Below are 54,224 nucleotides of genomic sequence, written 5' to 3' on the forward strand. Positions count from 1 at the left end.
GCTGATCATCGACGACCTGGGCCGCCAGCGCCTGGGCGCGCAAGAACTGCTGACGCGGCTGATGCAGCCGCTGGCGCGCGGCAGCGACCAGCTGGGCCTGCCCGGCGGCGTGCAGGTCAGCGTGCCCTTCGACAATGCCCTCGTGCTGGCCACGAATGTGCCGCCGGGCGAGCTGTTTGACGCCGCCTTGCTGCGCCGCATCGGCTACAAGGTGCAGGTGGGGCCGCTGACCGAGAGCGCCTATCGCGCCTTGTTCCGTCAGCAATGCCGCCTGGCCGGCATGGCCATCGACGAGCCGGCCCTGAACCATCTGCTGCAGCTGCATGGCGCGCAGGGGCGGCCCTTGCTGGCCAGCTATCCGCAGGAATTGCTGGCGCGCATAGGCGACTTTGCCGGCTTTGCCGGCAGCGAAGCGCGCCTGACGGTGGGCGCCCTGGAGCAAGCCTGGAGCAGCCTGTTTGCCAGCTGCGACATGCCGGCCGCCAGCCTGTGCGAGCGCATCGCATGAAGAACCGGCGCGCCATTCTGATGATGGGCCTGGCAGTCGTGCTGGGCTTGCTGGCCGTGCTGCTGGCATCGCACTGGCTGCTGCGCCAGACGCCGGCCGGCAAGGGCAAGATCGTCGTCGCCGCCAGCGATGTCAACCTGGGCCAGCGCCTGACGCCGGACATGCTGCGCCTGGCCGAGTGGCCGGCGGAAAGCTTGCCGCAGGGCGCGCTGCAAGACCCGGCGAAACTGGCGGGACGGGTGCTGAAAACGAGCGTGCTGCGCGGCGAGCCGCTGAGCGAAGCCAAGCTGGCGCCCGTGGGCACCCTGGGCGGCCTGTCGGCCCTGATCACGGAAGGGCGGCGCGCCATCACCGTGCGCGTCAACGATGTGATCGGCGTGGCCGGCTTCGCCTTGCCGGGCAACTATGTCGACATCATCGTCAGCACCCAGCAGGATGCCGGCGACCGCGCGTTTCCGCAAAGCCGCAACATTTCCAAGATCGTCCTCGAACGCATCCTCGTGCTGGCCGTGGCGCAGGAAGTGGGGCGCGACGAGACCAAGCCGCGCGTGGTCAATGCCGTGACCCTGGAAGTGACGCCGGAGCAGGCGGAAAACCTGGATCTGGCGCGCAGCGTGGGCAGCTTGTCGCTGGTGCTGCGCAACCAGGTCGACCCGCAGCCGGGCGTGACGGAAGGCGCCACCAAGCTGACCTTGCTGGGAGGGCCGCACGAAGCCGAGCCCGCTCCGGCCGCCGCGCCCGTGCCGGCCGCCGCGCCGCGCCCGGTGCGCGTGGCGAAGGCGCCGCAGGAACCAAAGCGCCAGTGCAGCGGCGTTATCGACGGGACGCGCCAGTCGCGCGAATGTTTTTAGCCAACCATGGACACGCTCATGAACCGCGCCCTGCTGACACTGTGCTGCCTGCTGTTGCCGCTTGCCGGCGCGGCGGCCGATCCTGGCCCGCGCTGCGGCGGTGACGCGGCGACACCCGGCAACTTGCAGCTGCAGGTGGGCAAGTCGAGCATGCTGCGCCTGCCCGAGGCCGTGCTGGCCCGCAGCGTCGGCAATCCGGCCGTGCTGCAAGCCATGCTGGTGGCGCCCGACACCTTATATGTGGTCGGCGTCGACGTGGGCAGCACGAATATGATCATTCAGGGCAGAAGCGGCGTGTGCAGCGTGGTGAACGTCAGCGTCAGCATGGATCCGGCCGGCCTGCAATCGACCCTGGCGGCCCTGATGCCGGAAGAAAAAGCCATCCGCGTGACGGCCGTGGCCGATACCCTGGTGCTGTCGGGCACGGTGCAGGATGCGGGCGCCGTGCTGCGCGCCGTCGAGCTGGCGCACGCGTATGTGCGCCGCGCTACGCACGCGCTGGCGCTGCCCAAGCCGGCCGATGGCACGGCCTTGCCGCTGGCGGCCGCCGCGCCCGGCGGCGCGGGCAGCGCGAACAGCCGCGTCATCAATATGCTCGACGTCAGCGCGCCGCAGCAGGTGATGCTGGCCGTGCAGATCGCCGAAGTGTCGAAGTCCTTGCTGGAGCGGCTGGAAGTGGGCGCCACCCTGCGCTTCGCCTCCGGCAGCTGGGCCACCACCCTGCTGTCGAATTTCCTCAGCGGCACGGCGAATGGCTTGCTCGACGTGCGCAAGTCGAATGGCCAGCAGCTGACCATCGAGGCGCAGAAACAGGATGGCCTGGTGCGCATCCTGGCCGAGCCGACGGTGATGGCGATCAGCGGCCAGGAGGGCAGTTTTCTGGCCGGCGGCAAGATCTTCATTCCCGTCGGCCAGGACAACAACAAGATCACCCTGGAAGAGCGCGAATACGGCGTCGGCCTGCGTTTTACCCCGACCGTGCTGTCGGGCGGGCGCATCAACCTGAAGGTGGCGCCGGAAGTGTCGGAACTGTCGCGCGAGGGCGTGGGCATTTCCGCCGCCGGCGTCAGCGGACGCTCGATTTTGCCCGTCATCACCACGCGGCGCGCCTCGACCACGGTGCAGCTGTACGACGGCCAGAGCTATGCCATCGGCGGCTTGATCAAGAACAACCAGGTGAGCAATATCACGGGCGTGCCCTGGCTCAGCGAGCTGCCGATCCTCGGCGCGCTGTTTCGCAGCACGGATTTCCAGCATGACCGCACGGAATTGCTGTTCGTCATTACCGCGCACCTGGTGAAACCCTTGCCGGCCGATGCCGTGCTGCCGACGGCGCAGCTGGCGCCGCCCTCGCGCACGGATCTGATGTTGCACGGCAAGATGGAAGGGACGCTGGCGCCGCCGTCCGTGCCGCCGCCGCGCGCGGCCAACGGTTTCGAGTTGAAATGAGACGGGGAGACACGCCATGCCGAATTCGCTCCTGATGACGTTGCGGCGCCTGGCGGCGCTGCTGGCGGCGCTGCTGGCGGCGCTGCTGCTGGCCGCCTGCACGCACGGCAGCACGCCGCGGCTGGACGGGCGCTTCGGCGACGCCGTGCGCCTGGCCATGGCGCAGCAGGTGCGCGAGCCGGCCGGCGCCGTCAATCGCACGCCGGCCGATGGCCTCGACGGCGCCAGCGCGCACGCCGTCATGCAGCGCTACCGCGCCTCGTTTGCGGAACCGAACGGCCAGGCGCCCCAGCCCGTGCAATTCATGCTGGGAGGCGGCAATGGCAAGTAGACGCCAGGGCCAGCGCGGGGCGATGCTGATCGCCTTTGCCATCCTGCTCATCCTGGTGCTGGGCTTTGTCGGCCTGGCGCTGGACGTGGGGCAAGTCATCGGCCGCAAGACGGAATTGCAGAACCTGGCCGACAACGCGGCGATGGCGGCGGCGGCGGAACTGGTGGGCACGCCCGAAGGCTTGCTCGCTGCCGTGGACAAAGCCAAGCACAGTGCGGCCGACCGCAGCGCCTGGCGCCGCCGCATGGAGGGCGCCGTCCTGTCGGATGCCAGCATCCGCTTCGCCAGCGCGCCCGACGCGCCCGCCAGCGCATGGCATGCGGCGGGCAGCGTGCCCGATCCCGCCACGGCGCTGTTCGTGCGCGTCGATACGCAGGCCAATGACCCATCGCTGGGGCGGGTGGCGACGGCCTTCCTCGGTGCCTGGTCGCCCGCGCTGCGCACCCTGGACACGGGCGCGCGTGCCGTGGCGGGCCATACCAGCCTGCGCCTGATGCCGCTGGCCATCTGTGCCTTGTCGTCCAGTGCGGCCAGTCCGCGCACGAATGCGGCATTGCTGCCGGCCGTCGAGCTGCTGGAATATGGTTTTCGCCGCGGCGTGGCGTATAACCTGTTGAAGCTCAATCCGCATGGCCCGGGGGCCGAACATTTCGTGCTCAATCCGCTGGGCCAGCCGGGCGTGGTGGGGTCGTCGCTGCAGGTCAGCGACGCGAGCGTGTTGCCGTTTGTCTGCAGCGGCATGGTGCTGTATCCGCGCATCGGCAGCGCCCAGGTGCACGTGCACCGGCCGTTTCCCGCCACCATGTGGCCGGCCTTCAACGCGCGCTTCAACCAGCATGCGGGCAGCGGCTGCGATCCTGTCGTGGCGCCGCCCGACACGAATATCCGCGCCTACCCGAATACGGCCGCGAACTGGTGGATGACGAACACGCCCGATGCGCCCAGCGCCCTGAGCACGGGCAACCCGCTGTTGTCCGTGGCCGATCCGGAATCGAACGCCACGCCACCCAGCGTCGGCAGTTATGGCCCGCTATGGTCGTTTGCCAGGGCGGTGAAATACAGCAGCCCGAAGCCGGCCGGCGGTTATCTGCCGTTTGCCACCAGCGACTGGCCCAAGCTGTATCCCGCTACGCCGGCGGCGCCGGCCGCCAAGTCCAATTATCCGACCGATAAATCGCCATACCTGACGCCAGCCTACCAGACGGCGCCGACCAGTAACACGGGCGTGGCGCAGCGCCGCCTGCTGCACATTCCCCTGCTGGCCTGCCCCGTGCCGGCCGGCAGCGACGTGCTGGCCCAGGTGCGGGGCATCGGCCGCTTCTTCATGACGGCGCCGGCCAGCAATGGCGTGCTGAGCGCCGAATTTGACGGCCTGGCGGCCGAGGGCACGCTGGCCGGTCCCGCGGAGCTGCTGCAATGAGGCCGCCCTGCCGCGCGGCGCGCCGCCAGGGTGGAGTCGCCGCCATCGAGCTGGCGCTGATCCTGCTGTTTTTCATGGCGCTGCTGCCCTTCGTGCTGCTGTTCGGTCGCGCGTTCTTCGCCTATACGGCCTTGCAGAAGGGCGCGCATGACGCGGCGCGCTACCTGGCGACCTTGCCGCTGTCGCAGATGGCCAACGGCGATGCTATCGTGCAGCACAGCGATTTTGCCCGTCAGCTGGTGCTCGATGCGATGGTCGAAACGGCGCCGCACATGAAAGCGCTCAGCGTCAGCCTCGATTGCATCTATGCCGACGATTTCTATAACTGCGGCAGTTATCCGAAGGCGCCGCTGCAGGTGCGCGTCAAGGTCACCATGGAAATACCCACCGGCTTTCTGCCTGACCTGACGCGCGCGTGGCTGCCGCAGCTGGCGTCCATCCCCTTGCGTGCGAATGCGACCTTGCGCTATGTCAATTAACCCGCCTCCACGCCGGCAGCGCCAGGGCGGCGTTTTCGCCGTCGAGTTCGCCATGCTGGCGCTGCTGTTCTTCCTCTTCCTGTTCGCCATGCTGGAAATGGCGCGTGCCGTGTACGTGTGGAACATGGTGCATGAAATCACCCGGCGCGCGGCGCGCGCTGCCGCCGTCACCGATTTCAGCAATGCCGCAGCCTTGCAGGCCGTGCGCACGCAAGCCGTGCTGCGCGCCACACCGGGTGCGCTGCCGCTGGGCGGCGGCCTCGGCGACGCGCATGTGCGCATCGATTATTTGTCGGAGGACAGCGGTGGCGCCGCGCTGGCGGCGGTGCCGGTGACGGTGATGCCGGGCTGCCCGCAACGCAACCGCATCAATTGCCTGAACGATCCGCATGGCGCCAGCTGCATCCGCTTCGTGCGCGCGCGCCTGTGCCAGCCGGGTGTCGGCACGCGCTGCGAGAGCGTGCCGTACCGGCCCATTTTGCCGTTGCTGGGCGTGATGTTCCCCTCCGGCGCAGGCGCCATACGTTTGCCCAGCGGGATCACCATGGCGGTGGCCGAGTCGCTGGGTTATCCGGACAATCCCGGTTTTTGTCCATGAGCGCCGCTCTGCTGGCGCAGCCGAATGTATTGCCTTGAATGAAGGAGGGGCGATGAAAGCCTTGATGATTACCCGCGACGCCAGCTTGCACGACGAAATCGCGGCGCAAGGCGCGGCCCGCATGCCCGTGCTGCGGCTGCTGGAGCGGCGCAGCGGCCTGCGCGACGCCGTCGAGCGCATGCAACCCGAAGCGCCCGAGCTGGTGATCGTCGACGCCAGCGGCATCGATGCCGACGAGGCCGACCTGCTCGAGCGCCTGGCGCGCCAGTATCCGCTGGCCGTGCTGATGCTGCTCACGCGGGGCCAGCAGCAGGATGTGCTGATCCGCGCCATGCGCGCCGGCATGCGCGAAGTGCTGCAGCTGCCGCTGGTGCACAAGGCCTTCCACGAGGCGATGGACCGGGTCGATATCCAGGCCGGCGTGACGCAGATGCGCGACGGCAAGGTGCTCGCCTTTATCTCTTGCAAGGGCGGCAGTGGCGCCACTTTTTTATCGACGAATTTTTCCTACGCGCTGGCCAGCCTGGCCGGCTGCAAGGTGCTGCTGATCGACCTGCACGGCCAGTTCGGCGACGCCACTTTGTATGTCTCGGACCAGAAGCCGGCCATGACCCTGTCCGACATCTGCGCCCAGATCGCGCGCATGGACGGCGCCTTTCTCGCCTCGTGCCTGGTGCACGTGACGCCGAACTTTGGCGTGCTGGCGGCGGCCGACGACCCCGCGCACAAGGTCGACATGCAGCCCGAGCACATGGACCGCATCCTGGCCGTGGCGCGCCAGCACTACGACTACATCGTGCTCGACGTGGGACGCCAGATCGATGCGCTGTCGCTGCGCGCGCTCGACAACGCCGACACCATCTATCCGGTGCTGCAGCTGGCCTTGCCCGACATCCGCGACGGCCGGCGCCTGCTCGACATCTTCCGCTCGCTCGGCTACCCGGGCGAGCGTTTGCGCCTGATCGTCAACCGCTATGAAAAGGGCGGGCGGCTGCGCCTGGCGGACCTGGAGCAGGCGCTGGGTGCGGAAGTGGTGCACACGGTGCCCAACGATTACATCGCCGCCACCGATTCCGTCAACCAGGGCATCCCGCTGCTGCAGCTGTCGCGCACCAGCGCCGTGGCGCGCAGCCTGGCCGAGCTGGTGGAGCTGGTGACGGCACGCCGCGTGACGGAAAGCCGCGGCCTGTTCGACCGCCTGTTCAGCCGCAGCGAGGCTTGACGGGGCGGCAGCTGAATTGTGTCAAGGCTCCCGCCGGGAGCCATCATGGGAGCCGAGATGACCTTACGCGAACGCCTGGCGGCAAATGAAACGGTGCGCCCCGCCACGAATGGACAAGGCGCGCTGGCGCTGCACGCCTACCAGGAACTGAAAAAGACCATGCACCAGACGATACTCGACCGTATCGACCTGGAACGCCTGAAACGCCTGACGGCCGAGCAGTTCAAGCACGAGCTGGCGCTGCTGGTGCAGCGCGTGATCGAGGAAGAGCGCATCGTGCTGAACCAGCACGAGCGGCATAGCCTGGTGCTCGACATCCAGCACGAGATGCTGGGTTTTGGTCCGCTGGAACCGTTGCTGGCCGACGCCAGCGTGTCCGATATCCTCGTCAATACCTGCGACAAGGTGTACGTGGAGCGCGGCGGGCGGCTGCAGCTGACGGACGTGACCTTCCACGACAATGCGCACCTGATGAAGATCATCGAAAAGATCGTCTCGCGCGTGGGACGGCGCGTCGACGAATCGAGCCCGATGGTCGACGCGCGCCTGCCGGATGGCTCCAGGGTCAACGCCATCATCCCGCCGCTGGCCGTCGACGGGCCGATCCTGTCGATCCGGCGCTTTGCCGTGCAGCCTTTGACGATCGCCAACCTGCTCGACTATAAAAGCCTGACGCCGCCCATGGTGCAGGTGCTGCAGGCGCTGGGGCAGGCCAAGGTCAACATCCTGATCTCGGGCGGCACGGGCAGCGGCAAGACGACCCTGCTCAACGTGCTGTCCGGCTTCATTCCCGGCAGCGAGCGCATCGTCACCATCGAGGATGCGGCCGAACTGGCGCTGCGCCAGCCGCACGTGGTGCGCCTGGAAACGCGCCCGCCGAATATCGAAGGCAAGGGGGAAGTAAGCCAGCGGGCGCTGGTGCGCAATGCGCTGCGCATGCGGCCCGACCGCATCATCCTGGGCGAGGTGCGCGGCGCCGAGGCGCTCGACATGCTGCAGGCGATGAACACGGGCCATGAAGGGTCGCTGGCGACCATCCACTCGAACACGGCGAGGGATGCGCTGGCACGGCTGGAAAACATGGTCGGCATGGCCAGCGTGAACCTGACGCCGCGTGCCACGCGCCAGCAGATCTGCTCGGCCGTGACGGTGGTGATGCAGGTGTCGCGCCTGACGGACGGCGCGCGCAAGCTGGTCAGCCTGCAGGAAGTGACGGGCATGGAGGGCGACATCATCGCCATGCATGAAATCTTCCGTTTCGAGCAGACGGGCGTCGATGCCGCGGGCAAGGTGCTGGGCCACTTTTGCGCCACGGGCGTGCGGCCCCGCTTCACTGAGCGCCTGCGCATGTTTGGCGCGCCGGTTCCGGACAGCGTCTTTGACCCGGACCGCATCTACGAATAGAGGGGGGACGCATCATGGACCTGGTCTTCTACGGCTTCGCCGTGCTGCTGTTCGCCGCCTGCATCCTGATGGTGGAAGGCGCCTGGCTGTGGTGGTCGGGCACGCACGGCAGCGCGGCGCGGCGCATCAACCGGCGCTTGCAGCTGATGGCGGCGCGCGGCGAAGCGGGCGGCGAGCGGGTCTCCATCCTCAAGCAGCGCCGCTATGCGCGTGCGCCGGGCCTGGAGCGGCTGCTGCGGCGCATGCCGCACATGGCGCGGCTGGATCACCTGCTGCTGCAATCGGGCTTGTCGTGGTCGGTGGCGCAATTCCTCGGCGGCGCGGGCGGCTTGCTGCTGCTGGCGCTGCTGTGGCTGGCCATCTGGCCCATGCCGCTGCCGGGCGCCTTGCTGCTGCTGGGCGTGGCGGGCGGCGGGCCGTACATGGTGGTGCTGCGCGCGCGCGCGGCGCGGCTGAAGAAGATCGAGGCGCAATTGCCGGAAGCGGCCGATTTCCTGGCCCGCGCGCTGCGCGCCGGGCACTCGTTTTCGAATGTGCTGCAGATGGTGGGCGATGAACTCAATGAGCCGATCAGCGGCGAATTCAAGATGGCGCACGAGGAGATCAATTACGGCGTGCCGATGAACGAGGCGCTGCAAAACCTGGCCGCGCGCATTCCGCTGACGGACTTGCGCTACCTCGTCATCGCCGTGCTGGTGCAGCGCGAATCGGGGGGCAATCTGGCCGAGGTGCTGGTCAGCATCGCGCGCATCATCCGCGCCCGTCTGAAGCTGCTGGGGCAGGTGCGCGTGCTGTCGGCCGAGGGACGCATGTCGGCCTGGGTGCTGGGACTGATGCCGGTGGTGATGATCGGCGTCATGGCGCTGGTCAACCCGCAATACATCCGCCTGCTGTGGACCGATCCGAGCGGCATAAAACTGCTGTGGTACGCGGCCGGCATGGTGGCATTGGGTGTCGTCTGGATGCGCAATGTGATCCGCATCAGGATATAAAACCGGAGGTGGCATGAGCGGTGCACAATTGCTGTTCCTGTTGATCGTCTTCGCCGTGGTGGTGGCGCTGGCCCTGCTGGCGTGGCTGATCTTCTTTCCCGGCGCCCTGCGCCAGCGCCTGTTCGGCTCTATGGCGCCGGCCGCCAGCGACGCGGTGGTGGAAAACGGCTGGGTGGAGCGCGTGGCGCGCGTGGCGCAGCCGTTCAGCAAATTGTCGCTGCCGGAAGAGGGCTGGGAGCGCTCGCCGCTGCGCACGCGCTTCATGAACGCGGGCTGGCGCCAGGCCAGCGCGCCGGCCCTGTACTTCGCCGCGAAAACCGTGCTGGCCCTGCTATTCCCTAGCGTGCTGGGCCTGTATGCGGCCAGCGCCATGGCGGCGCAGCTGCGCAGCGTGCTGTTGCTGCTGCTGTGCGTCGGCGCCACCGTCGGCTATTACCTGCCGAACCTGGTGCTGGCCAGCACGGCCAAGCGGCGCCAGCGCGACATCTTCGAAAACATCCCCGACGCGCTCGACTTGCTGACCGTGTGCGTGGAAGCGGGCCTGAGCCTGGAGCGCGCGCTGGTGAAGGTGTCGGGCGAAATCCACATCAAAAGCGTGGTGCTGGCGCAGGAATTGCAACTGGTGCTGATGGAAATGCGCGCCGGCTTTTCCAAGGAAAAGGCGCTGCGCAACCTGGCCCTGCGCAGCGGCGTGGAAGACGTCGACACCCTGGTCGCCATGCTGATCCAGTCGGAGCGCTTCGGCACCAGCATGGGCGATTCGCTGCGCGTGCATTCGGAAAACCTGCGCGGCAAGCGCAGCCTGCTGGCCGAGGAGGCGGCAGCGAAGATCGCGTTAAAACTGCTGTTCCCGCTGATTTTTTGCGTCTTTCCCACCCTCATGCTGGTACTCATGGGGCCGGCCGTGATCGAAGTCTATCGCGTGCTCGTGCCGGCCATGGCCAACCGCTGAAAGGAGTCACCATGCGCTTGACGCTTTCCCGCCTGGCCGCCGCCTGCGCCTGTCTTGGCCTGGGCGCCTGCGCCAGCCATACGGCGCACGCGCCGCCGCTGCCGCCCGACGCCGATGCCGCCTACGTCGCGGGACGCCAGCATTTTGACGCGGGCAACCTGCCCGCCGCGCAAGCGGCCTATGAACAAGCGCTGCGCCATGCGCCGCGCCACGTGAATGCGCGCAACGGCCTGGCCGTGCTGCACGCGCAGCGCGGCGAGCACGCCGCCGCCATCGCCCATTGGCTGGCCTTGACGCAGGAGGCGGGCACGCCGCGGCCGCAGCAGGCATATCTGTTCAGCAATCTCGGCCGTGCCTATTATCTGAGCGGGCGCGATGCGCTGGCGTTGACTGCGCTGGAACAGGCGTGTCTGCTCGATCCGCTCAATGCGCTGGCCTGGCAACACCTGGCGCAGGTGCTCGAACGCCTGGGACAGCATGAGCGCGCGGCCGTCATGCGGCGCCAGGCGGCCAGCTTGCAGGAACACGACCTGCGGCGCGACCTGGCCTTGTTGCGCGATGAAGCGCCGCCGCAGGGCGTGCCCGCGCCCGCGCCGCCGCAGGAGACGCCCGCCATGGCGCGCATCGAGATTACGCAAGGCGACGGCATGGCCCGTTTGCAGCGCGTGCCGGCCGAGGCGCGCGGCGTGCCCGTTGCCGCCCCGGCGCGGACCGTGACGGCGGCTGCCGTGCCGCGTCCGCGCCTGGAAATTGTGAATGGCAACGGTGTGCCGGGCATGGCCGCCGCGCTGGCGCGCAGCCTGGCCGTCGCTCCCGTGCAAGTGGTGCGCCTGGCCAATGAAACCAGCTTCCAGGTGGCGCGCACGCGCGTCGAATACCGGCCCGCGCAAGAGCAGGCGGCGCGCCAGCTGGCCCGCCAGCTTGGAACGCAGGTGCAGACCCAGGCCGCCGACTGCCCGGCCAGCGAGCTGCGCCTGGTACTGGGACGCGACCTGAGCGACCCCGCCATGCTGCACCGCTATTATCTGCAGCAGTTGCAACTGGCGCGCCAGGCACTGGCGCGGCTCGGTTAAAACGCCGCTGTTGATGCAAAAAAACGGCGCCCATGAGGCGCCGCGTGTTTTGCATGCTGCTGATTACTTCGGCTGGCGGCGGCGCGTGAAGGCCAGGCCGGCCAGTCCCAGGCCCAGCAGGAACAGGGTACCAGGCTCCGGCACGACCAGTGGGTCGATGACGACGATATCGGTGCGCGTGGACTTGGAAAAATTCAGGGTATAGCTGCCGGCGGGCAGGGCGAAATTCGAAGTCAGGGAAAACAGCGCGAAGTCATTCGTGAAGGCGCGTCCGGTGGCGGGATCGTTGGTGCCGCTCGTCATGTTCAGGCTGAAGGGGTCGAGGCTGCCGGCGCCATGGTTGCCGTTGACGTCGCTGCCATTGCCGGCATTGCCATCGGGCGCGAACTGGAAGATCACGCCATCGGCATTCGCGTTCGACAGGCAGCCTGCTGGGCTGGCGGCATTGCACGAGATATTGAAGATATCCATGATCGACACGTTCGACTTGTCGCCCATGGTCGTCACGCTGGTGCGCAGGTCGCGCCGTCCCATGAAGCTGAAGGTGATGAAGCCGGCGCTCGACAGGGTCAGGTTGACGGAGCCGGTGAGCGTGTCGCCGGCCGTGGATGAGGCGGCGCCGACCGTGTTGCGCTGCGCTTCCGAGACGGCGCGTACGGTGGCGCCGCCATTGAGCATGTTGCCGAAGGCATGCGCATCGCCGCGCGCGAACTCCAGGGTGGAACTGGGACTCGGGGCGTAGTGGTTCTGCGGCAAGCCGCTGCAGCCGCCGCCCGAACATACCTGCTGCACGTCGGCGTTGGCGGCCGGTCCCGTATTGACGGCACGCGGATTGACGGCCACGCCGCCTTCAAAGAAGGCGCTGTCGCTGGCATTGCGGTTGGCGCCGGCCAGCGACAGCGCGCCGGCGCTGGTGGTGATGCGGAAATTGTTCAACTCGTTGACGGCCAGGCCGTATGCGCCGGCCTGCGCCTGGCCGCTGGCCAGCAGGCTTGCCGCCGCCAGTGCGCCCAGCCAGCCCAGGGTCTTGCTTCGTGTGTGATCGACGTTCATCGCAGCCTCTTATCGTGGTCAGTCTCGGAAAATCCGGGGATGAGGAATCCAGGATGACTTGCCTGAATTCATCTCGTAGACAGGGATAAGCAGTTTGCATGCCACACAAAAAAAGCCCATGGAATCAATGATTTGTGCAAAGCGGACTGAACTGGATAGGGCAAAGTGTAAGAAAGGCCGACGCCGCTTGGCGGAAGGCGGCGGGGGTGCCTCAGGTGGCGCGGTGATAGCCCAGGTGGCCACCCGAATTGCGTGCGCAACCGCAACCGATGCGCGCCACTTCCTCCCCTTTCGTCAATTTCCAGTTGGTAATCGTCGTGTGTTCCCAGTCGATGTCGCTTTTCTTGACAGGTTTCACTATCAGCGTGCGTTGTTCCACATCCGTGTACTCCATCAGCTCCTCGTCGTCGGCGATGTCGAAATGGCGGTGGATCAGGGAAATGCCGAAGCGGTCGAGCGCGCCATAGCGTTGCAGCACGTCGCGCAGCTCGCGAAAGCAGGCGAGGTCGTCGGGCCGCAGCGGATCGACGGCGGAAATATCGGCAACGGGCTGCCATTGCATGGCGTGAATGTTCAGGCTGTGCATGATGTTCTCCTGTGCCCCTGGTATCAAGCCCAGGCTGCCGGAAGGGCGCCGGCACGCCTGGCGACATGCCCATCGTGGCCGCAAAGCCGCTGCGGCGCTTGCGCCATATCAAAGGTGCGGCACATCGCCTCTCGCCCGATCATTGCCCGGTAAAATAGGCGATGGCAAACAAAACCCCCACCTTCCCCGGCGCACGCACGGGCCGCGGCCAGGTCCTGGCCGTGCTGCTGTCGAACCGCGACCAGTCCGGCGCCGAACCGCTGCAAGGCCGCGTCTCGCTGGCCGCCATCGTGAAAGCGCTGAAACGCAAATACCACTGGCCGATTGAAACGCACAGTTTTCCCGCGAATACGCAAGATGGCCGCGCCAGCTGGGCGACCGTCTACAGCTTGCCGGAAAAGGTGATCGAGGCCGCGCTGGAGGCCGGCGGCCGGGAGTGGCTGGAGAGCCGGGCAGTAGCCGGGCGGCGGTGACGAACGCGCCGCTTTGCGCTATTCCAGCCGGAAGCCGACCTTGAGCGTGACCTGGAAGTGCGCCACCTTGCCGTCGACGATATGGCCGCGCGATTCCGTCACTGCATACCAGTCCATATGCTTGACCGTCAGCGCCGCCTTGGCAATGGCATCGCGTATCGCCTGATCGCTGCTCTCGGTGGACGTGCCGACCAGTTCGATCAGCTTGTAAGTGTGTGCGGACATGATATTTCCCCAGGTAGGCAAGCCAGACATCGGGAGCCTGCTTTGCGCAGGCACGTGCTCATCTTGCGCCTAAACGTGCTGATAGTCATTGCGCGGTGCAGCATGCGATTGCGAATCGGGCGAAGGCCGCCATCATGCTGGCAACATTGCTGTCGGTTAAAACCGGGACTTCAGTTGGTCTTGTCGGCGTGTGGGTGGAGATAGTCCGCGTTGCGTCCCACGCTATGCGCTCACTTCGGGTCGCGATGAGCGTCAATGGCACCAGGAGCATCCTGCAGGCGCCTGGGAAGAAAAAATTTAGCTACACAACTAAATGGGTAGTCGTTTGAAGGCACCCTTCGTGAACTTCGATGCATTCAGCCCGGCTTTGATCTCTGAAAAAGGCGGGTCTCCGCAAGGACGGTGCACACGAAATACCCCGCTCTCCACCAATTGCGACAATGTTGCCGCAGGCTCCAGTCGAGTATGCTTGTAGGCGATGTGACTGTGATGCTCTACGAAAGGATGGCTTCCGACCTGAAGCTCACAAGTTGCATCGAACGGGACGTTCGGATAGGTCGAACAAACGCATACCAGCGCGCACATATTGTCAGGATAGCCATCGATGGGCGCTGGGTCATTTAGTACTACAAATAAATGAAACAAACCACCAGGGCCCGATGGTATGAGTAGTGTTTCCTTGGCTCGCGGTAACCAGCCGGGCATCATGCCGCCGATGTAAAAGCGGCGTTGATCGCCTGCTGCTCACGCAATTGTTTTTTCAGTAACCGTGCCTGTTCATTATTGAATTTAAGTACTTCGAACAATTTTTCTAACGTGATGGGTACTGATGAGCCTTCAGGATCTTCCCACTCAGGGCAAATTTTGTGAGTGAGGTCGCGAATCTGATATTTGCTCAAGTGACCAAAATCTTTCCAAGTTTCTGCGAGAACTTCAAACTCGGCTTCAGATAATTCCAGAAGGTCTTGCTCTGGCGAGCGAATCCGACTTCCGTCACGCAAAGCCACAGCATGATCCTCACGATCCGCGATCCACGCATCCCACCCATTATCTTCAGATGAGGACATTCCGTTAATGCGATTCAATGTTTGAGACAGAACAGGTCCGTGATCCATAGAAACAAGCTTGTCGCCAATGATCGGATCGCCGTACATCTCATATGAGCGCCGCTCTGCTAGATAAAGCAACTTCATCAGCTTAAGTACAGGAAGGCGGCCTTGGGCTTGAAATAGGAAGTAAGCGGCAACCTGCGCGGCTTTCTTTTCGGAATATAAGTTTTGCATAATTTTGAGCCTCCATCGCATCAATTTTGAGCAATTTGGATAGCTATTCGAGATCAATCTACGCACAAAGTACATCGCTGTCAACATATTGCCGTGCATGATGCTTTGGCCCATGCAACATGTGCGGAAAGTGGATGAAATCAGTTTAACTGTATAAATATACAGTAGTTTTGATAATTGTCAAACGAAATCGATAAGCGCCAGCGTATCGGCTGGATGGCTTTGCCGCTAGACGGGGAGGTCGGCCAACGTGCTTCTGCATGTCGTCATGCGGCAAAAAGGGTTCCACCGTGCACCAGCCTGGAAACCACACTGATTGATGCCTGTCTTTGCCGGGAACGTCGACAAGAAGCCACGCTGGAAAGTAGTACGTGAGGTGTGATTGCTTGTAATCAAGAGAGGCGCAACTATAAGTTGGCGTTGTCACTTGCTTGCTACTGATCCAAAAGAAAAGGGCTTACATTTCTGTAAGCCCTTGATATTCTTGGTGCCGACTGCCGGTTTCGAACTGGCCACCTGATGATTACAAATCAACTGCTCTACCAAATGAGCTAAGTCGGCAAAAACTGCGCGTTGCGAATTATACGCTATTTAATGCGTGTCAGGGTCGGGCGGCCGCCTTTTTTTGGTGGCTCGTCGTCGCCGGGCGTGGCATTGTCGCGTTGTTCGGGGGAGCTGGCTGGCACGGACGACAGCGTCGGAGCGCTGCTGGCGGGGGCGAGCACGGGCGGCGGAACGTCGGCGGAGGCGGGGCTGTCCGTCGGTTGCGCGTCAGGATCATCGTTGCCCAGCACGGGCTCGAAGGCCATGCCCTGGCCGTTTTCGTTGGCGTAGATGGCCATCACATTGTCGACCGGCACGTAGATTTCGCGCGAGACGCCGCCAAAGCGGGCGTGGAAGCGGATGGCGTCGTTGTCCATCTTCAGGCCGCTGGTGGCGCCGAAGCTGATGTTGAGCACGATTTCGCCCTTTTTCACGTATTCCATCGGTACGGTGGTGCGCGAATCGACTTTGACCGCGAGATAAGGCGTGTAGCCGCTGTCGGTGCACCACTCGTAGATGGCGCGCAACATATAAGGTTTGGTTGAGATTTCAGACATGGTAGGCACTGTGAGGCGGGAGCGCCCCCCGTCAGGCATGAGGCGGGCGCACCGGTAGTTCAATGAGACTGGGCCGCCCGTATGCGGGACGACTCTAGATGTCCCGGCAAGCGTTGCTTGCCGGGAATATCTTAACGACGCATCACTTTTTCCGAAGGAGTGAGTGCTTCGATGTACGCGGGACGCGAGAAGATGCGTTCGGCGTATTTCATCAGCGGTGCGGCCGTCTTCGACAGTTCGATGCCGTAGTGGTCCAGGCGCCACAGCAGCGGCGCGACAGCCACGTCGAGCATCGAGAATTCGTCGCCCAGCATGTACTTGTTTTTCAGGAACAACGGCGCCAGGGTCGTCAGGCGGTCGCGGATTTCCGCGCGTGCCTTGTCGTGGGCCTTGTCGTTGCTCTTGGCGCGTTCGCTTTCCAGCACGTGCACGTGCACGAACAGTTCTTTTTCGAAATTGAACAGCATCAGGCGCGCGCGGGCACGCATCAGCGGATCGGCCGGCATCAGTTGCGGATGCGGGAAGCGCTCATCGATGTACTCGTTGATGATGTTCGATTCATACAGGATCAGTTCGCGTTCGACCAGGATAGGCACCTGGCCATACGGATTCATGGTCGAAATGTCTTCCGGCTTGTTGAACAGGTCGACGTCGCGCACTTCGAAGTCCATGCCTTTTTCAAACAGGACCAGGCGGCAGCGTTGCGAAAATGGGCAGGTTGTACCCGAATAGAGAACCATCATTTTTTATAGTTCCTTAGAAACAAAGGGGGTGAAGCCGCGAACGGCTCACCCCAGGTCGCTTGTCCACTCATGCGGACAACGCAGAAACAGGCATAAACCGGCCTATGGCCGGCGCCTCACTTATTTGACTTCCTTCCAGAACGACGCATTCAAGCGCCATGCCAGCAGAGCAAAGACCGACAGGAACAGCAGTACCCAAACGCCCAGGCGCTTGCGTGTCTGTTGTGCCGGTTCGGCCATCCACTCCATGTAGCCGACCAGGTCGGCTACCGCATTGTCGTACTCGATCTTGTTCAACGTACCTGGCTTGACCTGCTCGAAGCCGGTAAATTTGTGGATCTTCTTGCCAGCTTCGTGCGGATCGTTCTCTTCCACGAACTTGGCAGTCTGGACACCTTGCAATTCCCATAATACATGCGGCATGGCAACATTCGGCACGACCATGTTGTTCCAGCCGGTCGGACGAGTGTCGTCTTTATAGAACGTACGCAGGTAAGTATACAGGTAGTCGCCGCCTGTGCCAGCGGAAGATGATTTCGCGCGCGAAATTACCGACAAATCCGGCGGTACGACGCCAAAGAAGGCCTTGGCGTCCTGCGGTGCCAGGCTGGTCGTCATCAAGTCGCCCACTTTATCGCCGGAGAACAACAGATTCTCCTTGATCTGGATTTCCGTCAAGCCCAGGTCGCGCAGGCGGTTGTAGCGCATCGACACGGCAGCGTGGCAATTCAAGCAATAATTGACGAACAATTTGGCGCCATGTTGCAGCGCTGCCATGTTCGTCTGGCGGTCAGGAGCCTTGTCCAGCGGAAAGCCGCCTTCGCTGGCGAGAGCCATGGCAGGCACGAAGGCCAGGATGGCGAGCAGTTTTTTTGCAATCTTCATATGATGTATGTCCTTTGAGCGTGGCGTGAGAGCGGCTTAGTGCGGGTGAAACGTCACACGCGACGGCACGGTCTTGAACTTGCCCATGGCACTCCACCATGGCATCAGCAGGAAGAAGCTGAAGTAAATCAGGGTGCACACTTGCGACACGATGGTTTTCGCATCCGTTGGCGCCTGGGTACCCAGGTAGCCGAGGATCAGGAACGACAGGCCGAAGATGGCGTACACATATTTGTGCCAGGTCGGACGGTAGCGGATCGATTTCACGGGCGAATGGTCGAGCCATGGCAGGAAGGCCAGGATCACGACGGAACCGCCAAAGAACACCACGCCCCAGAATTTCGCGTCCAGCACCTGCGGCAGCATGCCGATGATGGCGACGATGGCGATACCGGCGATGGCGGACTTGACCGTCGTCGACAGGCGCGACTTGAGCCAGATGAACACCACGTAGGCGGCCACGACACCCATCAGCACGTACATGAAGTCGGCCGTGGTGGCACGCAGCACCGAGTAGAACGGCGTGAAGTACCAGGTTGGCGCGATGTGCAGCGGGGTCTTCAGCGAATCGCCCGGCAGGAAATTGTTGTATTCCAGGAAATAACCGCCCATTTCCGGCGCGAAGAAGACGACGGCGCTGAAAATGACGAGGAAGATCGAGACGCCGAACAGGTCATGCACGGTGTAGTAGGGATGCGAAGGGATCGAATCGACGGGGTGGCCATCGGCGCCCAGGTTTTCCTTCACTTCGATGCCGTCCGGGTTGCTGGAGCCCACTTCATGCAGGGCGATCAAGTGCGCTGCAACCAAGCCCAGCAGTACCAGCGGGATGGCGATCACGTGGAAGGCGAAGAAGCGGTTCAGGGTCGCGTCGGAAACGACGTAGTCGCCGCGGATCCACAGCGACAGGTCAGGGCCGATGAACGGGATGGCGCCGAACAGGTTGACGATCACTTGTGCGCCCCAGTACGACATCTGGCCCCATGGCAACAGGTAGCCGAAGAACGCTTCGGCCATCAGGCACAGGAAGATGGCGAAACCGAACAGCCAGATCAGTTCACGTGGCTTGCGGTAGGAGCCGTACAGCAGGCCGCGCGTCATGTGCAGGTAGACGATGATGAAGAAGGCGGAGGCGCCCGTCGAGTGCATGTAGCGCACCAGCCAGCCCCACGGCACTTCGCGCATGATGTACTCGACGGAATTGAAGGCCAGGGCCGCATCCGGTTTGTAGTGCATGGTCAGGAAGATGCCGGTGACGATCTGCAAGACCAGCACCAGCATGGCCAGCGAGCCGAAGATGTACCAGAAGTTGAAGTTTTTCGGGGCGTAGTACTTGCCCCATTGGTCGTTCCACAGCTTGGTCAGGGGAAAGCGGTCATCGACCCAGCCCAGCGCTTTTTCGGCGACGGGAGCGTCTGCCGGGAATTTCGTTTCTTTGAAAGCAGCCATGATCAAGCCTCGCCTTTCTCGTCTTTACCTATCAGCAATTTGGTGTCGCTCAGGTACATATGGCGCGGCACTTGCAGGTTGTCCGGCGCCGGCTTGTTCTTGAACACGCGGCCTGCCATGTCGAAGGTGGAGCCGTGGCAAGGGCACAGGAAGCCGCCTTCCCAGTCATCGGGCAGCGACGGTTGCGGGCCGGGGGCAAATTTCGAGGAAGGGGAGCAGCCCAGGTGGGTGCAGATGCCGACGGCGACGAGAATTTCAGGCTTGATCGAACGCGCCTCGTTCATGCAGTATTCGGGCGTGAATTCGGCGGGATTGCGCTGGGAATTGGCATCGGCGACTTTGCCGTCGGTCTTTTTCAGCGACGCGATCATTTCCGGCGTGCGCTTCAGGATCCAGACCGGCTTGCCGCGCCATTCGACGGTGCGCATTTCGCCGGGTTGCAAGGTGGTGATGTCTACTTCGACCGGCGCGCCAGCCGCTTTCGCGCGCTCCGACGGCTGGAAGGTGCTTACCAAGGCTCCCGCGGTTGCCAATCCAACTACACTGCCCGCCGCGCACGTGGCGACGAGCAAGCCGCGACGGCCTGAATCGACCTGCTTTTCGTTACTCATGCAAACCCCAATCAGTCAAAATGCGAATCTTTATTATGAGTGGCAGCCGCGAAAAACCGTCGCCGAAGCTCTTTCCCACTGATTGCCGCAACCCGCATCTTTGTACGGTAAAGTGGCAACATCCCTGCGGAACTTCGGCCAATGGCGCAGCCCGTGCCAGTTTCTTGTTGATTATCCGGAAGTGAAAAAGCCACTTCTGGCAACCGCAAATTATAAGTGAAGCAAACAACGAATAAAACAAAAACGTTGCTTGTACCATAATTTATATACTTTTGCAGGAGGTGGCTAGTTCTTTCGAACTAGATGCGCCCGGCTGTGCACGAATTGGTCTCGCCAGCAACCACAAGTTGGTGGCACTGGGAATCAATAGTATGATCGGCATGTTTTTTATACATATCCGAAGGAGAAATTCATGGCAATGATGCAAGAATTTAAAGAATTTGCAATGAAGGGCAACGTCGTCGATCTGGCGGTCGGTGTCATTATCGGTGGCGCCTTCGGCAAGATTGTCGATTCCCTGGTGCAAGACGTGATCATGCCGCCCATCGGCCGCATTTTCGGCGGCCTCGATTTCGCCAATTACTACCTGCCCCTGAATGGCCAGGCTACAACGATGACCCTGGTGGAAGCGAAAAAAGCGGGCGCCGTGCTGGCCTACGGTAACTTCCTCACCATTTTGCTCAACTTCATCATTCTTGCTTTTATCATCTTCCAGATGGTGCGCCTGATGAACAAGGCCCGCCGCAGCGAACCGGTCGCGCCAGCCCCGGCACCGGCCACGCCGGAAGACATCGTGCTGCTGCGCGAAATCCGCGACTCTCTGCAGCAGAACGCACGCAACAGCAACAATCTGGCAAAATAAGCCGTTCCGGCACCGGCCGGCTGACCTGGGCAGAGAACTGTATGCGACGATTCTGGTTATTGTTTGCGCAAACCGTGACGATCGCGTTGGCGCTGTACTTTGTGTATGGCGCGCTGCGCCCGGCCAGCCGGGTACAGCAGCTGGGCTCTCCCGCCAAGCCGGTGCCCGTGGTGGAAACGGCGTCGAGCAGCCTGGCGCCCGGCTCCTACCGCGACGCGGCGGCGCGCGCCATGCCCGCCGTCGTCAACATCCTCACCCTGCAAGTGCCCAAGCGCGGCGCCCATCCGCTGGCGCGCGACCCCTTCTTTAAACGCTTCTTCGGCGACCGCGACCCGGACGGCGAGGATGACGATGACTTGAAAAACAGCCTCGGCTCGGGCGTCATCGTCAGCCATGAAGGCTATGTGCTGACCAACAACCACGTGGTCGAAGGCGCCGACGAAATCGAAGTGGTGCTGACCGATGGCCGCAAGGCGCCCGCCAAGGTGGTGGGCCTGGATCCGGAAACGGACCTGGCCGTGATCAAGATCAACCTCGACAAGCTGCCCGTCATCGTGCTGGGCCAGTCGGAACTGGCGCGCGTGGGCGACGTGGTGCTGGCCATCGGCAACCCGTTCGGCGTGGGCCAGACGGTGACCATGGGCATCATCTCCGCCCTGGGCCGCAACAACCTGCACATCAACAGCTTTGAAAACTTCATCCAGACGGATGCGGCCATCAATTTCGGCAACTCGGGCGGCGCCCTGGTCGATACGCGCGGCAATTTGATCGGCATCAATACGGCGATTTATTCGCAAAGCGGCGGTTCCGTCGGCATCGGCTTCGCCATTCCCGTCTCGACGGCCAAGACGGTGATGGAAGCCATCATCAAGGATGGCCACGTGGTGCGCGGCTGGATCGGCGTGGAAACGCAGGACATCACGCCCGAGCTGGCGCAAAGCTTCAACTTGCAGCGCACCAGCGGCGCCATCATCGCCGGCGTGGTGCGCAACGGCCCGGCCGACAAGGCGGGCATCGTGCCCGGCGACATCCTGCTGACGGTGGAAGGCAAGCCCGTCGGCGACACGACGGAAATGCTGAACCTGATCGCCCAACTGCCGCCTGGCGGAAAAGCTAAAATGACGGTGCTGCGCAAGAATCGCGAAGCGGCACTCGACGTGGTGGTGGGCAAGCGCCCCATCCCGAAAGAGCTTTCCAAATAGTTGCTGATCGGAATTTGACACATGCATGTGCGTGATTTGACCCAATTTTTACGTGAACTGAGCGACAACAACAACCGTCCCTGGTTTGTCATGAACAAGCCTCGCTACGACATCCTGCGCGAGGAATTCCTCGCCTTGGTGACGTCACTCATTGCTGAACTCGGCAAGTTCGATCCGGCCGTGAAGTACTGCAATCCGAAGAAGGCCTTGTTCCGCATCAACCGCGACGTGCGTTTCGCGCACGACAAGAGCCCGTATAAAACGCGTTTTTCGGCCGCCATCGCGCCGAACGACATGCGCCGTCCCAGCAAGGCGGGCGGTCCCACGTATTACCTGCAGATCGATGGCCAGGGCAATCTGCTGTTCGGCGCCGGCGAATACATGCCGCCACCGGGCCGCCTGAAGGCGCTGCGCGAGCACATGGTCAACGATGCGCCAGGTTTTTCCAAAGTACTGAAAAATAAGCGTTTGAAGGCCCGTTTCGGCACGATCCAGAACGAGGGCAAGTTGCAGCGCCCCCCCAAGGGCTTCGAGGCGGATGCCGAACATATCGAATTCATCAAGCTGAAGAGCTTTTTTGTCTGGACCGAAATACCGCTGCCCGTGAACGCACCGGAAAAACTGCTGCCGACCCTGGCGGAAGGCTTGAAGGATGCGTGGCCGCTGGTCGAATGGATGCGCGGCGCGAAAGAGCCGGAGGAAGTCACCGAGTAATTGCCGAAGGAGCACATGATGGCACTGGAGCACGCAAGTTCAGGACAGGTGATCGAGGTGCTGCGCAGGGATGGCGACGACCTGTCGCAGTTTTCCGCCATTGCGCTGGCCAGGACGGATGAACTGGAATTGATCCGCATGTGCATGCCCAAGGGCAAGACCATGCCCGAGCATCATGTGCTTGGTGAAATCACCCTGCTTTGCCTGCAAGGGCAGGTGGCGGTGACTGCGCATGGCGGAGAGCACCTGCTGGGGCCGGGGCAGATGCTGTACCTGCTCGGCGGCCAGGCGCACGCGCTGGAAGCGCGCGAAGACAGTTTATTGCTGCTCACCATACTCATGCACAAGGCGGGACGCTAGGCGCCACCCGGTTGATTCTCAGGCTGCCTCGGCGCGCGGATCGCGCGACAGCAACTGCTGCACCATCACGTGCGGCACATCGCCGTCGAACAGCACGCCGGCCACGGCATTCGTAATCGGCATGTCGACGCCCATGCGGCGCGCCAGTTCGCGCACGGCCTTGGCGCACGGCACGCCTTCGGCCACGTGGCCCAGTTCGGCCACGATGGTGTCCAGTGCCTTGCCTTGCGCCAGGCCCAGGCCGACGCGGCGGTTGCGCGACAGGTCGCCCGTGCACGTCAGAATCAAGTCGCCCATGCCCGTCAAGCCCATGAACGTTTCCGTCTGGCCACCCAGGGCCGTGCCCAGGCGCGTGATTTCCGCCAGGCCCCGCGTGATCAGCGCGGCGCGCGCATTCAGGCCCAGGCCCAGGCCGTCGGCCACGCCGGTGGCAATGGCCAGCACATTCTTGACGGCGCCGCCCACTTCCACACCCACCAGGTCGTCGCTCGCATACACGCGGATGGTGCCGCCATGCAAGGCCGAGACGACGGCGCCGCGCAATGGCGCGCTGTGCGAAGCGATGGTCAGCGCGCACGGCAAGCCGCGCGCCACTTCCTGCGCGAACGAGGGGCCGGACAGGGCGCCGCCGGCGACCGTGTCGCCCAGCACTTCCTGCACGATCTGGTGCGGCAGCAAGCCTGTGCCGCCTTCAAAGCCTTTACAGAGCCACACCAGGTTGCCGATGGCCTTGTCTTTCAGCTGCTGCAGCATGGGGCGCAGGCCCGCCACGGGGCAGGCGGCGATCAGGATGCCCTGTTCCCCGCTGGCATGCGCGACGGCGGCGTCGAAATCGGCGCCGATGCGCAATTGCGGCGGCAAAGGGAAGCCGGGCAGATAACTGTTTTCGCCGCTGGCGGCCATGGCGGCCATGGCGTCGCCGTTGCGGCCCCACAGCAGCACGTCGTGGCGGCCGGCCAGGGCCATGGCCACGGCCGTGCCCCAGGCGCCGGCGCCCAGGATGGTGATCTTGCGGGCGGCAGGAATGATATCGGGAGTGACTTCAGGAGAAACTTGCATGCAACCTCAATGGGGCAGGGGGAACGGGTGCGGTGCTTACAAGCCCCACACTTCGCTGGTCTTGACGTAGCCGCTCTGGCCATCCTTGTGGCGCACCTTGACCCAGCCGGAGCCGGGCTGTTCGCTCATTTCCAGCAGCACGCCCTTGTCGACGAGAATGATGGGCGAGGCGTTGTCGTCGGGGCTGGCGCGCACCTTGAGGTTCGCGGCGCGCGCCACGACGTTGCGCTTGGCCGACAGGCCCTTGGCTTCCGTCCAGGCCATTTCGCCGCTGGCGTCGCGTACCTTGACCCATTCGCCATAGCTGAGCACGATTTCCAGCGGCATGCCGCGTGGCGCCACGTACAGCTTGCCGCCCTTGCTGGATGGCGCGTCGTACAGGATCACGGGGTTTGCTCCCACTGTTTTGAAATCGACGGCGTGGCTGGCGGCGGTGGCCAGCAGCAGCACGGCGCCGGCCATCCAGCGGAACTTGCTCAAGAGCGCACTTTTCAACATGATATTTTTTGAACCTTAACGAAACACGGCGGCCAGGCCGCCGTGTCAGGCCAGCCCCAAGGGGCCGGCGGGGTCTTGCCTGCAGCTTAGTGCGTCGTCGCGTCGCCTGCTGGAGCAGCGGCGGCAGCGTCGGCGATGGCTTGCAGACGTTGTTGGTAGAACACTTCGAAGTTGATCTCGGCCAGGTGCACTGGCGGGAAGCCGGCACGGGTGATCACGTCGGCGATGTTGGCGCGCAGGTAAGGGTAGATGATGTTCGGGCAGCCGATTCCCAGCAGCGGATCGAGTTGATCGGCAGGAATGTTGCGTGCTTCGAAAATACCGGCTTGCTTGCCTTCAACCAGGAAAGCGACTTTTTCGCCGACTTTGGCCGTCACGGTGATGGTCACGGTGGCTTCGAAGATGCCGTCGGCCAGAGGCGCAGCGCCCACGTCCAGTGCCACTTCGATGGCTGGCGCTTCTTGTTCCAGGAAAATAGCTGGGGAATTTGGTTGTTCCAGCGACATGTCTTTCAGGTAGACGCGTTGGATTTGGAAGACTGGTTGCAGATTTTCGTCAGACATGGAACGCTTTCGTTGTAAAGGACAAGAACGGCACACCGTTCAAATATGGTGCTTGCGGTATTCAAACCGCGCCGGATAGGCGCGGCCAGATCAGGTGCGAGGGCAATTGTATCAAAACAATACGACAAAAAACCAAGCAATTTCTCGAACCCGCTTTATATCAGGCTGCCGTGCCATTTAACAAGGGGTCCAGCTTGCCGGCTTGATCGAGCGCATACAAATCGTCGAATCCGCCCACGTGGGTATCGCCCACATAGATCTGCGGCACCGTGCGGCGGCCCGTGCGTTCCATCATCTTGATGCGCTCTTCCGGGTCGAGGTCGACGCGGATCTTTTGCACGGCCACGCCCTTGGCTTCCAACAGGCGCTCGGCGCGCACGCAATACGGGCACACGGCGGTGCTATACACAATTACTGGTACGGTCATGTCGATTCCTTCAGTTAAAGCCGGCTTATTTCGCCAGCGACAAGGTTTTCAATGGCAAACCCTGCTTTTTCCATTCGTCGAGGCCGCCTTCCAGGCTTGTTGCCTCAGCGAAACCGGCTTTGCCCAGCAGGCCGACGGCGGTTGCCGAACGCGAACCTTTCTGGCAAACCACTACAATGGGGCGCGTTTTGAATTTTTCCAGCTCGCCCAGGCGTTTTGCCAGTTCCGGCAGCGGAATATTTTTTGCGTCAGGCAAGTGGCCCGTGGCGAATTCTTCCGCACTGCGCACGTCGACGATGATGGATTTGCCACGGTTGATCAGTTGCGTGACTTCCAGCACGGTCGCGCGCTTGCCGCGCATCGACAGCAGTGGCCAGAGGAGGGCGCCGCCGGAAATAATGACGATGGCAAACAGAAAAATGTGGTCGATAATGAATTTCACGTAGGGTCCAATGGTTTAAGTCAATCCGCGCATTATAAAATAGAAGCTGGACGAGGTCTTTTTACGTTTTGCTTTTTTGATTTGAACCCCTTGAGAAGATAGAACTATGTACAAAATCGTTTTCATGCGTCACGGCGAGTCCACCTGGAACCTCGATAACCGCTTCACCGGCTGGACCGACGTCGATCTGACGGAAAAGGGCGTCAACGAAGCCAGGGCCGCCGGCCAGATCCTCAAGCAGGAAGGTTTTACGTTCGACGTGGCCTACACTTCCGTGCTGAAGCGCGCCATCCGCACCCTGTGGCTGGCGCTCGACGAGATGGACATGATGTATCTGCCAATCAAGAACGACTGGCGCTTGAACGAACGCCACTATGGCGCCCTGCAAGGCCTGGACAAGGGCGAGACGGCCGCCAAGTATGGCGACGAGCAAGTATTGGTATGGCGCCGCAGCTACGACACGCCGCCGCCGCCGCTGGCGGAAGACGATGACCGCGCCTCGTTCAACGATCCGCGCTACGCCGGCCTGCCGAAGGCATCGATTCCGCTGACCGAATGCCTGAAAGACACCGTGGCGCGCGTGATGCCGGCCTGGGATGAGGAAATCGCCCCGGCCATCCGCGCCGGCAAGAAAATCATCATCTCGGCCCACGGCAACAGCTTGCGCGCGCTGATCAAGATGCTCGACGGCATCAGCGACAGCGACATCGTCGGCCTGAACATCCCGAATGGCCAGCCGCTCGTGTATGAACTGGACGCCGACCTGAAACCGATCCGTCATTACTACCTGGGCGACCCGGCAGCGATTGCGGCAGCGCAAGCTGCCGTGGCGAACCAAGGGAAGGCCAAGTAACTTGTCGTCTTTCTTCCGCGGCACAGCCATCGCCCCCTCTGCTGAACGACCCCTGCCGGCGTGGCGCGCCGGTGCCATGCTGTGCCTGGCGCTGCTGCTTTCCAGCGGTGCCGCGCAGGGCGCCAAGCCCACCGAACGCAGCAAGCAGAAGGCGGCCGCGGAAGCACAACGTGCTGGATTGCAACAAAAGCTGACGGCGCTCAAGCGCGACATCAGCCGCACGGAAAGCGCCAAGGATGACGCGGCCGATACCCTGGCCGAGTCGGAAGAGGCCATTTCCAACGCCAACCGCGCCTTGCGCGACCTGGCGCAGGAGCAAAGCGAGACGGGCGTGAAACTCAATGCGCTGGGGCAGGAGCACCAGCAATTGACGGCCACGGTCGAGAAACAAAAGACGCAGCTGTCGAAGTTGCTGCGTGAACAATATGTTGCCGGCAACGAAGACCGCATCAAGCTGCTCTTGTCGGGCGACAATCCGAACCGCATCAACCGCGACCTGCAATTGATGGCCTATGTGTCGCAGGCGCAGGCGCGCCTGCTGGAAGCCTTGCGCGCCAACTTGCTGGCCGTGGAGAAAAACCAGGCGGACGTGCAGAACGCCAAGGATGAGCTGGAAGAAATCGCGCAGGAAGAGCGCGACCAGAAGGCCCTGCTGGTGCAGGAGAAGGCGCGCCGCGCTGCCTTGCTGACGAGCTTGTCGCAGCGCCTGGTGGCGCAGCGCAAGGAAGTGGGCAATGTCGAGCGCGACGAACAGCGCATGGGCAACCTGGTCGACAAGCTGGCGAAACTGATCGAAGAGCAGGCCGCCGCCGCCGCGGCCGAAAAGAAACGCCAGCAATTGCTGGCCGAACAGCGCGCCGCCGCCAAGGCCGCCGCCGACGCCAGGATCGCCGCGGAAAAACGCGAACGCCTGCTGGCCGCGCGCGCCAAGGCCGCCCAGGCGCAGGCCGAGCGCGAACGCCTTGCAAAAGAGCAACAAAACAAATCGGGCAAGATCAAGCCGCAGACGCCGCCAGCGCCGCCTGTGAAACTGGAACCGATCGATGACGACGAGCCGCCGCAAGTGGCCAAGGTGGCGCCGAAACCCGAGCCGAAGCCGGAACCGGAGCCGGAACGCCCAAGCCTGGGCCCGGCCGCGCCGGCCGGCGCCTTTGCCAGCATGAAAGGGCAGCTGCGCGCGCCCGTGGCGGGCAAGATCGCCGCCCGCTTCGGCAGCAAGCGCGGTGACGGCCCCAGCTGGAAGGGCGTGTTCATCCGCACAGGAGAGGGCAGCGAGATCCACGCCATCGCCGGCGGCCGTGTCGTGTTTTCCGACTGGCTGCGCGGTTTCGGCAATTTGATCATCGTCGACCATGGCGGCCAGTACATGAGTATTTATGGCAATAACCAGTCCTTGCTGAAACGCGTGGGCGATGCCGTCAAGGGCGGCGACGCCATTGCCAGCGCGGGCAACAGCGGCGGCAACGAGGAATCGGGGCTATACTTTGAATTGCGTCATCAGGGCCGCGCCTTCGACCCCGCCACCTGGGTGAAGTTTTAATTCAGTTCCCACCATTGCTGCGGCAGCGAATTTGTAGATTGCGAAGAATACATGGGTATCAAAGTCAAAAGTATCGGCCTGATCGGTCTGGGCGTCCTGGCCGGCATCGGCATGTCGCTGCAGTTCCCGGCCGTGGCGCAGAAAATCACGAATGCCCCGCTGCCGCTCGACGAGCTGCGCCAGTTGTCCGACGTCTTTGGCCTGATCAAGTCCGATTATGTCGAGAAGGTGGAAGACAAGAAACTGTTGACGGAAGCCATATCCGGCATGGTGTCGTCGCTGGACCCGCATTCCGTCTACCTCGATAAAAATGCCTTCAAGGAAATGCGCGAAAGCGTGCAGGGCAAGTTTGTCGGCATCGGCATCGAAGTGAGCATGGAAGACGGCTACGTGAAAGTCGTCTCGCCCATCGAGGACAGCCCCGCCGCCAAGGCCGGCATCCTGGCGGGCGATTTCATCACTCGCCTCGACAATCTGCCGCTGAAGGGCATGCAGCTGGAAGAAGTCATCAAGAAGATGCGCGGCCAGCCGGGCACCAAGCTGGTACTGACGATGTCGCGCAAGGGCGAAAGCAAGCCGCTGGTCTTCCCCATCGTGCGCGAGGAAATCCGTGTGCAAAGCGTGAAGGCCAAGATGATCGCGCCCGGCTATGCCTGGCTGCGCATCGCCCAGTTCCAGGAACCGACCGTCGATGACATGGTCAAAAAGATCAACGCGCTGTATGCGCAAGACCCCAAGCTCAAGGGCCTGGTGCTGGACTTGCGCAACGATCCCGGTGGCGTCGTGCCGGGCGCCATCGGCGTGGCGACAGCATTTCTTCCAGGTAACTCCGTGATCGTTTCCACCAAGGGCCAGTTGCCGGAGTCGCAACAGGTGTTTTATGGCCGCCGCGAATTCTATGCGCCGCCGGGCGCCAAGGCCGACCCGCTGGCCAAGCTGCCGGCCGCGCTGAAAACCGTGCCGCTGGTGGTGCTGGTCAACGCCGGCTCCGCCTCCGCCTCGGAAATCGTCGCCGGCGCCTTGCAGGATTACCAGCGCGCCACCGTCATCGGCACGCAAACGTTCGGCAAGGGTTCCGTGCAAACCTTGCGCCAGATCACGGCCGACACGGCCGTCAAGCTGACGACGGCGCGCTACTACACGCCGAAAGGCCGGGCCATCCAGGCGCGCGGCATCGTGCCCGACTTGCTGGTCGATGAAACGGCCGAAGGCGACGGCTGGAACAGCCTGCGCGTGCGCGAGGCGGACCTGGAAAAGCACCTGAGCAGCAACGACGGCAAGCCGGAAGCGGCCAAGCCGACCATGGAAGGCATGCAGGATCAGCTGGAAGCGGAGCAGCGCCTGATCGCCACGGCGAAAAAGCGCAAGCCGCTCGAATACGGCGCCAAGGATGATTTCCAGCTGCAACAAGCCTTGAACCACTTCCAGGGCTTGCCGGTGCAGCTGGCGAAGGCCGACGCCAAGGACGAGAAGATCGGCGCCAAGCCGGAAATTGCTTCCGACATCAAGGCGGACGACAAGAAGATTCCGGTGCAAAAACCGTAGTCGCCGCCATGAACGACCATCAACTGCTGCGCTATTCGCGCCACATCCTGCTAGACCAGATCGGCATCGAAGGCCAGCAAGCCTTGCTGGACGCGCACGTGCTGGTGATCGGCGCGGGCGGGCTCGGTTCGCCGGCCGCCATGTACCTGGCCGCCAGCGGCGTCGGCAAGCTGACCCTGGTCGACGACGACACGGTCGATCTGACCAATCTGCAGCGCCAGATCGCCCACACCACGCAGCGCGTGGGCCAGCCGAAAGTGCTGTCGGCGCGCGAAACTTTGACCGGCATCAATCCCGAGATCGATATCATCGGCTTGCAGGAGCGTCTGGACGGCGCGCGCCTGGCCGAACTGGTCTGCTCCAGCACGGTGGTGCTCGACTGCACCGACAACTTCGCCACGCGCCACGCCGTCAACCGCGCCTGCGTGGCGGCCGGGGTGCCGCTGGTGTCGGGCGCCGTGATCCGTTTCGACGGGCAAGTCAGCGTATTCGACCCGCGCGCGGGCACGCAGCCGTGCTATTCCTGCCTGTTTCCGCAGGAGCAGCAGTTCACGGATGAGGCGTGCTCGACGATGGGCGTGTTCGCGCCGCTGGTCGGCGTGGTGGGTGCCATGCAGGCGGCCGAGGCCCTGAAACTCATCATGGGCGTGGGCGAATCGCTGGCCGGACGCCTGCTGCTGCTCGACGGGCTGCACATGGAATGGAGCAGCATGCGCGTCGCGCGCGACCCCGGCTGCGCCGTTTGCGGCGAAGTGGTCTTGCCGGTCTGACAGACGCCGCACAAATTTTTCCCCATATGACAAGCTTTGTCATATTTCCGCTTTATACTCTGCTCTCATTACTCACCTTCTTCTCTCTTTCATATGCAAAACGCAGCAAACCATCCGATACGCCAGCGCCGCGCGCGCGGCTTCACTTTGATCGAAATCATGGTCGTGGTGGTGATCATGGGCATCCTCGCTTCGCTGGTGGTGCCCAAGCTGATCGCCCGCACGGGCGAGTCGAAAGTGGCGGCGGCGAAAGTCGACATCGCCACCGTGATGCAAGCCTTGAAACTGTACCGCCTGGATAACCAGCGCTACCCGACCACCGAGCAGGGCTTGCAGGCGCTGATCGAGAAACCGACCACGGGACCGGCCGCAAATGGCTGGAAAGCGGGCGGCTACCTGGAAAAGATGCCGAAAGATCCATGGGGCAATCCCTATCAGTTCCTGTCGCCGGGCGTGAAGGGCGAAGTCGACATCATTTCGCTGGGCGCCGATGGCCAGCCTGGCGGTAGCGGCGACGATGCCGATATCGGCTCGTGGGAACTGTAAGTTTTTCTTTCCATGAACACCATGAGCAGGCGACGCATGGCATGCCGGCAGCGCAGCGGCGGCTTCACGCTGATCGAATTGCTGGTGGTGATGGTCATCATCGGCGTCACCCTGGGCCTGGTGTCGCTGAACGCCATGCCGAATGGCCAGCAAGCCTTGCAAAAGGAAGCCGAGCGCATCGCCCTGCTGCTGCAGCTGGCGCGCGATGAAGCCATCGTGCGCAGCCGGCAGGTGGCGTTCGAGGCTGACGAAAATCAATACCGTTTCCTGGTCCTCAATGAAAAGCTGTGGCAACCCGTGACGCAGGACGATTTGCTGCGCGAGCGCAGCTTCAGCAACACGCCCATGCTGCTCAGCGTGCAGCCCTCGAACAGCGTGGCCCAGCCGCTGCGCATCATCTTCGGCCGCGAACCGGTCGACAAGCCTTTCGTGCTGACCCTGGCCAGCGGCGAACGCAGCGTGGCCATCCGCGCCGACGGCATCGGCCACTTCACGGTCGAGCAATGATGCGGCGCTCGTTTCGCCGCCAGCGCGGCTTCACCTTGCTGGAAGTCCTGGTCGCCCTCGTCATCGTCGGCACGGCCCTGGGCGCCTCGCTGCGCGCCGTGGGCAGCCTGACGCAGAACAGCGATGGCTTGCGCAGCGCCATGATGGCCACCTGGTCGGCGGAAAACCACCTGGTGCGATTGCGCCTGGCAAAAACCTTCCCGCAGACGGGCAAGCGCACGGTCGATTGCCCGCAGGGTGACTTAAAACTCATCTGTGAGGAAGAAGTGGTGGCCACGCCGAATCCCCGCATCCGCCAAGTGCGCGTCAACGTATATGACGTGCAATACCCGGCCCGGCGCATCGTGCGTCTGGTCTTGCTTTCTTTTAACGACTGATGGCGCGCCGCAAGCTTTCCACCGCTGGTTTCACTCTGATCGAGCTGCTCGTGGCGATCGGCATCCTGGCCATGGTCGCCGTGCTGGGCTGGCGTGGCCTGGACAGCATCGTGCGTTCGCGCGAAGTGCTGACCAGCCAGCTGAACCAGGCGCGCGGCATGCAGCTGGCGTTTGCCCAGATGCAGAGCGATTGCGACCACCTGGCCGGCGCCGGCCAGAACAACAACCTGCTGAATGGCCGCATCAACCTGTCGGCGGAAAATGACCGCCTGACCCTGGTGCGCCTGGCCGCATCGGAGCAGGAGCCGCAACAGTTGCAAGTGGTCACTTACCGCCTGCGCGGCGGCGTGCTGACGCGGCGCGAGTCGAACGGCACGCGCGACCTGGCCGTGCTCGACACCCTGTGGCAGGCGGCGCGCGACGATACCGATACTTCCAGCGCCGACGTGGCCCTGATGCGCGGCGTCGACAGCATGGTCATGCGCGGGCAAAAGCGTCAAAATTCTCCGAATCCCGAGTGGATCACCATGCTTGCCGGCACAAAAACAGATGATTTTGTCGGCCTGGAAGTGACCCTGCAGATGCCGGGCCAGGATGCGGGCCTGTCCAAAGTCTTTTTACTGGGGCCGGGATGAAGCCGTTCATTCACCCAGCGCGCCAGCGCGGCGTGGCCGTCATCACGGCCTTGCTGCTGACGGCGCTGGCCATTACCGTCGTCGCCAGCCTGTTCTGGCAGCAGCAGGTGCAAGTGCGCTCGATGGAAAACCAGCGCCTGCGCCTGCAGACGCAGTGGGCCATGCGCGGCATGGTCGATTTTGCCCGCTTCTGGTTGCGCCAGGACAATCCCACGCTGACGGCGCTCGACGGCGTGTGGGCCACGCCCATCGAGGAAGCGCGGCTCGACGATTATGTGGACCGCGAAAAGGTCGATACGGAAAAATTCGACGCCACCGTCTCGGGCCGCGCCCTCGATGCGCAGGCGCGTTTCAATATTACCAACCTGGTGGACGCCACGGGCCCCATCAATCCGAAGCAGGTGCTGGCTTACCAGCGTCTGCTGTCGAACCTGCAGCTCGACAGCGGCCTGGCGCAGGCGACGGCCGATGCCGTGCTGCGCGCGAAGCCGAAACTGCGCACCGTGGATGGCGGCAGCGACGGCAAGACGCCCGCCGCCACGCCCGCATCGGGCGGCAGCAGCGAGCCGGTGGCATTTACGCAGGTCGAGGATTTGCTGGCCGTGCCCGGCTACACGCCGCAAATGATCGAGAAACTGCGCGATTTCATCATCGTCTTGCCGGAATTGACGCCGGTCAACGTGAATACGGCCCCGGCCGAGGTGCTGGCGGCCGTGACGATGATGTCGCTGTCCGAGGCCAGCGCCTTGACGTTGAGCAATCCGCGTAAAAAGTTTGTCGATAAGTTAAATTTCCAGAATAATATTAATGCTGCACTGATTGAAGGCGTGGAACTTGATGTGAAGAGCCGTTACTTCCTCACGGTCATCCGCGTGCGGCTGGATCGCGCCGCCCTCGATGCCGTGGCGCTCGTCAATCGAAAAATGGATCCGCAGCGCACCACCAGCCTGGTCTGGTTGCGGGAAAATTAACCCCTGAAAGCGAGTCATTTTGACAACTTTGTACATCCGCCACCCGGCCAAGGCATCCACCGACGGCGCCCCTGCCTGCTCCTTCGTGCTGGCCGGCGACGGCGGCGCCTTGCTGCAGCAAGGCAGCGCGGCGCTGGGCAGCCTGGGCCAGCTGATCGCCGGCGCGAAGCAGGTGGTGCTGCTGCTGGCGGCGGCCGACGTGACTTTGCTGCGCCTGAAAATGCCGCCGCTGGCCGGTGCCCGCCTGCGCGCGGCCCTGCCGGGCCTGGTGGAAGAACATATTCTTGGCGACGCCCAGGATTGCCTGCTGGCCGCTGGCGCGCCCGACGCTGCCGGCATGCGCACGGTGGCCGTGGCGCAGCGCGCCTGGGCCGAGGTGCTCGTGAAAGCCTTGCTGGCGCAGGGCGCGCGCAAGGTGGCGCTGCTGCCGTCGCAGCTGTGCCTGCCCCTGCAGCCGGGCAGCGTGACGGCTTCCCTGCAAGCGGTCGGCGATGGCCTGGAGCTGGCCTTGCGCCAGGCGCCGCAGGAAGGGCTGGGCCTGGTCTTGCCTTTGCTGCCGCAGCAGGCGCTGCTGACGACGCGCGCATTTGCCGGCGACGTGCCCCTGACGGTCTACGTGGCGCAGGCCGAGCTTGCGCAATATCAAGAGTTGGCCGCCGGCATGGACGGCGTGACGCTGGAACCTGATCACTGGGCGCACTGGATCGCCGGCGCCCGTGGCGCGGGGCTGGACCTGGCTCCCGCGCTGGGCACGGCGACGGGATCGGCCACCGAATGGCGCCGCTGGCGCTGGCCCATCCGTCTGGCGCTGCTGGCCGTGGTCGTCAACCTTGCCGGCATGAATATCGAATGGATGCGCCTGAAGCGCGAGGCGGCCACCGTGCGCACCTCGATGCAGCAAACCTTCAAGGCCGCATATCCGAACGAAGCGCCCGTGTATGGCCTGGAAGCGGAGCAGATGCGGCGCAATATCGCCGCCGCCCGCCTGCAGGGCGGGCAAGCGAGCATGGATGATTTTACGAGCATGAGCGCGGCGCTGGGCGAGGCGCTGGGCGGCCTGGCCGGGCGCGGCGTGGTGGCGTCGCTGGAATACCGCGAGCGCAGCCTGATCGTCCGGCTGAAACCGGACATGGTCGACGCCAGCGCCCAGGCGCAGGTGCGCGACGGCCTGGCCGCGCGCAAGCTGGCCTTGAATGAAACGGCGCCGGGCGTGTGGAAGATCACGCCGGCCACGGGAGCAAAAGCATGAGTGCAGCAGTGAACAAGGCGCGCGCCGCGCTGGTGGGCCAGCAACAGGCCGTGCAGGCTTTCTGGGCCGAGCGCACGCCGCAGGAGCGCAAGCTCTTGACCCTCGGCGGCGTGGTGGCGGGCCTGGCCCTTGTCTACGCCGTGTTCTTCGAGCCGGCCTGGACGGGCCGCATCGCCTTGCAAAAGAGCTTGCCCGAGCTGCGCCAGAACGCGGCCCAGCTGCAGGCGCTGGCGCGTGAGGCGGGCGAACTGGCGCGCCAGGCACCGGTGCAGGTGGCACCCATGAGCCGTGACAGCATAGACGCCTCGCTGAAAGCGCGCGGCCTGGCGCCGCAATCGCTGTCGCTGACGGGGGAATATGCGCGCGTGCAGCTGAACGGCGTGCCGTTTGCCAGCGTCATGCTGTGGCTGGACGGCTTGCGCCGCGAAGGCCGCATCGCCGTGCAGGAAGCGAAGATCACGGCGCAGACGGTGCAGGACAAGGCGGTGGCGGGCCTGGTCGATGCCAGCCTGACCCTGCACCAGAGCCCGGGCGCGGCGCGATGAGGCGCTTGCTCGGCTGGCTGCTGGCCATCATCGTCAGCGTCTGCGTCACCCTGCTGGTGTTTTTCCCGGCCGGCTGGGTGGCCAGTCTCGTGGAAAAGCAGACGGGCGGGCGTTTGACCTTGGGCGACGCGCAAGGTACCCTGTGGCGCGGATCGGCCTTTATCGGCGGGGCGGCCAGCGCGAACGGCGCCGTGACGCCGCTGCTGCCGGGGCGTTTCAGCTGGCGCATTTCGCCGTCGGTGCTGTGGGGCGCGGCGGACGTGGAGCTGCAGAACCCGCGGGCGCTGTCGCAGCCGGTCAACCTGCGCGGCTCGTGGTCGCACTGGCAAGTGAGCCCGGCGGCCCTGCTGCTGCCGGCCGATGGCCTGGGAGGCCTCGGTGCACCGTTAAATACCGTGGCGCCGACGGGCAGCATGCGCCTGTCGTGGAGTACGCTGGAACTGGCTTTGGAGCAGCGGCAGTTTTCCGCCGTCGGCCGCACCACCTTGCAGATGACGGACATGGCGTCGCGCCTGTCGTCCCTGCGTCCGCTGGGCAGCTACGAGCTCGATTTCGATTGGCAGGGGCAGCAGGCGACGTTGACCTTGCGCTCCATCAAAGGACCGCTGCTGCTCGACGGCAGCGGCAGCCTGAATCAGGGGCGCATGCAGTTTTCCGGCCAGGCCCAGGCCGCAGCAGGATATGAAGAGACCTTGGCGAGTTTGTTGAATTTGCTGGGACAGCGCCGTAGCAATAGCGAAAAAAACATCATCGCCTTAGAGTTCAGACAATGAAAAAACCATCCGTGAGCCCAATTACCTCCTCCTTCTCGCTGCGCCGCCTGTCGGCAGCCGCCTTGCTGTGCTGTTCCGTGGCCGGCATGCCGGCGCCCGTCTGGGCCGCGCCCGGCGATGAAGCGGCGCTCAATTTCGTCGGCGCCGACATCGAATCGGTGATCAAGGCGGTGGGCCATTACACCAACATCAATTTCGTCATCGACCCGCGCGTCAAGGGCACGATCACGCTGGTGTCGGAAAAATCGATCAGCAAGACGCAAGCCTTCGCGCTGCTGGCCTCCGCGCTGCGCCTGCAGGGCTACGCGGTGGTCTCCGGCGACGGCTATGCCAAGGTGGTGCCGGAAGCGGACGCCAAGCTGCAATCCGTGCCGACCCAGGTGGGCAACGGCGCCAGCCAGGTGAAGGGCGACCAGATCGCCACCCAGGTGTTTTACCTGAACTACGAGTCGTCGGCCAACCTGCTGGCCGTGCTGCGCCCGCTGATTTCGCCAAACAACACGATCAACGCCAACCCGGGCAACAACTCGCTGGTGATCACCGACTACGCGGATAACCTCAAGCGCCTGGCGAAGATCATCGCCGCGCTTGACGTGCCCGCCTCGACGGACCTGGACGTGATCCCCGTGCGCTATGCGATCGCTTCCGACCTGGCCTCGATGGTGAACAAACTGATGGAAGGCGGGAATGCGGGCGGCGCCGCAGGGGCCGACGCGGGCAAGGTGTCCGTGCTGGCCGACCCGCGCACCAATTCGCTGGTGCTGCGCGCGCCGTCGGCGGCGCGCGCCAATCTGGCCAAGTCGCTGATCTCGAAGCTGGACCAGCCCACCACGCAGCTGGGCAACGTGCACGTGGTGTACCTCAAGAATGCGGACGCCACCAAGCTGGCGCAAACCCTGCGTTCGGTGGTGACGTCGGACGGCACGGCCGCCACGGCGCAGCAGGGCGTCGGCAACCAGAATACGAACAACCAGATCAGCCAGAACAACAGCGGCATGAGCAGCACTGGCCTGGGCGGCAATACGCAGAGCGGCACCACGGGCGGCGCTTCGCTGAGCAACGGGCCGCAGCAGCTGTCCTCGGGCGGCGCGGCAGGCTTCATCCAGGCCGACGCGTCGACGAATACCCTGATTTTGACCTGCAACGAAGCCGTCTACCGCAACCTGCGCGCCGTGATCGACCAGCTCGACGTGCGCCGCGCCCAGGTCTACATCGAGGCGCTGATCGTCGAAGTGACGTCGGCCAAGGCATCCGAGTTCGGCGTGCAGTGGCTGGGGCTGTCCGGCGACAGCAGCAGCAGCTACCGCGTGGGCGCGCTGCAGTCGTTCGCCGGCGGCACCGACAACAATATCGCCAAGCTGGCGCTGGGCGGCGGCAAGGTGCTGCCGACGGGCGGCCTGACCCTGGGTATCTTCAAGCAGATCAACGGCGCGCTGGGCCTGGGCGCCGTGGCGCATGCGCTGGAATCGGACGGCAATGCCAACATCCTGTCGACGCCGAACCTGATCACCCTGGACAACGAACTGGCGACCATCAAGGTGGGCCAGAACGTGCCTATCCTGACGGGCCAGTACACCAGCACGGCCGGCACCAACACGAACCCGTTCCAGACCATCGACCGCAAGGAAGTGGGCCTGACCCTGAAGGTGCGCCCGCAGATTTCCGAGGGCGGCACCATCAAGCTGGGCATCTATCACGAGACGTCGAGCGTGGACAAATCCACGTCGACGGCCGTCAGCGGCATCACCATCAACAACCGCGTGATCGAAAACAATGTGCTGGCCGACGATGGCCAGATCATCGTGTTGGGTGGCCTGATCGAGGACAGCACGGGCGACAACGCGGAAAAAGTGCGCGGCCTGGGCGACATCCCCCTGATCGGCAACCTGTTCAAGTACCAGACGCGCGAGCGCAAGAAAACGAATCTGATGATCTTCCTGCGCCCTGTGATCGTGCGCAACAAGGAGCAGAGCGGCAGCCTGGCGGCCGACCGCTACGATTACATGCGTTCGGCCGAGACGGCTGCCGTGCCGGCGTCGGGCAACCTGATGCTGAAAGACCTGGGCACGCCCGTGCTGCCGGCCCTGCAGGATGGCCAGCCCGTGGGCGGCAGCATGGTGACGCGCCCCGTGCCGCCGGCGCCGGTGCCGCCGCCAGGCGCGCCGGCCAACGCGGCCACGCCGCCGCAGTCGCTGCTGCAGCAGTATCAGCAACAGCCGCAGCAGCCGCAGAAGTGATGGGACAGTCATGAGTAATCTGCTTCCCTACGCCTACGCGCGCGATTTCGGCTTGCTGGCCCGGCCCGGCGCCGTCGACGGCGCCCCCGTCGAGGTGCTGGTGGCCGCATCGACGGCGCCGGCGGCGATTGCCGAAGTGTCGCGCCGTTTCGGCCAGATTCAATTGACGGTGCTGCCGCGCGGCGAACTCGACGCGGCCATTGCCGGCGCCTACGCGGGCGGCGGCGGCGACGCCTCGCAGATGGCCGATGAATTCGACGCCGACCTGGATCTGACCAAGCTGCTGCAGGACGTGCCGGCCATCGAGGACTTGCTCGAATCGTCCGACGACGCGCCCGTCATCCGCATGATCAACGCCTTGCTGACGCAGGCGCTGCGTGAAGGCGCGTCCGATATCCACATCGAGCCGTTCGAGCAGACCTCCGTCGTGCGTTTCCGCATCGACGGCAGCCTGCGCGACGTGGTGCGCCCCCGTAAAGCCATCCACGGTTCGCTGATTTCGCGCATCAAGATCATGGCGCAGCTCGACATCGCCGAAAAACGCTTGCCGCAGGACGGCCGCATCACCCTGCGCGTGGGCGGAAAACCCGTCGACGTGCGCGTCTCGACCCTGCCCACCGGGCATGGCGAACGGGCCGTGCTGCGTTTGCTGGACAAGGAAGCGGGCCGCCTCGACCTGCAGCACCTGGGCATGAGCGCGCCCATGCTGGGGCAGTTCGATGGCCTGATCACGCAGCCGCACGGCATCGTGCTCGTCACGGGCCCCACCGGCTCGGGCAAGACGACGACCTTGTACGCGGCGCTGTCGATGCTCAACGCCACCACGACGAACATCCTGACGGTGGAAGACCCGATCGAGTACGACCTGGCCGGCGTCGGCCAGACGCAGGTCAATCCACGCATCGACATGACATTTGCCAAGGCGCTGCGGGCGATTTTGCGGCAAGATCCTGATGTGATCATGATCGGCGAGATCCGCGACCTGGAAACGGCACAGATCGCCGTGCAGGCTTCGCTGACGGGCCATCTGGTGCTGGCGACCCTGCACACGAACGATGCGTCGGCTGCCGTCACGCGTTTGCTCGACATGGGCATCGAACCGTTCCTGCTGTCGTCGTCCCTGCTCGGCGTGCTGGCGCAGCGTCTGGTGCGCAAATTGTGCGGCGCCTGCAAGACCTTCGATGGCGAGTACTGGCAGGCGGTCGGCTGCGAGCATTGCGGCCAGACGGGCTACCAGGGGCGCGTCGGCGTGTACGAGTTGCTGCGCACGACGGAGCAGATCCGCGCGCAGATCCACAACCGGGCGTCGGAGGCGGAAGTGCGCGCCGCGGCCCTGCAGGACGGCATGACGAGCATGCGCGACGACGGCGAACGCTGGCTGCGCGACGGCACCACCACGCAGGCCGAGTTGCTGCGCGTGACCAAAGACTAGGCCCGCCACCATGCCCGCATTCCGCTATGAAGCCGTCGACGCCCAGGGCGCCACCCGCAAGGGCGTGCTCAATGCCGACAGTCCCCGTTCCGCGCGCGCCGAATTGCGCGTGCAAGGCCTGGTGCCGCTGGCCGTCGAGCCGATTGCCGCGCAGGTCGATGCCGCTGGCGTGACCAGGCGGCGCGGCTTCGGCGAGCGCCTGTCGAGCACCGAGCTGGCCCTGTTTACGCGCCAGCTGGCCAGTTTGCTGGAAGCGGGCCTGCCGCTGGAGCAGGCGTTTTCCGCGCTGCTGGAACAGGCCGAGCGGCCCTACCTGCGCGACCTGATCGCCTCGATCCGTTCGGAAGTGATCGGCGGCGCCGCATTTTCCGACGTGCTGGCGCGCCATCCGCGCGATTTCGCGGAAATTTACCGGGCGCTGGTGGCGTCGGGCGAACAGATCGGCCATCTGTCGCGCGTGCTGTCACGCCTGGCCGACTATATCGAGCGGCGCAACGCGCTGGTGCAGAAGGTCAAGCTGGCCTTTACGTATCCGGCCATCGTCACGGTGGTGGCGTTTTCCATCGTCATTTTCCTGCTCACCTACGTGGTGCCGCAGATCGTCTCCGTGTTCGCCAATACCAAGCAAAAGCTGCCCATGCTCACCGTGATCATGCTGGCGCTGTCGGACTTCGTGCGCAACTACGGCATCGTCGTGGCGATCGCCATCGCCGGCGCCTGGTTCGCCTGGCGCCGCGCCCTGCAGCAGCCGGCGCTGAAGCGGCGCTGGCATACCTGGCTGCTGACGGCGCCCCTGTACGGCAAGTTCGAGCGCAGCCTGAATACGGCGCGCTTTGCCAGCACCCTGGCCATCACCACGGGATCCGGCGTGCCTATCCTGCGCGCGCTCGACACCAGCCGCGACACCTTGACCAACGTGGCGATGCAGGAACTGGTACAGGAAGCCAGCGGCGCCGTGCGCGAGGGCGTGAGCCTGGCGCGCGCGCTGTCGGCGCAAAAGCACTTTCCGCCGATGCTGATCCACATGATACGCGCCGGTGAAATCACGGGCGAGCTGCCGGCCATGCTGGAACGCGCCGCCAGCGCGCAGGAGCAGGACCTGGAGCGCCGCACGCTGACCATCGCCGGCCTGCTGGAGCCGGCCCTGATCCTGGCCATGGGCGTGGTGGTGCTGCTGATCGTGCTGGCCGTGCTGATGCCGATTATCGAGATTAATCAGCTGGTGCGTTAAGAGAAATATCAAGGAAACCATGAAGCGTTTGCCCCACTTTGTAAGTCTGCTCGCCGTCGTGGCGCTGTCCGTCTCGCTGGCCTACTGGGCCATGCAGCTGTTCAAGGCGCCGCAGCGCCCCATCAACCCGCCCCCCGTGCCGGTGGTGCAGGATGCCAGTGTGGAGGCGGGCGCCTCGCTGTTCGGCGGCCAGGTCAGCGTGGCCACGGCCAGCAACTACCAGCTCAAGGGTGTGGTCGCCGCCGGCAATGGCCGCGGCAGCGTGGCCATCATCTCGACCGATGGCAAGCCCTCCGTGGCGCTGCCCGAGGGCGCCGAGGTGGTGCCCGGCGTGACGGTGCTGGAAGTGCATGCGCGCCACGTGCTGCTGCGCGATGGCGGCGTGAGCAAGCGCATCGACCTGGTGGCCGACGACAAGGCGCTGGCTTTGCCGGGGCAAGTGTCCGCCACCCCAATGCCGGCCGCGGCCCCCGCGCCGGCAACGAACCTGGTGCCGCCGCCGCTGCCGATGGAGCAGCAGCGTCCAGCGGCCATGATGCCGGCGCCGCAGGTGAGCAGCGTGCCGCCGCCGTCGAATTAAGGCCGTTCTTATCGTATTTTGCCGGTGGCGCCGTGCCGCCATCGCTACAGGAGTCTTCATGTTCTCGATCCGTGCCGTCCTGGCGGGCTGCGTGGCGGCGCTGTGCGCCTTGCCGCCGGCTGCCGCAGCCGACGTTCCCGCCGTCACCGCCGCCACCACCTCCACCTCCGCTGCCGTCCCCGCGCCTGCGCGCCCGCGCATCGCGCTGGTGCTGTCGGGCGGCGGCGCGCGCGGCCTGGCGCACATCGGCGTGCTGAAAGTGCTCAAGGAGCTGCATGTGCCGATCGACATGGTGGTCGGCACCAGCATGGGCGGCGTGGTGGGCGGCGCGTATGCGGCCGGCGCTTCCGTGGCGGACCTGGAAAAGATGGCGCGCGAGACGAATTGGGCGCGCGTGGTGGCCGACCGGCCGCCGCGCGACGAACTGGCGTTCCGCCGCCGCGAGGAAGATTTATTGCTGCCGTCGCGCATCGAATTCGGCACCAGCCGCAACGGCATTTCCACGCCGCCGGCCGCGGCCAGCAATGCGGCGCTGGAAATGGCGCTGAACCGCCTGCTGCCGGCCGGCATGCGCGACCGCCCCGCCAGCCAGCTGCCGCTGCCTTTCCGCTCAGTGGCGTCCGACCTGGTCAATGGCGAGCTGGTGGAGCTGGTCGACACGCCCTTGTTCCTGTCGATGCGTGCCTCGCTGGCCGTGCCGGGCGTGTTCGCCCCCGTGCGCGTCAACAACCGCCTGGTGGTCGACGGGGGCCTGGTGCGCAACCTGCCCGTCGACATGGCGCGCGCCATGGGCGCCGACATCATCATCGCCGTCAACGTGGGCACGCCGCTGGCGCCGGAAAAAGAGCTGGGCAGCGCCATCGGCGTGGCGCAGCAGATGCTGCAGATCCTCACGGAGCAGAACGTGCAGCGCTCCCTCAAGGAGCTGCGGCCGCAGGACATCCTGGTGGCGCCGGATTTGACGGGCGTCAGTTTCCTCGACTTCGAAAACTATGCGCGCGCCATGCGCGCCGGTGAACAGGCGGCGCAGGCGCTGGCCGCCCGCCTGGCGCCGCTGGCCCTGCCGCCGGAACAGTATGCGGCGCGCGAGGAGCTGCGCCTGGCGGCGCCGGCGCTGCTGGACGTGGCCTTGCCGCTCACGCGCCTGGCCGTGGAGAGCGAAGGCGATATCAACCCGCGCATCCTGCAGGCGCAATCGGGCCTGGTGGAAGGGCAGGCCGTCAGCCAGGAAGATGTGCTCAAGGCGGCGGCCAGGCTGTATGGCCGCGGCGACGTGGCGCGCGTCGAGACGGAAGTGGTCGATGCCGGCGACCAGCGCGCCGTCACCATCAAGGCGGTCGAAGCGCCGTGGGCCAGCAGCCGCCTGCGCGTGGGCCTGGAAATGGCCAGCGATTTCAGGGACAGCAATACCTTTGCCCTGAAGCTGCTGCATGTGCGCTCGAATCTGAACAGCTGGGGCGGTGAATTGCGCAGCATGGTGCAGATCGGCACGGCGCGCAACTTCGGGGTGCAGTACTGGCAGCCGCTGGGCGCCGGCAACCCATGGTATATCGCGCCATCGTTGCAGTACACCTCCCAGGCGGTCGACCTGTTCGACAAGGGACGGCGCAATGCGCGCGTCGCCTACAGCGGCCAGGGCGCCAGCCTGGTGCTGGGGCGCCAGTTCGGTTTCTGGGGCGATCTGCAGTTCGGCATCACGCGCAGCGAAGTCAAGGCGGACGTCAGCATCCCCGCCGACCCGAGCTACCCCAAGGAGCGGGCGCTGGGCACCAACCAGTTCGTCCAGTTCCGCGTCGATACGCTCGATTCGCCCGGCTTCCCCACGCGCGGCGTGCTGTTCGACGCTACCTGGACGCGCTCCGCGACCACCGGGACGGGCGAGTCGGGTCTGGGGCGTTCCGCCATCACGGGCTTGAAGGCGTTTGGCAGCGGCAACTGGGCTGGCCACGTGTATGGCGAATGGGCGCGCGCGCAACGGGGCGAGGCACCGCTCAGCCTGGGGGGCTTCTTGCGCCTGTCCGGCACGCAGTTCGAGTCGGTGACGGGGCGCAGCGTGGCCCTGGCGCGCTTCGTGATGGCGCGCCGCATCGGCTCCCTGCCCAGCACCCTGGGTGGCGCCGTGCGGGCCGGCTTTTCGCTGGAAATGGGCGGCGGCTTCGATCAGAGCGAGCGCTGGAAAGCCACCAAGTTCACGCAGGCCAGCAGCGCCTTCATTTCCGTCGATACGCGCTTCGGCCCCGTGTACGTGGCCTCGGGCGCATCGAAGGGCGGCGAGAGCACGCTTTACCTGTTCCTGGGCCCCGTCTGGTAAGGAGCGCCCGGCGCGGCGGGGGCCGTGCTGCGGCGCAGGGCCGTGAAGGCGGCAAATTCCCATGAGCGAAAGCCCAGCAGCAGGGTAAAACCGTCGCGCTCGACTGGAGCCAGGCGCCGGTCGTTCTGGTGCAGGCGCGCCAGTTCCTCGGCCAGCTGGCGGATCTTCTGCACCAGTTCCTGTGCGCTCGACAGCGACAGGCGCGCGGGGATGCACATCAGGGTTTCGCCGGCGCCGTCAAAATGCCCGCTGAAATAATCGGCCACCACGTGTTCGCGGAAGTACAGCTGCACGGGACCGTCGGCCAGCCAGTGGAAGGCGTTCGAGACGCGCAGGCTGTAGCGGTTCAGCGGCTTGAGTTCGATCAAGCCCAGGCGGTCCAGTTCGGCCAGGCAGCCGATGCATTCGGCCTGCGTCAGCGCATACGTTTCCACCACCTGCTCCAGGCTCCAGTGGCCCAGGCAGCAGATCGCCACCAGCAGCAGGCGTGGATGCGCCACCAGCGACTTTTCCTGCACCAGGGTGAGCGTGTCGGCATGCGGCGTGATGTCGGCCGCGCCGCGCAGCACGTCTTCCATGGCGATGCCGGAAGCCTTGCAGATCAGGGCCAGGCGCGACAGCGACATGTCGTGCTGGCCAAACATGCGCTTGACGCTCGACTCGCTCATGGCGATGCGTTCGGCCAGCACCTTATAGGTGATGCCGGCGGCGCGCAGTTGGGTGCGCAGCACGCGCAAAACCAGTTCAGGTGAACTCACGGGATATCCTTTTTTACAAGTTTGGTAGCGGATGACGGTACCGAATGTAGCCCTTAACGGCACTTTGCACAAGGTGATAGTACTTCCCGGCAAAAGAGATGACACTCCCGCTTGTGGCTCGCACGGCGCGCTACAACCAGGCATTCATCCACTTGTAGAGGTTATCCATGTTCTCCAAATTTCATTTTCCAGCAGCGCTGCTGGCGCTGGCCGCCATCGCTCCTCTGCATGCCGCGGCGGCCGAACCGGCGCCGGGCTCCTTCTATGCGGGCGCCAGCTATGGCTTTCGCGCCAGCAGCGGCCTCGATTGCGTGCCAGGACAAGGCGCTTGCGACAAAAGCAGCAAGCGCAACGGCAAGGCCTACCTGGGTTACAGTTTCGACGCGCTGCCGTTTCAGGGCGGCGTGGCCCTGCCTTCAGTTGAGCTGGTGGGGTATCTGGGCGGGGAAGTCAAATCCGGCTTCGACACGGGCGCCGGCAAGGTTGCCGGCCGCGGCAAGTTCAGCGGCCTCGGCATGCAAGGCGTGCTCGCCTACCAGTTCGACGCCTTCAGCCTGAGCGGACGCGCCGGTGCGGCCTACACACAGGGCAAGGTCGACTATCTGGGGGGCGGTTCGGACAAAAAGGACAAGATCGGCTTGATCTATGGCGTCGGCGCGGCGTATGCGCTGAACCGGAACTGGTCGCTGCACCTGGACTGGGACCGCGTGCCGGTCAAGTACAGCAGCAAGCAAACGACCAAGGTCGACATGTTTTCGCTGGGCGCGTCCTACCGTTTCTAAGGGGATGATGCTGCGGCACAGAGTGGCCTGATGGCGGACGCCCCGGAACGGGGTGTCCGCGGGCGGCCTATTTGTCCGCTTCTACTTTCAACAGCAGTTTCGCCAGCAGGCGTTTTTCCTGCTGGCGCTGGCCGGACACGGTTTTCACGTGCGCCCCGGCGGCGCGCTGCAGGGCGGCCGTGGCGACCGGGTTGCGCGGTTTTTGCGAGGGTTCGACGCGGAACTGCATTTTCTGCCGCGTCGCCAAGGCCTTGTTTGCCATCGGTTTCCCCCTTCTTTCTTACAGCACGTAGCGCGACAGGTCCTCGTTGACCGACAGCGCTTCCAGGCGTTCGTTGACGTACGCGGCATCGATCACCAGCACATTTTCCGTCGTGCTGCTGCCTTCGCTGGCCGTAAACGACACTTCTTCCAGCAGTTTTTCCATCACCGTGTGCAGCCGGCGCGCGCCGATGTTTTCCGTGCGCTCGTTCACCGAGTAGGCGATTTCCGCCAGGCGCGTGATGCCTTCCGGCGCGAATTGCAGTTTCAGGTTTTCCGTCGCCAGCAGGGCTTCGTACTGCATCGTCAGGCAGGCGTCGGTGCTCGTCAGAATGCGCTCGAAGTCCGAGATCGACAGCGATTCGAGTTCCACTCGGATGGGGAAGCGCCCTTGCAGTTCCGGGATCAGGTCCGACGGTTTCGACAGGTGGAAGGCGCCCGAGGCGATGAACAGGATGTGGTCCGTGCGTATCATGCCATATTTCGTGTTGACGGTCGTGCCCTCGACCAGCGGCAGCAGGTCGCGCTGCACGCCGGCGCGCGAGACGTCGGCGCCGCCGGATTCCGAGCGCGAGGCGATCTTGTCGATTTCATCAAGGAAGACGATGCCGTTCTGCTCGACGTTCTGGATGGCCTTCTGTTTCAGTTCATCTTCGTTGAGCAGCTTGGCCGCTTCTTCCTCGACCAGCAATTTGAGCGCTTCGCGGATCTTGACCTTGCGCGCCTTCTTGCGCTGCCCGCCCACGCCCGAGAACATGGACTTGATCTGCTCCGTCATTTCTTCCATGCCCGGCGGCGCCATGATTTCCATCTGCGGGCCCGCCTCGGCCAGCTCGATCTCGATTTCCTTGTCATCGAGCTCGCCCTGGCGCAAGCGCTTGCGGAAGGTCTGGCGCGTGCTGTCGCCGCTGCCGCCCGTGTCCACGGCCGCCGCCGTATTCGGCGTGAAGCCGAAGTCGCGCGCCGGCGGCACGAGGATGTCGATCACGCGGTCTTCGGCCGCATCTTCGGCGCGTGCGCGCACCTTTTTCATTTCCAGCGCGCGCGTCTGCTTGATGCCGATGTCGATCAGGTCGCGGATGATGGTGTCGACGTCGCGCCCCACATAACCGACTTCGGTAAATTTGGTCGCTTCGATCTTGATGAACGGCGCCTCGGCCAGCTTGGCCAGGCGGCGCGCGATTTCCGTCTTGCCGACGCCCGTGGGGCCGATCATGAGGATGTTCTTGGGCGTGATTTCATGGCGCAGGGGTTCGGCCACCTGCTGGCGGCGCCAGCGGTTGCGCAGGGCAATGGCGACGGCGCGCTTGGCCTTGGCTTGGCCCACCACGTGTTTGTCGAGTTCGGTGACGATTTCCGACGGGGTCATGTTCATGATCATAGTTGGCTTTCTGTATTCTTTGCTTGGGCGCGCTTGGCGCTTAATCGAGAGTCTCGATAATGTGCGACATGTTGGTATAAATGCACAGCTCGGCGGCGATGGTCAGCGACTTCTTGACCACTTCGGCCGGCGACAAGTCCGTGTTTTCCTGCAACGCCTTGGCGGCCGACTGGGCATAGGTGCCGCCCGAGCCGATGGCGCCGATGCCGTCTTCCGGCTCCAGCACGTCGCCATTGCCCGTGATGACCAGGGTCGACTCGCTGTCGGCCACCAGCAGCATCGCTTCCAGGCGGCGCAGCACGCGGTCGGTGCGCCAGTCCTTGGCCAGTTCGACGGAGGCGCGCAGCAGATTGCCCTGGTGTTTTTCCAGCTTGCCTTCGAAGCGGTCGAGCAGCGTGAATGCGTCGGCGGTGCCGCCGGCAAAGCCGACCAGGACCTTGCCCTGATACAACTTACGCACTTTGCGGGCCGTGCCCTTCATGACGATGTTGCCCAGCGTTACCTGGCCGTCGCCGCCCAGGGCGACTTGCTTGCCGCGCCGGACGCAGAGGATGGTGGTGCCGTGAAATTGTTCCATAGTGACCTCAAAAGATTCGTGCCGATGCGTGCAAGGCCATGCGATTGCGCGCCCATGCCTCAAAAGTGGGGATGGAAAAGGCAATTGCAAGCGGCACTTGCCGTTGCCGCGCTCGCTTCAGTGTAGTCGGCGCGGGACGAAAAAAAAGCACGCAACTGAAGGTCGCGTGCTTTTTTATTCGCCATCGCGGGCCGCCGGGGCGGCCGCGCAAGGGGAGGGCGATCAGTCGCCGTACAGCTTTTGCTTCAGTTCGCGCCGTTGCTGGGCTTCCAGCGACAGGGTGGCGGTTGGACGGGCGATCAGGCGCGGGATGCCGATAGGCTCGCCCGTTTCTTCGCACCAGCCATAGTCGCCGGCGTCGATGCTGGCGATCGATTGCTGCACTTTCTTCAGCAATTTGCGCTCGCGGTCGCGCGTGCGCAGTTCCAGCGCATGCTCTTCCTCGATGGTGGCGCGGTCGGCCGGATCCGGTACGAGCACGGTTTCACGCAAGTGTTCCGTGGTTTCGCCGGCGTTTTTCAGCAGGTCTTTCTCGAGCTGCTGCAGGCGCGCCTTGAAGAATGCCAGTTGTGCCGGATTCATGTAGTCATCTTCGCTCATGGCGCGAATTTGCTCTTCGCTGATGAGAGGGATGTCTTGGTTGGCGGCCGGGGTCGATTTATTAGTTTTGGTCATAACTTCGCTTACCTTCGATACGACAGAGTTTTCAAATTGATCAGTTGATGCGGCGATGCCGAGCAACTGTACAGGTTCCGCTGGGCATTGCTGTCCGGATGTACTGCGTGCGACCTTGGCTTGCCGGCGGCGGCCAGGACTACCGGCCGGCTATATTTGCCATGTTGATAACTTTTTACCGCTCTATGCCAGTCGCGCTCTGCGCGCGACAACGGGCGTGTTGGGTGGATCGGTTGCATGCCTGGCATGCGGCCAGCGGCAGTTTGCCAGCATTTCATGACAGGCGAACGACATGGGCCGTTTTCGTCGCTGATTTTGGCACGCTTTGCCTTATATTGCCATCCCGATTTGTTGACTAGCCGATCAGAAACGGCCACTTGTTGGTTTATACCAGCAAGATCGGTGTCGGACAGCGGGAAAGCGTGCTTAACTTTCCCTTTTGTTTCTGCTTTGCAACGGATACTTTGCAAAACCCGGCTAGTTTATACCAAACATTGTTCGAGTCCGCGAATAAAAATGTCTTTTGGTAGATTCTTGCCAATAAATACCATTTTGCTGCCGCGCACTTCATTCTCGCCCCATTTGGCGCCCAGGTCGCTGCCCATCAACTGATGCACGCCCTGGAACACCACCTTGCGCTCGGCGCCCTGCATCAGCAGCACACCCTTGTAGCGCAGCATGCGCGGGCCATACACTTGCACCAGGCCACCGAGGAACTCGTCGAGCTTGGCGCTGTCGAACGGTTGTGTGCTCTTGAAAACAAAGGCGGCGATATCGTCGCTGTGCTGCGCATGGTGATGGTCGGCATGGCCGCAATCGGTGGCGCAGGCGTCGCTGTGCTCATGTGCGTGTTCATGGCCGTGCTCATGCGCATGGTCGTGCGCATGGTCGTGATCATGCACGTGCGCCGTTTCCGTCGCCAGGAAATCCGGGTCCAGTTCCAGCTTTTCATTCAGGTTGAAACCGCGGATGTCGAGCACCTCGGCCAGCGGCGCGCGGCCAAAATCGACCTTGCCGATGGGGGCGCGGGGATTGATGCGTTTCAAACGGCGCGTCAGGGCGGCCACGTCGTCTTCACTGACGAGGTCAGTTTTCGACAGCAGCAGCTTGTCGGCAAAGCCCACTTGCCGCTGCGCTTCCTCGTATTCGTCTAGTTGTTTCATGGCATGACGGGCATCGACCACCGTGAGAATGGCGTCGAGCATGTAGTGGCTGCCCACTTCTTCGTCGACAAAGAAGGTTTGCGCCACGGGGCCGGGATTGGCCAGGCCCGTCGTTTCGATGACGACGCGGTCGAATGCCAGCAGGCCGGCGTCGCGCTTGCGCGCCAGTTCCGTCAGGCCCACGATCAGGTCGCCGCGCACGGTGCAGCAGATGCAGCCGTTGTTCATCTCGATGATGTGTTCGTTGCTGTCCTGCACCAGGATCTCGTTATCGATGTTTTCCTGGCCAAACTCGTTTTCGATCACGGCGATGCGCATGCCATGCTCTTCCCGCAGTATGCGGTTGAGCAAGGTGGTTTTGCCGGCGCCCAGGAAACCGGTGAGGATGGTGGTTGGAATCAGTGCCATGAGATGCCTATGCTGTAATCGGTGGTGCCGCCGCGCAAGCGGAAGAATGCGGACGATTATGCCGGAATTTTGCAAAAGCTTGCAAATGCGCGCCCATCCGCTTGATATGGATCAGGCCGGCCAACGGGCGCGGCTGTCTACTTCACCTTGGCGCGCGGGTGCGCCTGGTCGTACACGTGCGCCAGGTGCTGGAAATCGAGGGCCGTGTAGACCTGGGTCGAGGTGATGCTGGAGTGGCCCAGCATTTCCTGCACGGCGCGCAAGTCGCCCGACGATTGCAGCACGTGCGAGGCAAACGAGTGGCGCAGCACGTGCGGGTGCACGTTGGCGGGAATTTCCGTCGCCAGCGCATGCGCCTTCAGGCGCAGCTGCAGCACGCGCGGCGAGATGCGCGTGCCGCGCGTGCTTAAAAACAAGGCAGCGCTGCCATCGGCCGCTGGCGGACGCACGGCCAGCCAGGCGGTCAGGGCCACGAGGGCCGCCTTGCCGACGGGCACCTTGCGCATCTTGCTGCCCTTGCCCGTGACGATGACTTCGAAGCTGGCCATGTCGAGCCAGCCCAGCGAGGCGGGCTGGCCGCCGTCGGCCTTGCAGTAGTGGGTATCCAGGCTGGTCAGCTCGGAAACGCGCAAGCCGCTCGAATACAGCAGTTCGAACATGGCGCGGTTGCACAGTTGTTCCGGCTCGGCCGCGCCTTGCTGGTGTTGCGCGGGCGCCACGAGGCGCACGGCATCGTCCACCGACAGGGCTTTCGGCAAGGTCTTGGCCCGCTTGGGGGCGCGGATGCCGTCGACGGGATTGGCGTCGAGCGCCGTTTCACCGCTGAGCCAGTTGTAAAAGCCGCGCCACGACGACAGCTTGCGGGCGATCGAACGCGGATCCAGGCCGCCACTGTGCAGCTTGGCCGTGTAGCGACGCACTTCGTTGTGCGCCAGCGCCGTCCAGGGCGTATTGCCGCTCAGTTCCAGCAAGGCGCGCAGGTCGCGCCCGTAGGCGTCCATCGTGTGGTGCGACAGCTTGCGCTGCGTGGCCAGCTGGGCCAGGTAGGCGTCGAGCCACTCGGCCTTGCCGCGCGCCGCATGCATGGCTGATTCAGGCCGGCGAACCGGCGCGCAGCGCGGCCAGGGCGGCGCTGGCCGTGGCGCCGATGTGCACGAGGAAGTCGGTGCCCATGCTGGAGGTAAAGCGTTCGCTGTCGGGCGAACCGAGCACCAGCAAGCCGAAGGTGCCCGTGGTATTCGGGGCGCGCAGGGCGATCATGACGGTCGATTCGATTTTATCCGCCTGCAGCCAGTGCACGGCTTCGAAATCGCGGTTGCTGCCGCAGTACGGCGCTTGCAGGCTGTTGGCGAACATGCGCACGTCGGCAGTGACATCTTCCGTGAACCAGCCGTTGGCGTGTTCCGGCAGCACTTGCCACAGGCGCAGGCTGACGTAGGGTACGTCGAAGTTGCTTTGCAGGGCGTCGACCAGTACGCGCGGCATGTCCGCATCGTTGCGTACTTGCAGCATGGCCTGGTTCCAGCCGTGGAACTTGCTGGCGATGTCGCCATTTTCCTCGGCCAGGCGGCTCAGCTTGGACATGCGCAGTTCCAGCGCCTTGTACTTGTCGCGCATCACTTCCATCTGCCGCTCCTGCAGCGAGATGGTGCGTCCCGTCAGCGGGCTGCTCAGCTTGACCTCGCCGAGCAGCGCGGTATGCTCTTCGAAGAACGTCGGGTGCTCGCTCAGGTACTGGGCGACGGTGCTGGAATCGAGTGTGGCGGTCATTGAGAATATCTGTCAGTGAAAGTTGAACGCTTCATTCTAACCGAGAGTGCGGTGGCACAGGCGCAAAGGGCGTTGCGCTTGTGCATTTTCCGCGCACCCATGAAAAAAGCGGCATGGTTGCCCATGCCGCTTTGCATTCCTTGCTCAGCAATCACCCTTGGAGGGTGACGTGCGGGGCATTAGAAGTTGTGGTGTACGCCCAGACCGATGTAGGTGATCGACGTTGCCGCCTTGCGGTTCGAGATGTCCGCGTACAGGTAGGTGCGCTTCGACAGGTTGTAGTCGTAGCCCAGCGATGCTTGCTTGGTTTTGGTCACGCCATCCGGCGTTTTTTGACCGTAGCCGGCGCGAACCTTGCCTGGGCCGACGTCATAGTTGGCGCCAACCAGCCATGCCTTGGTATCCGTGTTGATGATCTTGAAGTTGCTGTCATCCTGATGCTGGTACGACGCCATCAGTTTCAGTTCCGTTACCGGATTGAACGATGCGGCAACCGACCACAGCTTGGCTTGCAGGCCATTACGCTCATACGCGGCCATACCGGCGAACTGGCCGTAGTTGTACGTGGCCGAGACCGAGTACGGATTCGACGCTGGCACGGCATTGGCAGCCACCGGGTAGTTGTTGGCTGGTGGCGTGGCCGCTGGTCCAGGGAATGCTGGATTGTTATTGGCTTCCTTGGCGGCGACGGTGGCGTTGAACTGGAAGCCGCTGAACACTGGCGAGTTATAGAACACGGCGTTCGAGAAGCGGTTACGCGAATTGCCGGCTGCGCTCAGCGGATCGCTGCTGTAGGCGGCCACCGTGATGTCGGTCTGGAAACCGGCTGGCGTAGGCATGCCCGACCATGGTTCGAACGCGGTGCTCGATTCCTGGAAGGCGGTCAGGCCACGGCCCAGACGCACGGTACCGAAGTTGCCTTGCAGGCCGACGCGGCTTTGACCCTGGAACAGCGGACGGGAGTTGCTTTCCAGCGTACCCGTGTCGGATTCATAGCGAATTTCCAGTTGGAAAATAGCTTTCAAGCCATTGCCCAGATCTTCCGTGCCCTTGAAGCCCAGTTTGTTGTTGTCGCGCTTGGTGACAGCGGTGGTCGAACCAGTCGACTTGCCCAGGCCAGCATCGACCGTGCCGTAGATTTGGACGGACGACTGCGCTTGTGCGGTTGCGGCAAAGGCGCCGAAGAGTGCGAGGGCAACGAGTGATTTTTTCATGTCTTATTCCCTATTAAAAGTGAGTTCCGTCCGAGATCCGAGCAGATTGAAATGCGCTAACTGTCGCGTTTCGATGAATGAACCTTAATTCGTCGGCGCGCAAGACGTGCGGGATTGGTCAAATATGCGTGAAAAGATTGGTGAAAAGCGTCATAAATCCACAGCCCTGTTGTATTTTTGTAACGCGGGGTTTTTGCCGATGCGGCGCCGAGGGCACGCGTTTTCCCATCGCCACGGTAGCGGCGCCTTGCCATATTGGCGTGTCCGGGCCAGGACATTGTTGCGTTGAATCAAGTTCTTGAGGCGGCTTTGGCGGATTTATGACACAAGGACGTTACACTAAGGGACGGCCTGCATGGATGGGCCTGGAGACGGCTCACTATTATTAGACTCATTGACTCAATATCGAGAATCGATGGCAAATCGCGAAACATTAGGATTGATCAAGGGCGCACGTGCTGGCGATGTCGCTTGCCAGCTGGCATTGGGACGCGTGTACCTGTTTGGACAGGGTGTGCCGCAGAGCCTGCCGACCGCCTTGCACTGGCTGGCGCGGGCGGCCCAGGAGGATAGCGAGGAAGCATGCTTGCTGATCGGCACGCATGTGCCGTTCGAAGTGGCGCAACCGGCAGCCAAGGCGCTGATTCCCTATTACGCCCAGGCGTTCGATGCGGGCCTGGTGCAGGCGGGCCTGGTGCTGGCGCAATTGGTGCTGGGCAATGCGGCCAGCACCAGTTGCGAGACCGTGCGGGCCAAGGCGCGCGTGGCGCTGGACGCCGCCGTGCGCGCCGGCTTGCCCGATGCGCAATGGTTGCTATCCATGCAAGAAGGGTGGCCCGCCGCCTCGCGGCCGGACGCCACCCCTGCTGGCGAGCCCCCCCTCGATGGCGACGCGCCGCTGCATGCCTGGCTGGAGCAGGCCTGGAGCCAGGGCAACCATGCGGGCTTCCTGTCGCAAGGCTTGCCGCTGGCGCGCGAACTGCTGCAGCGCCAGGCGGCGGCCGGTGCGCGCACGATCGCCCTCGACGCGCAGCAGGTGCGCTTGCTGTCGCGTTGCGCCCAGGCATTGGCGCCTGGCGGCGATGCCGAAGGCTGGCAATGCTGCGAGCTGGCCGCGCATGGCGGCGACCGCGCGGCGCAGCTGGAGCTGGGACTTGGCTATGCGCGCATGGATGCGCATGGCCAGCGCCTGGCCACGCGCAATGGCGCGGCCAATTTCAAGCGGGCCGTGCGCTGGCTGACGCAGGCCGGCGAGCAGGGCCTGGCCGAAGCCTGGTTCGTGCTCTCGCGCATCTACACGAAACCGGAATTTTCCCAGC

Annotated in this window: 59 protein-coding genes and 1 tRNA gene (2 of these 60 cut by a window edge); 36 read left to right on the forward strand and 24 right to left on the reverse strand. The window is 63.9% G+C overall.

The window, feature by feature from the left end; genetic code table 11:
* The 12 genes in view from IGS61_RS14680 to IGS61_RS14735 are tightly spaced (at most 57 nt apart) and all read left to right on the forward strand, a layout consistent with a single transcriptional unit that may run on beyond the window.
* A protein-coding gene (locus tag IGS61_RS14680) for an ATP-binding protein (RefSeq protein WP_230540240.1) crosses the window boundary here: on the forward strand, window positions 1–508 show its final stretch. 866 nt of this gene lie to the left of the window's left edge; the window shows 508 of its 1,374 coding nt (coding positions 867–1,374); the start codon falls outside the window, past its left edge; the stop codon is at window positions 506–508.
* Window positions 505–1,359 carry a Flp pilus assembly protein CpaB gene (gene cpaB / locus IGS61_RS14685; protein WP_230540241.1) on the forward strand — a complete coding sequence of 285 codons (855 nt, stop codon included), beginning with the start codon at window positions 505–507 and terminating at the stop codon, window positions 1,357–1,359. The genes IGS61_RS14680 and cpaB overlap by 4 nt, the downstream gene beginning before the upstream one ends.
* Window positions 1,360–1,377: 18 nt before the next feature.
* Window positions 1,378–2,808 carry a type II and III secretion system protein family protein gene (locus IGS61_RS14690; RefSeq protein WP_230540242.1) on the forward strand — a complete coding sequence of 477 codons (1,431 nt, stop codon included), beginning with the start codon at window positions 1,378–1,380 and terminating at the stop codon, window positions 2,806–2,808.
* 16 nt (window positions 2,809–2,824) lie between these two features.
* Window positions 2,825–3,139, forward strand: a complete 315-nt coding sequence (locus IGS61_RS14695; protein ID WP_230540243.1) for a hypothetical protein — start codon at window positions 2,825–2,827, stop codon at window positions 3,137–3,139.
* Entirely contained in the window at window positions 3,129–4,559 is a 1,431-nt protein-coding gene (locus IGS61_RS14700) for a TadE/TadG family type IV pilus assembly protein (protein WP_230540244.1), read from the forward strand. The genes IGS61_RS14695 and IGS61_RS14700 overlap by 11 nt, the downstream gene beginning before the upstream one ends.
* Window positions 4,556–5,038 carry a TadE/TadG family type IV pilus assembly protein gene (locus tag IGS61_RS14705; protein ID WP_230540245.1) on the forward strand — a complete coding sequence of 161 codons (483 nt, stop codon included), beginning with the start codon at window positions 4,556–4,558 and terminating at the stop codon, window positions 5,036–5,038. The genes IGS61_RS14700 and IGS61_RS14705 overlap by 4 nt, the downstream gene beginning before the upstream one ends.
* Window positions 5,028–5,636: a TadE/TadG family type IV pilus assembly protein gene (locus IGS61_RS14710; protein WP_230540246.1), complete on the forward strand. Its 609-nt coding sequence runs from the start codon at window positions 5,028–5,030 to the stop codon at window positions 5,634–5,636. Before IGS61_RS14705 ends, IGS61_RS14710 begins: the two co-directional genes overlap by 11 nt.
* 52 nt (window positions 5,637–5,688) lie before the next feature.
* Entirely contained in the window at window positions 5,689–6,858 is a 1,170-nt protein-coding gene (locus tag IGS61_RS14715; RefSeq protein WP_230540247.1) for an AAA family ATPase, read from the forward strand.
* A gap of 57 nt (window positions 6,859–6,915) precedes the next feature.
* Complete coding sequence (locus IGS61_RS14720) at window positions 6,916–8,262, forward strand: CpaF family protein (RefSeq protein WP_077408925.1); 1,347 nt, start codon at window positions 6,916–6,918, stop codon at window positions 8,260–8,262.
* Between the two features lie 14 nt (window positions 8,263–8,276).
* Window positions 8,277–9,254, forward strand: a complete 978-nt coding sequence (locus tag IGS61_RS14725) for a type II secretion system F family protein (RefSeq protein ID WP_230540248.1) — start codon at window positions 8,277–8,279, stop codon at window positions 9,252–9,254.
* Between the two features lie 13 nt (window positions 9,255–9,267).
* Window positions 9,268–10,206: a type II secretion system F family protein gene (locus tag IGS61_RS14730; RefSeq protein ID WP_230540249.1), complete on the forward strand. Its 939-nt coding sequence runs from the start codon at window positions 9,268–9,270 to the stop codon at window positions 10,204–10,206.
* 11 nt (window positions 10,207–10,217) lie between these two features.
* On the forward strand, window positions 10,218–11,279 hold the full coding sequence (locus tag IGS61_RS14735; protein ID WP_230540250.1) for a LytR C-terminal domain-containing protein: 1,062 nt from the start codon (window positions 10,218–10,220) through the stop codon (window positions 11,277–11,279).
* A gap of 63 nt (window positions 11,280–11,342) precedes the next feature.
* Here IGS61_RS14735 and IGS61_RS14740 read toward each other — a convergent pair whose 3' ends face one another.
* Complete coding sequence (locus IGS61_RS14740; RefSeq protein ID WP_230540251.1) at window positions 11,343–12,332, reverse strand: EDSAP-1 family PEP-CTERM protein; 990 nt, start codon at window positions 12,330–12,332, stop codon at window positions 11,343–11,345.
* 211 nt (window positions 12,333–12,543) lie between these two features.
* A complete protein-coding gene (locus tag IGS61_RS14745; RefSeq protein WP_230540252.1) occupies window positions 12,544–12,918 on the reverse strand; it encodes a hypothetical protein in 375 nt (124 codons plus the stop codon).
* A 161-nt stretch (window positions 12,919–13,079) separates the two neighbouring features.
* Here IGS61_RS14745 and IGS61_RS14750 point away from each other — a divergent pair, with 161 nt between their 5' ends.
* Window positions 13,080–13,391 carry a hypothetical protein gene (locus IGS61_RS14750; RefSeq protein WP_070289468.1) on the forward strand — a complete coding sequence of 104 codons (312 nt, stop codon included), beginning with the start codon at window positions 13,080–13,082 and terminating at the stop codon, window positions 13,389–13,391.
* An 18-nt stretch (window positions 13,392–13,409) separates the two neighbouring features.
* Here the strand turns inward: IGS61_RS14750 and IGS61_RS14755 are convergent, their stop codons facing one another.
* The 8 genes from IGS61_RS14755 to petA form a co-directional block, all read right to left on the reverse strand.
* Window positions 13,410–13,616 carry a dodecin gene (locus IGS61_RS14755; protein ID WP_092798646.1) on the reverse strand — a complete coding sequence of 69 codons (207 nt, stop codon included), beginning with the start codon at window positions 13,614–13,616 and terminating at the stop codon, window positions 13,410–13,412.
* A 704-nt stretch (window positions 13,617–14,320) separates the two neighbouring features.
* Window positions 14,321–15,013: a Panacea domain-containing protein gene (locus tag IGS61_RS14760; protein ID WP_230540253.1), complete on the reverse strand. Its 693-nt coding sequence runs from the start codon at window positions 15,011–15,013 to the stop codon at window positions 14,321–14,323.
* 371 nt (window positions 15,014–15,384) lie between these two features.
* Window positions 15,385–15,460: transfer RNA gene (locus IGS61_RS14765), tRNA-Thr, on the reverse strand.
* A 26-nt stretch (window positions 15,461–15,486) separates the two neighbouring features.
* Complete coding sequence (locus IGS61_RS14770; RefSeq protein WP_086147887.1) at window positions 15,487–15,999, reverse strand: ClpXP protease specificity-enhancing factor; 513 nt, start codon at window positions 15,997–15,999, stop codon at window positions 15,487–15,489.
* Window positions 16,000–16,130: 131 nt separating this feature from the next.
* Complete coding sequence (locus IGS61_RS14775; RefSeq protein WP_010394154.1) at window positions 16,131–16,742, reverse strand: glutathione S-transferase N-terminal domain-containing protein; 612 nt, start codon at window positions 16,740–16,742, stop codon at window positions 16,131–16,133.
* A 120-nt stretch (window positions 16,743–16,862) separates the two neighbouring features.
* Window positions 16,863–17,627: a cytochrome c1 gene (locus IGS61_RS14780; protein ID WP_230540254.1), complete on the reverse strand. Its 765-nt coding sequence runs from the start codon at window positions 17,625–17,627 to the stop codon at window positions 16,863–16,865.
* 36 nt (window positions 17,628–17,663) lie between these two features.
* The gene (locus IGS61_RS14785) at window positions 17,664–19,076 is read right to left on the reverse strand and encodes a cytochrome b (protein WP_230540255.1); all 1,413 of its coding nucleotides are present in this window, start codon (window positions 19,074–19,076) and stop codon (window positions 17,664–17,666) included.
* Between the two features lie 2 nt (window positions 19,077–19,078).
* On the reverse strand, window positions 19,079–19,687 hold the full coding sequence (petA, locus tag IGS61_RS14790; protein WP_034753009.1) for a ubiquinol-cytochrome c reductase iron-sulfur subunit: 609 nt from the start codon (window positions 19,685–19,687) through the stop codon (window positions 19,079–19,081).
* 412 nt (window positions 19,688–20,099) lie between these two features.
* Here petA and mscL point away from each other — a divergent pair, with 412 nt between their 5' ends.
* From mscL to IGS61_RS14810, 4 genes are read left to right on the forward strand one after another with little or no spacing between them, the layout of a single operon-like run.
* Window positions 20,100–20,549, forward strand: coding sequence for a large conductance mechanosensitive channel protein MscL (gene mscL, locus IGS61_RS14795; RefSeq protein ID WP_076565025.1), 450 nt, complete (start codon window positions 20,100–20,102; stop codon window positions 20,547–20,549).
* Between the two features lie 41 nt (window positions 20,550–20,590).
* Window positions 20,591–21,751: a Do family serine endopeptidase gene (locus IGS61_RS14800; protein ID WP_230540256.1), complete on the forward strand. Its 1,161-nt coding sequence runs from the start codon at window positions 20,591–20,593 to the stop codon at window positions 21,749–21,751.
* A gap of 21 nt (window positions 21,752–21,772) precedes the next feature.
* The gene (locus IGS61_RS14805) at window positions 21,773–22,465 is read left to right on the forward strand and encodes a DUF2461 domain-containing protein (RefSeq protein WP_230540257.1); all 693 of its coding nucleotides are present in this window, start codon (window positions 21,773–21,775) and stop codon (window positions 22,463–22,465) included.
* A 15-nt stretch (window positions 22,466–22,480) separates the two neighbouring features.
* On the forward strand, window positions 22,481–22,825 hold the full coding sequence (locus tag IGS61_RS14810; RefSeq protein ID WP_227742087.1) for a cupin domain-containing protein: 345 nt from the start codon (window positions 22,481–22,483) through the stop codon (window positions 22,823–22,825).
* A gap of 18 nt (window positions 22,826–22,843) precedes the next feature.
* Here the strand turns inward: IGS61_RS14810 and IGS61_RS14815 are convergent, their stop codons facing one another.
* The 5 genes from IGS61_RS14815 to IGS61_RS14835 form a co-directional block, all read right to left on the reverse strand.
* Window positions 22,844–23,884: an NAD(P)H-dependent glycerol-3-phosphate dehydrogenase gene (locus tag IGS61_RS14815; protein ID WP_230540258.1), complete on the reverse strand. Its 1,041-nt coding sequence runs from the start codon at window positions 23,882–23,884 to the stop codon at window positions 22,844–22,846.
* 36 nt (window positions 23,885–23,920) lie between these two features.
* The gene (locus IGS61_RS14820; RefSeq protein WP_230540259.1) at window positions 23,921–24,382 is read right to left on the reverse strand and encodes an SH3 domain-containing protein; all 462 of its coding nucleotides are present in this window, start codon (window positions 24,380–24,382) and stop codon (window positions 23,921–23,923) included.
* Between the two features lie 86 nt (window positions 24,383–24,468).
* Entirely contained in the window at window positions 24,469–24,945 is a 477-nt protein-coding gene (secB, locus tag IGS61_RS14825) for a protein-export chaperone SecB (protein WP_076565035.1), read from the reverse strand.
* Window positions 24,946–25,105: 160 nt separating this feature from the next.
* Window positions 25,106–25,372 (reverse strand): glutaredoxin 3, encoded by a 267-nt coding sequence (gene grxC, locus IGS61_RS14830; RefSeq protein ID WP_070220900.1) that lies wholly within the window; start codon window positions 25,370–25,372, stop codon window positions 25,106–25,108.
* 25 nt (window positions 25,373–25,397) lie between these two features.
* Entirely contained in the window at window positions 25,398–25,814 is a 417-nt protein-coding gene (locus IGS61_RS14835) for a rhodanese-like domain-containing protein (RefSeq protein ID WP_230540260.1), read from the reverse strand.
* 106 nt (window positions 25,815–25,920) lie between these two features.
* On the opposite strand from IGS61_RS14835, the gene gpmA reads away from it, so the two are divergent.
* The 17 genes from gpmA (at window position 25,921) to IGS61_RS14920 (ending at window position 43,916) form a co-directional block, all read left to right on the forward strand.
* Window positions 25,921–26,667 carry a 2,3-diphosphoglycerate-dependent phosphoglycerate mutase gene (gene gpmA, locus IGS61_RS14840; RefSeq protein WP_230540261.1) on the forward strand — a complete coding sequence of 249 codons (747 nt, stop codon included), beginning with the start codon at window positions 25,921–25,923 and terminating at the stop codon, window positions 26,665–26,667.
* Between the two features lie 76 nt (window positions 26,668–26,743).
* Window positions 26,744–28,207, forward strand: coding sequence for a murein hydrolase activator EnvC family protein (locus tag IGS61_RS14845; RefSeq protein ID WP_230540321.1), 1,464 nt, complete (start codon window positions 26,744–26,746; stop codon window positions 28,205–28,207).
* A 51-nt stretch (window positions 28,208–28,258) separates the two neighbouring features.
* Window positions 28,259–29,752 (forward strand): S41 family peptidase, encoded by a 1,494-nt coding sequence (locus IGS61_RS14850; protein ID WP_230540262.1) that lies wholly within the window; start codon window positions 28,259–28,261, stop codon window positions 29,750–29,752.
* A gap of 8 nt (window positions 29,753–29,760) precedes the next feature.
* On the forward strand, window positions 29,761–30,522 hold the full coding sequence (locus IGS61_RS14855; protein WP_230540263.1) for a HesA/MoeB/ThiF family protein: 762 nt from the start codon (window positions 29,761–29,763) through the stop codon (window positions 30,520–30,522).
* A gap of 93 nt (window positions 30,523–30,615) precedes the next feature.
* Window positions 30,616–31,068, forward strand: coding sequence for a type II secretion system major pseudopilin GspG (gene gspG / locus IGS61_RS14860; protein WP_035823835.1), 453 nt, complete (start codon window positions 30,616–30,618; stop codon window positions 31,066–31,068).
* 36 nt (window positions 31,069–31,104) lie between these two features.
* The gene (locus IGS61_RS14865; protein ID WP_230540264.1) at window positions 31,105–31,575 is read left to right on the forward strand and encodes a GspH/FimT family pseudopilin; all 471 of its coding nucleotides are present in this window, start codon (window positions 31,105–31,107) and stop codon (window positions 31,573–31,575) included.
* Window positions 31,575–31,952, forward strand: a complete 378-nt coding sequence (gspI, locus tag IGS61_RS14870; protein WP_070289523.1) for a type II secretion system minor pseudopilin GspI — start codon at window positions 31,575–31,577, stop codon at window positions 31,950–31,952. The genes IGS61_RS14865 and gspI overlap by 1 nt, the downstream gene beginning before the upstream one ends.
* A complete protein-coding gene (locus IGS61_RS14875) occupies window positions 31,952–32,587 on the forward strand; it encodes a PulJ/GspJ family protein (RefSeq protein WP_230540265.1) in 636 nt (211 codons plus the stop codon). Before gspI ends, IGS61_RS14875 begins: the two co-directional genes overlap by 1 nt.
* Window positions 32,584–33,558, forward strand: coding sequence for a type II secretion system minor pseudopilin GspK (gene gspK / locus IGS61_RS14880; RefSeq protein ID WP_230540266.1), 975 nt, complete (start codon window positions 32,584–32,586; stop codon window positions 33,556–33,558). The genes IGS61_RS14875 and gspK overlap by 4 nt, the downstream gene beginning before the upstream one ends.
* 19 nt (window positions 33,559–33,577) lie before the next feature.
* Window positions 33,578–34,807 (forward strand): type II secretion system protein GspL, encoded by a 1,230-nt coding sequence (gene gspL / locus IGS61_RS14885; RefSeq protein ID WP_230540267.1) that lies wholly within the window; start codon window positions 33,578–33,580, stop codon window positions 34,805–34,807.
* Window positions 34,804–35,352, forward strand: coding sequence for a type II secretion system protein GspM (gspM, locus tag IGS61_RS14890; protein WP_230540268.1), 549 nt, complete (start codon window positions 34,804–34,806; stop codon window positions 35,350–35,352). Before gspL ends, gspM begins: the two co-directional genes overlap by 4 nt.
* Window positions 35,349–36,125: a type II secretion system protein N gene (locus IGS61_RS14895; protein ID WP_230540269.1), complete on the forward strand. Its 777-nt coding sequence runs from the start codon at window positions 35,349–35,351 to the stop codon at window positions 36,123–36,125. The genes gspM and IGS61_RS14895 overlap by 4 nt, the downstream gene beginning before the upstream one ends.
* Window positions 36,122–38,362, forward strand: coding sequence for a type II secretion system secretin GspD (gene gspD, locus IGS61_RS14900; protein WP_230540270.1), 2,241 nt, complete (start codon window positions 36,122–36,124; stop codon window positions 38,360–38,362). Before IGS61_RS14895 ends, gspD begins: the two co-directional genes overlap by 4 nt.
* Before the next feature lie 10 nt (window positions 38,363–38,372).
* Window positions 38,373–39,794: a type II secretion system ATPase GspE gene (gene gspE / locus IGS61_RS14905; RefSeq protein WP_230540271.1), complete on the forward strand. Its 1,422-nt coding sequence runs from the start codon at window positions 38,373–38,375 to the stop codon at window positions 39,792–39,794.
* Between the two features lie 10 nt (window positions 39,795–39,804).
* A complete protein-coding gene (gene gspF, locus IGS61_RS14910) occupies window positions 39,805–41,025 on the forward strand; it encodes a type II secretion system inner membrane protein GspF (RefSeq protein WP_230540272.1) in 1,221 nt (406 codons plus the stop codon).
* 19 nt (window positions 41,026–41,044) lie between these two features.
* A complete protein-coding gene (locus IGS61_RS14915; RefSeq protein WP_230540273.1) occupies window positions 41,045–41,605 on the forward strand; it encodes a type II secretion system protein N in 561 nt (186 codons plus the stop codon).
* A 58-nt stretch (window positions 41,606–41,663) separates the two neighbouring features.
* Window positions 41,664–43,916, forward strand: coding sequence for a patatin-like phospholipase family protein (locus IGS61_RS14920; protein WP_230540274.1), 2,253 nt, complete (start codon window positions 41,664–41,666; stop codon window positions 43,914–43,916).
* Here IGS61_RS14920 and IGS61_RS14925 read toward each other — a convergent pair.
* Window positions 43,889–44,674, reverse strand: coding sequence for a helix-turn-helix domain-containing protein (locus IGS61_RS14925; protein WP_230540275.1), 786 nt, complete (start codon window positions 44,672–44,674; stop codon window positions 43,889–43,891). The genes IGS61_RS14920 and IGS61_RS14925 overlap by 28 nt on opposite strands.
* A 167-nt stretch (window positions 44,675–44,841) precedes the next feature.
* On the opposite strand from IGS61_RS14925, the gene IGS61_RS14930 reads away from it, so the two are divergent.
* Complete coding sequence (locus IGS61_RS14930) at window positions 44,842–45,456, forward strand: outer membrane protein (protein ID WP_230540276.1); 615 nt, start codon at window positions 44,842–44,844, stop codon at window positions 45,454–45,456.
* A 67-nt stretch (window positions 45,457–45,523) separates the two neighbouring features.
* Here the strand turns inward: IGS61_RS14930 and IGS61_RS14935 are convergent, their stop codons facing one another.
* The 8 genes from IGS61_RS14935 to IGS61_RS14970 form a co-directional block, all read right to left on the reverse strand.
* On the reverse strand, window positions 45,524–45,718 hold the full coding sequence (locus IGS61_RS14935) for a hypothetical protein (protein ID WP_230540277.1): 195 nt from the start codon (window positions 45,716–45,718) through the stop codon (window positions 45,524–45,526).
* 18 nt (window positions 45,719–45,736) lie between these two features.
* On the reverse strand, window positions 45,737–47,092 hold the full coding sequence (hslU, locus tag IGS61_RS14940; protein ID WP_329958059.1) for an ATP-dependent protease ATPase subunit HslU: 1,356 nt from the start codon (window positions 47,090–47,092) through the stop codon (window positions 45,737–45,739).
* 46 nt (window positions 47,093–47,138) lie between these two features.
* On the reverse strand, window positions 47,139–47,675 hold the full coding sequence (gene hslV / locus IGS61_RS14945; protein WP_010394217.1) for an ATP-dependent protease subunit HslV: 537 nt from the start codon (window positions 47,673–47,675) through the stop codon (window positions 47,139–47,141).
* A 222-nt stretch (window positions 47,676–47,897) separates the two neighbouring features.
* Window positions 47,898–48,350, reverse strand: a complete 453-nt coding sequence (gene dksA / locus IGS61_RS14950) for an RNA polymerase-binding protein DksA (protein WP_076565074.1) — start codon at window positions 48,348–48,350, stop codon at window positions 47,898–47,900.
* 482 nt (window positions 48,351–48,832) lie between these two features.
* Window positions 48,833–49,921 (reverse strand): CobW family GTP-binding protein, encoded by a 1,089-nt coding sequence (locus IGS61_RS14955; RefSeq protein WP_230540279.1) that lies wholly within the window; start codon window positions 49,919–49,921, stop codon window positions 48,833–48,835.
* Window positions 49,922–50,058: 137 nt separating this feature from the next.
* A complete protein-coding gene (locus tag IGS61_RS14960; RefSeq protein WP_230540280.1) occupies window positions 50,059–51,006 on the reverse strand; it encodes a tyrosine recombinase XerC in 948 nt (315 codons plus the stop codon).
* Window positions 51,007–51,013: 7 nt separating this feature from the next.
* A complete protein-coding gene (locus IGS61_RS14965; protein WP_230540281.1) occupies window positions 51,014–51,691 on the reverse strand; it encodes a DUF484 family protein in 678 nt (225 codons plus the stop codon).
* Between the two features lie 179 nt (window positions 51,692–51,870).
* A complete protein-coding gene (locus IGS61_RS14970) occupies window positions 51,871–52,905 on the reverse strand; it encodes a porin (protein ID WP_230540282.1) in 1,035 nt (344 codons plus the stop codon).
* Window positions 52,906–53,320: 415 nt separating this feature from the next.
* On the opposite strand from IGS61_RS14970, the gene IGS61_RS14975 reads away from it, so the two are divergent.
* Window positions 53,321–54,224: the 5' portion of a tetratricopeptide repeat protein gene (locus IGS61_RS14975; RefSeq protein WP_230540283.1), read on the forward strand. It continues 602 nt past the right edge of the window; only the first 904 of its 1,506 coding nucleotides appear in the window; it begins with the start codon at window positions 53,321–53,323; the stop codon falls past the right edge of the window.

Source organism: Janthinobacterium sp. FW305-129, assembly GCF_020858115.1.
Classification (GTDB): Bacteria; Pseudomonadota; Gammaproteobacteria; order Burkholderiales; family Burkholderiaceae_D; genus Janthinobacterium.

Bases quoted from the DNA above. Each gene is read 5' to 3' on its own strand.
- cpaB (WP_230540241.1), top strand. From the start codon at position 505: ATGAAGAACCGGCGCGCCATTCTGATGATGGGCCTGGCAGTCGTGCTG.
- IGS61_RS14690 (WP_230540242.1), top strand. From the start codon at position 1,378: ATGAACCGCGCCCTGCTGACACTGTGCTGCCTGCTGTTGCCGCTTGCC.
- IGS61_RS14695 (WP_230540243.1), top strand. From the start codon at position 2,825: ATGCCGAATTCGCTCCTGATGACGTTGCGGCGCCTGGCGGCGCTGCTG.
- IGS61_RS14700 (WP_230540244.1), top strand. From the start codon at position 3,129: ATGGCAAGTAGACGCCAGGGCCAGCGCGGGGCGATGCTGATCGCCTTT.
- IGS61_RS14705 (WP_230540245.1), top strand. From the start codon at position 4,556: ATGAGGCCGCCCTGCCGCGCGGCGCGCCGCCAGGGTGGAGTCGCCGCC.
- IGS61_RS14710 (WP_230540246.1), top strand. From the start codon at position 5,028: ATGTCAATTAACCCGCCTCCACGCCGGCAGCGCCAGGGCGGCGTTTTC.
- IGS61_RS14715 (WP_230540247.1), top strand. From the start codon at position 5,689: ATGAAAGCCTTGATGATTACCCGCGACGCCAGCTTGCACGACGAAATC.
- IGS61_RS14720 (WP_077408925.1), top strand. From the start codon at position 6,916: ATGACCTTACGCGAACGCCTGGCGGCAAATGAAACGGTGCGCCCCGCC.
- IGS61_RS14725 (WP_230540248.1), top strand. From the start codon at position 8,277: ATGGACCTGGTCTTCTACGGCTTCGCCGTGCTGCTGTTCGCCGCCTGC.
- IGS61_RS14730 (WP_230540249.1), top strand. From the start codon at position 9,268: ATGAGCGGTGCACAATTGCTGTTCCTGTTGATCGTCTTCGCCGTGGTG.
- IGS61_RS14735 (WP_230540250.1), top strand. From the start codon at position 10,218: ATGCGCTTGACGCTTTCCCGCCTGGCCGCCGCCTGCGCCTGTCTTGGC.
- IGS61_RS14740 (WP_230540251.1), bottom strand. From the start codon at position 12,332: ATGAACGTCGATCACACACGAAGCAAGACCCTGGGCTGGCTGGGCGCA.
- IGS61_RS14745 (WP_230540252.1), bottom strand. From the start codon at position 12,918: ATGCACAGCCTGAACATTCACGCCATGCAATGGCAGCCCGTTGCCGAT.
- IGS61_RS14750 (WP_070289468.1), top strand. From the start codon at position 13,080: ATGGCAAACAAAACCCCCACCTTCCCCGGCGCACGCACGGGCCGCGGC.
- IGS61_RS14755 (WP_092798646.1), bottom strand. From the start codon at position 13,616: ATGTCCGCACACACTTACAAGCTGATCGAACTGGTCGGCACGTCCACC.
- IGS61_RS14760 (WP_230540253.1), bottom strand. From the start codon at position 15,013: ATGGGCCAAAGCATCATGCACGGCAATATGTTGACAGCGATGTACTTT.
- IGS61_RS14770 (WP_086147887.1), bottom strand. From the start codon at position 15,999: ATGTCTGAAATCTCAACCAAACCTTATATGTTGCGCGCCATCTACGAG.
- IGS61_RS14775 (WP_010394154.1), bottom strand. From the start codon at position 16,742: ATGATGGTTCTCTATTCGGGTACAACCTGCCCATTTTCGCAACGCTGC.
- IGS61_RS14780 (WP_230540254.1), bottom strand. From the start codon at position 17,627: ATGAAGATTGCAAAAAAACTGCTCGCCATCCTGGCCTTCGTGCCTGCC.
- IGS61_RS14785 (WP_230540255.1), bottom strand. From the start codon at position 19,076: ATGGCTGCTTTCAAAGAAACGAAATTCCCGGCAGACGCTCCCGTCGCC.
- petA (WP_034753009.1), bottom strand. From the start codon at position 19,687: ATGAGTAACGAAAAGCAGGTCGATTCAGGCCGTCGCGGCTTGCTCGTC.
- mscL (WP_076565025.1), top strand. From the start codon at position 20,100: ATGGCAATGATGCAAGAATTTAAAGAATTTGCAATGAAGGGCAACGTC.
- IGS61_RS14800 (WP_230540256.1), top strand. From the start codon at position 20,591: ATGCGACGATTCTGGTTATTGTTTGCGCAAACCGTGACGATCGCGTTG.
- IGS61_RS14805 (WP_230540257.1), top strand. From the start codon at position 21,773: ATGCATGTGCGTGATTTGACCCAATTTTTACGTGAACTGAGCGACAAC.
- IGS61_RS14810 (WP_227742087.1), top strand. From the start codon at position 22,481: ATGATGGCACTGGAGCACGCAAGTTCAGGACAGGTGATCGAGGTGCTG.
- IGS61_RS14815 (WP_230540258.1), bottom strand. From the start codon at position 23,884: ATGCAAGTTTCTCCTGAAGTCACTCCCGATATCATTCCTGCCGCCCGC.
- IGS61_RS14820 (WP_230540259.1), bottom strand. From the start codon at position 24,382: ATGTTGAAAAGTGCGCTCTTGAGCAAGTTCCGCTGGATGGCCGGCGCC.
- secB (WP_076565035.1), bottom strand. From the start codon at position 24,945: ATGTCTGACGAAAATCTGCAACCAGTCTTCCAAATCCAACGCGTCTAC.
- grxC (WP_070220900.1), bottom strand. From the start codon at position 25,372: ATGACCGTACCAGTAATTGTGTATAGCACCGCCGTGTGCCCGTATTGC.
- gpmA (WP_230540261.1), top strand. From the start codon at position 25,921: ATGTACAAAATCGTTTTCATGCGTCACGGCGAGTCCACCTGGAACCTC.
- IGS61_RS14845 (WP_230540321.1), top strand. From the start codon at position 26,744: ATGCTGTGCCTGGCGCTGCTGCTTTCCAGCGGTGCCGCGCAGGGCGCC.
- IGS61_RS14850 (WP_230540262.1), top strand. From the start codon at position 28,259: ATGGGTATCAAAGTCAAAAGTATCGGCCTGATCGGTCTGGGCGTCCTG.
- IGS61_RS14855 (WP_230540263.1), top strand. From the start codon at position 29,761: ATGAACGACCATCAACTGCTGCGCTATTCGCGCCACATCCTGCTAGAC.
- gspG (WP_035823835.1), top strand. From the start codon at position 30,616: ATGCAAAACGCAGCAAACCATCCGATACGCCAGCGCCGCGCGCGCGGC.
- IGS61_RS14865 (WP_230540264.1), top strand. From the start codon at position 31,105: ATGGCATGCCGGCAGCGCAGCGGCGGCTTCACGCTGATCGAATTGCTG.
- gspI (WP_070289523.1), top strand. From the start codon at position 31,575: ATGCGGCGCTCGTTTCGCCGCCAGCGCGGCTTCACCTTGCTGGAAGTC.
- IGS61_RS14875 (WP_230540265.1), top strand. From the start codon at position 31,952: ATGGCGCGCCGCAAGCTTTCCACCGCTGGTTTCACTCTGATCGAGCTG.
- gspK (WP_230540266.1), top strand. From the start codon at position 32,584: ATGAAGCCGTTCATTCACCCAGCGCGCCAGCGCGGCGTGGCCGTCATC.
- gspM (WP_230540268.1), top strand. From the start codon at position 34,804: ATGAGTGCAGCAGTGAACAAGGCGCGCGCCGCGCTGGTGGGCCAGCAA.
- IGS61_RS14895 (WP_230540269.1), top strand. From the start codon at position 35,349: ATGAGGCGCTTGCTCGGCTGGCTGCTGGCCATCATCGTCAGCGTCTGC.
- gspD (WP_230540270.1), top strand. From the start codon at position 36,122: ATGAAAAAACCATCCGTGAGCCCAATTACCTCCTCCTTCTCGCTGCGC.
- gspE (WP_230540271.1), top strand. From the start codon at position 38,373: ATGAGTAATCTGCTTCCCTACGCCTACGCGCGCGATTTCGGCTTGCTG.
- gspF (WP_230540272.1), top strand. From the start codon at position 39,805: ATGCCCGCATTCCGCTATGAAGCCGTCGACGCCCAGGGCGCCACCCGC.
- IGS61_RS14915 (WP_230540273.1), top strand. From the start codon at position 41,045: ATGAAGCGTTTGCCCCACTTTGTAAGTCTGCTCGCCGTCGTGGCGCTG.
- IGS61_RS14920 (WP_230540274.1), top strand. From the start codon at position 41,664: ATGTTCTCGATCCGTGCCGTCCTGGCGGGCTGCGTGGCGGCGCTGTGC.
- IGS61_RS14930 (WP_230540276.1), top strand. From the start codon at position 44,842: ATGTTCTCCAAATTTCATTTTCCAGCAGCGCTGCTGGCGCTGGCCGCC.
- IGS61_RS14935 (WP_230540277.1), bottom strand. From the start codon at position 45,718: ATGGCAAACAAGGCCTTGGCGACGCGGCAGAAAATGCAGTTCCGCGTC.
- hslU (WP_329958059.1), bottom strand. From the start codon at position 47,092: ATGAACATGACCCCGTCGGAAATCGTCACCGAACTCGACAAACACGTG.
- hslV (WP_010394217.1), bottom strand. From the start codon at position 47,675: ATGGAACAATTTCACGGCACCACCATCCTCTGCGTCCGGCGCGGCAAG.
- dksA (WP_076565074.1), bottom strand. From the start codon at position 48,350: ATGACCAAAACTAATAAATCGACCCCGGCCGCCAACCAAGACATCCCT.
- IGS61_RS14955 (WP_230540279.1), bottom strand. From the start codon at position 49,921: ATGGCACTGATTCCAACCACCATCCTCACCGGTTTCCTGGGCGCCGGC.
- IGS61_RS14960 (WP_230540280.1), bottom strand. From the start codon at position 51,006: ATGCATGCGGCGCGCGGCAAGGCCGAGTGGCTCGACGCCTACCTGGCC.
- IGS61_RS14965 (WP_230540281.1), bottom strand. From the start codon at position 51,691: ATGACCGCCACACTCGATTCCAGCACCGTCGCCCAGTACCTGAGCGAG.
- IGS61_RS14970 (WP_230540282.1), bottom strand. From the start codon at position 52,905: ATGAAAAAATCACTCGTTGCCCTCGCACTCTTCGGCGCCTTTGCCGCA.